Below are 56,139 nucleotides of genomic sequence, written 5' to 3'. Positions count from 1 at the left end.
AGGGAAACCTGCAGCTCGCCGTCGTGCTTGATGAATACGGCGGCACCGCCGGCATCGCCACGCTTGAAGACCTCGTGGAGGAAATCGTGGGCGAAGTCTCCGATGAGCATGACAAAGTGCGTCCGGGCCTGCTCCAGAGTGCCTCGGGGGACTGGTACTTCCCGGGCCTGCTGCGCCCGGATGAGGTGTCCGAACAGATTCCGGGACTCACCGTTCCGGACGAGGCCACCTATGAAACGGTGGGCGGCTACGTCATGAGCAGGCTGGGCCGCATAGCCGCCGTGGGCGACGTCGTGGAGACCGGCGGCGGGACCCTGACCGTCACGCGCATGGACGGCCGCCGGATCGACCGGATCTGCTTCCGCCACGTCGAACCCGGGCCGCCTGCGGATGCGGACGGCCGCAAGGCCAAGCACGAGGCAGGTGCTGCATGAGCGACTGGGCAGGAATCCTTTGGCTCGTACTGCTCCTGATCGGCAACGCGTTCTTCGTGGCCGCCGAGTTCGCGGTCATGTCTGCGCGGCGCAGCCAGATCGAACCGCTGGCGGAGGCCGGCTCCAAACGGGCACAGACCACGCTCCGCGCCATGGAGAGCGTCTCCCTCATGCTCGCGTGTGCGCAGCTGGGCATCACGGTCTGCTCGCTGCTGATCCTCCAGGTGGCAGAACCGGCCATCCACCACCTGCTGGCCGTCCCGCTGGGCGCCGTCGGGGTGCCCGGCGAGCTGGCCGACGTGGTGGCCTTCGTCATCGCCCTGCTCGCCGTGACGTTCCTGCACGTGACGTTCGGCGAAATGGTGCCCAAGAACATCTCGGTTTCGGTGGCCGACAAGGCGGCGCTGCTGCTGGCCCCGCCGCTGATGTTCATCGCCGGCCTGGTGAAGCCGGTCATCTGGACGCTGAACTGGTCCGCCAACCACATCCTGCGGCTCATGAAGATCGAGCCCAAGGACGAGGTCACCTCCTCCTTCACACTTGAAGAAGTCCAGTCGATCGTGCAGGAGTCCAGGCGGCATGGCTTGGTGGATGACGAATCCGGGCTGCTGAGCGGTGCGCTGGAGTTTTCGGAGCACACTGCGGCACACATCATGGTGCCGCTGGACAAGCTGGTGATGCTCAAATCGGCGTCCACGCCGGTGGGGCTGGAGAAGGCCGTGAGCCGTACCGGATTCTCCCGCTTCCCGATGCTGGACGACGACGGCGAGCTGGCCGGCTACATCCACGTCAAGGATGTGCTGTCCATCCCGGAGGAGGGGCGGAAGCACCGGATCGCCGAGGGCCGGATCCGTTCGCTGGCCAACCTGTCGCCGGACGACGAGATCGAGGATGCGATGGCCGTGATGCAGCGTACCGGCTCGCACCTGGCCCGTGTGGTGGGCCCGGGTGGCGCCACGCTGGGTGTGCTCTTCCTGGAAGACGTCATCGAACAGCTCGTGGGCGAGATCCGTGACGCCACCCAGGCCACCGGCATCCGGAGGCTGGGCGGCCAGGAGCGCGCACAGTAGTCCGGGCAGGGCGGCAGTGCCGCCCTGCCCGGACTACGGACCGCCGGCGAGGAATCCTAAATAGGAATCATTCACATTTGGCGCTACACTCGAAAACGCCAGCTATTGGGTTTGATTCTCATTTCGCCTGCTGGTTTTCACCAGCCTGTTGCTTTTCACTAGATCGAGGTTTTCGTGCGCACCACCGCCGCCCGCCTGTCCCTGGCCGCCTCTGCCGGCCTGGCCCTTCTGCTCACCGCCTGTGCGGCTCCTGCCGCTGTGCCGCCGTCGGGGTCTTCCGGTGCCATTGAGGTGGTCACCTCCACCAATGTGTACGGCGACATCGTGAAAGCCATCGGCGGCGAGAAGGTCAAGGTGACATCCATCATCACCAAGACCAGCCAGGACCCGCACTCCTACGAGGCCAATGCCCAGGACAAGCTCGCAGTGTCCAAAGCCAAGCTGGTAGTGGAAAACGGCGGCGGCTACGACGACTTCCTGCACAAGCTTGCCGACGACACGAACGTGGGCCATGACAACATGGTCAGCGCCGTGGAAGTGTCCGGACTTGCCCCGGAGGAAGACCCGGCCCACTCAAGCGAGTCTGCGGCTGCCGACGGGCACAGCCACGGCGACTTCAACGAGCACGTCTGGTACAGCCTGGCGTCCATGGGCAAGCTGGCGGACGCCTTGGCCGCGAAACTCAGTGCCCTGGACTCCGCTTCCGCGGGAACCTTTGCCGCCAACGCGGACACCTTCAAGGCTTCGCTGGCCGGACTGGAGGCAAAGCTGGGTGCGGTCAAGGCGGCCGGCACCGCCGTTCCGGTTGCCGTCACGGAGCCGGTCCCGGGATACCTGCTGGAAGCAGCCGGCCTGGAAAACAAGACCCCGGCCGCCTTCAGTGCTGCCATTGAGGAAGGCACGGACGTGCCGCCGGCTGTCCTGAAGGAGACCACCGAGCTGCTGCAGACCAAGGCCGTCCGCCTACTGGCCTACAACGCCCAGACAGAAGGCCCCCAGACCGAGGCCGTGAAGGACGCGGCCACCGCGGCGGGCATCCCGGTGGTTGACTTCACCGAAACCCTGCCCGAGGGCATGGACTACCTCCAGTGGATGGGCGCAAACGTCAAGAACCTCACCGAGGCCCTGGGCAAGTAGCTCCCGGGCAAGCAGGCCTTGCCAAGCAAACACCACAGACTGCTGCCGCCGTGGGCCCTGCAATCGTCCTAAGATGTTCAGGACGGCTGCGGGGCCCTGCGCACGCCACCAACAACTGCGTTCCTTCGGCAACGCGTGGATCGAGGACAATCTTTTGACACCGGTAGTGAGCCTCCGCGGGGCCGGCCTCCAATTCGGCAGGCGAGTCCTGTGGGACGGCCTCGACCTGGACATCAACCCGGGGGAGTTCTTCGCCGTGCTCGGACCGAACGGCAGCGGAAAGACGAGCTTCCTCAAGGTCCTGCTGGGACTCCAGGAACTGCACTCCGGCACCGTCTCGCTGGGCGGGCATCCGGTGGAACGCGGCAGCAAACGCATCGGGTACATTCCGCAGCAGAAATCCTTCGCCCCGGACACCCCGCTGCGGGCCCGGGACCTGGTGGGCCTGGGCATCGACGGCCACCGCTGGGGCATGCGCCTTGGCGCAGCCGGGGTCAACCGCCGCGTGGACGAACTGCTGGACCTCGTGGGCGCCTCCGACTATGCCAAGGTCCCGGTGGGCCTGCTGTCCGGCGGCGAGCAGCAGCGGCTCCGCGTGGCCCAGGCCCTGGCCACCGAACCCCAGGTGCTCCTTTGCGATGAACCGCTGCTGTCCCTGGACCTGCACCACCAGCAGGGCGTCAGCGCCCTGATCAACAGGCAGTGCCACGAACGGAACAGCGCCGTGGTGTTCGTGACCCACGAAATCAACCCCGTGATCGACTATGTGGACCGCGTTCTCTACCTGGCCGGCGGACGCTTCCGGGTGGGAACGCCCGAGGAAGTCATGACCACCGAGGTCCTTTCGGAGCTGTACAACAGTCACGTGGAGGTCATCCGCGCGAACGGCAGGATCGTTGTGGTCGGCCTCCCGGATGCCACTACCCACTTCCACGACGACGCCCACGCAACCGCCGGGGAGGATTTCTAAATGGATCTCGGCAGCATCCTGCAGACCATCTTCAACTTCGAGAACTACGGCGAACTGCTGGCCCTGGTTCAGAACTCCATCTGGGCGGGTGCTGTGCTGGGCCTGCTCGGCGGGCTGGTGGGCACGTTCGTGATGAAGCGGGACCTCGCCTTCGCCGTGCACGGCATCTCCGAGCTGTCCTTCGCCGGCGCCGCGTTCGCCCTGCTGATCGGCGCCGACATCATCTTCGGTTCGCTGGCCGGTTCCGTTGCGGCCGCGCTGCTGCTGGGCCTCATGGGGGTCCGGGCCCGGGACAAGAACTCCATCATCGGCGTCATCATGCCCTTCGGCCTCGGCCTGGGGATCCTCTTCCTGGCCCTGTATGAGGGCCGGGCAGCCAATAAGTTCGGCCTGCTGACGGGCCAGATCGTTTCCGTGGACACCGTGCAACTGCAGGCCCTCGCAGGCACCGCCGTGGTGGTCATGGCGGTGCTGGCCGCCATTTGGCGGCCGCTGAGCTTCGCCAGCGTCGATCCCGAAATGGCAGAGGCACGCGGCGTGCCGGTCCGCGGCCTGGCCATCGGCTTCATGGTGCTGCTGGGCGTGAGTGTGGCGCTCTCCATCCAGATCGTTGGCGCCCTGCTGGTGCTGGCCCTGCTCATCACCCCTGCGGCGGCAGCCCTCCGGGTGACCACCTCGCCACGGTTGGTGGTGTTGCTGAGCGTGGCCTTCGCCGTGACGGCCACGGTGGGCGGCATTCTGCTCGCCCTGGGCAGCCGGATCCCGATCAGCCCCTACGTGACCACGCTGTCATTCCTGATCTACGTGGCGTGCCGGGTCATCGGCAGTGTCCGCGCCAAGCGCGGGCTCACCGGCCGGGTGATGCGCGAAGCCGCGCCGGCCGCGGCATCCTAAAGCAGTCCGGCGGCCTTCTTGGCCGTGCACTCGGGGCACAGCCCGAAGATTTCCACGGTGTGGGCCACTTCGGTAAAGCCGTGCTCCGCGGCCGTGCGGGCCGCCCAGGTCTCGACGGCGGGGGCCTCCACTTCCACGGCTTTGCCGCAACTGCGGCACAACAGGTGGTGGTGGTGCCCGGTCACGGCGCAGCGGCGGTAAACAGCCTCGCCCTCGCCGTTGCGCAGGACATCGATGAGCCCGTCATCGGCGAGGGACTGCAGGATGCGGTAGGCAGTGGCCAGGGACACGGAGATCCCCTTGTTCTGCAGCAGGCGGTAGAGCTCCTGGGTGCTGACGAAGTCGTCCAGCTCGTCCAGGGCGGCGCTCACGGCCAGGCGCTGCTTGGTGACACGCTGCTCCTTGACGCCTGAGGCGGCTGGATTGGCGGCGGCGCTGGTGCCGTGCGGCATGGATGGACTCACTTCCCCGGGGATGCTGGCAAACCCCAATTTTACCAGCCGGCGCAGCGTGGACACTCCCCGGAGCGGACCATAGGCTTGCGGCATGAAGCTCACCAAGTTCACGCATGCCTGCGTCCGCTTCGAGAAGGACCGGCACGTGCTGGTCATTGATCCCGGGACGTTTTCGGAGACCGAGGAAGCCCTGGCAGGGGCGCAGGCCGTGCTGGTCACGCACCAGCACACGGACCACATTGATATCCCGGCCGTGGTCATGGCGCTTCGGAACAATCCCGAACTGCAGGTCCATGCCCCGGCCGTTGTTGCGGAAGAGCTGAAGGCCAAAACCGCCGACGACGGCGGGCGGATCCATGCGGTGGAGCCGGGCAGTGTCTTCGAGGCGGCCGGCTTTGCCATCCGCACCTTCGGCGGGCAGCACGCCTTGATCCATCCGCAGATCCCCGTGGTGGCCAACATCGGCTACCTCGTGGATGACAACGTCTTCCACCCCGGGGATTCCTTCGTGGTGCCGGACGGCGTCAGCGTTCAGACCCTGCTGGTCCCCATCCACGCGCCGTGGTCCAAGGTGGGCGAAGTGGTGGACTTCGTGGTCTCGGTCCGGGCGCCGAAGGCCTTCCCCGTCCACGACGGCCTGCTCAACGAGCTGGGCCGGGGCATCGTGGAGGGACACGTGACCCGGATCGGTGCCAAGTACGGGACGCAGTACGCCCGCCTCGGCACCCGGGAATCAGTCGAGCTCTGAGTCTCTCAGGCCAGACCGGCCGGCCAGACGCCGGTCTCGTGGAAGCGGGCCAGCATGGCCTCGTACGGCGCGGGATCGAGTCCCTTTTCCGCCAGCCAATCCGCGCTGCAGTAGCTTCCGGCGTAGCGGTCGCCGCTGTCGCACATGAGCGAAACGATGCTGCCGCGCTGGCCCTCGGCCACCATCTGCGCCACGAGCTGCCACACACCCCACAGATTGGTGCCCGTGGACGGCCCGGCATGCAGGCCGGCCAGCGCCTGCAGCTGGCGCATCGCCGCCACTGAGGCGGCATCCGGGACCTGGATCATGTGGTCGATCACGGCCGGGATGAAGCTGGGCTCCACGCGGGGCCTGCCGATGCCCTCGATCCGGGACGGCATTCCGGTGCTGTACTCGGCCAGTCCGTCGCGCCAGGCAGGGTAGAACGCCGAGTTTTCGGGGTCCACCACGGCGAGCCTGGTGCTGTGCCGGTTGTAGCGCAGGTACCGGCCGATCGTGGCGCTGGTGCCGCCCGTGCCCGCCCCCACCACGATCCAGCGGGGGACAGGGTGCTCCTCGAGGGCAAGCTGTTCAAAGATGGACTCGGCGATGTTGTTGTTGCCGCGCCAGTCCGTGGCCCGCTCCGCGTAGGTGAACTGGTCCATGTAATAGCCGCCGGAGGTGCGGGCGGTTTCCTCGGCCACGGCGTAGACCTCCGAGGCGTGGTCCACCAGCAGGCAGGCGCCGCCGAACTGCTCAATCAGGGCAATCTTTTCCGGACTGGTGGTCTTGGTCATGACCGCCACGAACGGCAGGCCGATCAGCCGCGCAAAATAGGCCTCCGAGACTGCCGTGCTGCCGCTCGAAGCCTCCACGATGGTGGTTCCCTCGGTGATCCAGCCGTTGACGAGCCCGTACAGGAACAGGGACCGTGCCAGGCGGTGCTTCAGGCTGCCCGAGCGGTGCGTGGACTCGTCCTTGAGGTACAGCTGCACGCCCCAGTGCTCGGGGAGCGGCACCGCGTAGAGGTGGGTGTCCGCAGAACGGTTGTTCTCGGCCTCGATCTTGCGGATGGCCTCGCTGGCCCAGGCCCGGTCCTGATTGCACGATTTACTCACGCCTCCAGCCTACCGGCGCCGCACTGGATGCCCGGATAGTCTGGAATCATGACCACCCTGATGCAAGTGAAGGAACTGCGCCGCCGGCAGGAGGCGGGCGCGCGCACCGTGGTGGTGGACGTCCGCTGGACCCTCGGCGATCCCCACGGCCATGCCCACTACCTCGAGGCCCACGTGTCCGGAGCCGTCTACGCCGATCTGCCCACCGAACTGGCGGACCACACAGTGCCCGGCCGTGGCCGCCATCCGCTGCCGCCGAAGCGGAAGTTCCAGGAATCCGCACGGCGCTGGGGCCTGAACGACGGCGACACCGTGGTGGCCTATGACAATTCGGGCAACATGGCCGCCGCCCGCCTGTGGTGGATGCTCCGCGATGCCGGCGTGGGGTCCGTTTACCTGCTCGACGGCGGCCTGGCCGCCTGGCGTGCGGCGGGTTACCCCGTGGAGGCAGGCGAGGTGGTTCCCGCCGTCGGGAGCATCACCCTCGGCGAGGGGCACATGCCGGTGATCAGCGAAGAGGAGACGGCCGTTTGGCCGCAGGACGGAATCCTGCTCGATGCCCGGGCCGGGGAACGGTACCGCGGTGAGATCGAGCCCGTCGACCCCCGCGCCGGGCACATCCCCGGTGCCGTGAGCGCCCCCACCACGGAGAACATCTCCGCCGACGGACGCTTCCTGGACCCCGAACAGCTGCGCCGGCGCTTTGCCGGGCTGGGCCTGGATCCGGGCGGCCAGGTGGCCGTCTACTGCGGCTCGGGCGTCACGGCTTCCCACGAGATCGCCGCACTCGAGATCGCCGGCTACCGGGCGGCGCTGCTCCCCGGCTCGTTCTCGCAGTGGTCCACCAATGCGGCCAATGCCGTGGATACAGGGGACCGGCCGTACGAGTCCGGCGACCCCACCGGCACGGACCGAACTGGCACTGCGGCGGCCCCCGGGAGTAGCGTCAGAGCATGACCCCCGGACGCCCCGTGCCCCCGCCTCTTGCCAAGCCGATCCCCATCCTGGACGGCCCCCAAGCGGGCGGCTCCCGCCTTGCCGCCGCGTACGGCGCCACCTCGGCTGACAGCGGCCTGCTGCCCCTGACCGTCGCACGTCGCGCCCCCAAGGAAGACGACGTCGAAATCGACATCGAGTTCTGCGGCCTCTGCCACTCGGACGTCCACACCATCCGCGGCGAATGGAGCCAGCCGGCGTACCCTCTGGTGCCGGGCCACGAAATCGTGGGCCGCGTCCGACGCGTCGGAGCGGCCGTGGACGACTTCGCTCCTGGCGACCGCGTGGGCGTCGGCTGCCTGGTGGACTCCTGCCGCGAATGCGACAGCTGCCTCGAAGGCCTGGAGCAATACTGCGAGCGCGGCAACACCGGAACGTACGGCTCCAGGGATGCCCGCAACGGTGACACCATCACCCAGGGCGGCTACTCGACGTCGGTGGTGGTGGACCGCCGCTATGTGCTGCGCATCCCGGACAGCCTGGACCCGGCTGCCGCGGCCCCGCTGCTCTGCGCCGGCATCACCACCTACTCGCCGCTGCGCTACTTCGATGTGGAGGACGGCGACTCCGTGGGCGTTGTGGGCCTCGGCGGCCTGGGCCACATGGCCGTCAAGATCGCCAAGGCCATGGGCGCCGAGGTCACGGTGTTCACCACGTCCGAAGCCAAGGCGGACGACGCCCGCGAACTCGGGGCAGACCGGGTGGTCCTGTCCAAGGATGCTGCGGCCATGGCAGCGGCCGACCGCAGCATCGACGTCATCATTGACACCGTGGCGGCTCCGCACGACCTCAACCCCTACTTCCGCACCCTTCGGCTGGACGGGGCCCTGTTCCAGCTGGGGCTGCCCTCGGAGGACATGCCCCCCGTGCGGCCCGGGACCCTGATCCGCCGGCGCCTCGCCTATGCAGGATCCCTGATCGGCGGCATCGAGGAAACCCAGGAGATGCTGGACTTCTGCGCCGAACACGGTGTGGCCAGCGACATTGAAATCGTCGGCGCGGAGCAGCTGAACGAAGCCTACGACCGCATGGTGGCAGGCGACGTGAAGTACCGCTTCGTGCTGGACACGGCAACCCTGCAGGAACCATCGGAAAAGGCGGATGCATGAGCACTCTGTTCACCAAGATCATCAACGGCGAGATCCCCGGACGCTTCGTGTGGAAGGACGACGACGTGGTCGCGTTCCTGACGATTTCCCCGATCACCCAGGGCCACACCCTGGTGGTGCCGCGCGAGGAAGTCGATTCCTGGACGGACGCCACGCCGGAGCTGCTGGGCAAGGTCATGGACGTCGCACAGAAGATCGGCCGCGTCCAGGAGTCCACCTTCGACGCCAAGCGCGTGGGCGTGCTCATGGAAGGCTTCGAGATCAACCACCTGCACGTCCACGTGTGGCCGGCCTATTCGATGGCCGACTTCGAGGTGCACAACGTTGACCACCATCCGGACCCCGCCATCATGGACGCGACGGCCATGAAGTTCCGGGCAGCGCTGCGCACCGCCGGGCACGAGGCCTTCGTCCCGGAAGACTGACGCCCAGTGGACTGACATCCGGAGGAATCATGGCAAGCCCCAAAGCCGGCCTGGATCTTGGCCGATCCGCCTATGAGGAACATCGCTGGGGTGACGCGTTCGAGCATCTCGTGACCGCCAACGCTGAAGGCGGGCTGCCCGCGGCCGACCTTGAGCGGCTGGCCACTGCAGCGATGTTGACGGGCCAGTCCACCTTCGGCATCGACACGCTCACCCGCTCCCATGAGGAGTTCCTCGTGATGGGGGACGCCGCCAGCGCGGCCAGGTGCGCCGGCTGGCTGGGGCTGTTCCTCATCAACCAAGGCGAGATGGCACGCAGCGCCGGCTGGCTGCTGCGTGCCCGCAGGCTCGTGGAGGAACTGGACGAGCCCGGCCCCGTGGAGGGGTTCCTGCTCATCCCGGACGCCCTGGGCAAACTGTACGGCGGTGACGTGGAAGGGGCGGCCGTCATCTTTGGACGGGCGTTCGATATCGGCACCAGGTTCCGGGACAAGGACCTGGTCTCCCTGGCGCAGCTGGGGCAAGGCCAGGCAAAGATCATGCTGGGCCAGACGGTGCAGGGGCTCGGGCTGCTCGACGAAGTGATGGTGGCAGTCACGGCCGGGGAACTCTCGCCGGTCCCTTCCGGAATCATCTACTGTGCCGTGATTGGCGCCTGCCACCTTGTCTTCGACGTGCACCGGGCCCTCGAATGGACCGCTGCGTTGGACCATTGGTGCGCCGGCCGCCCGGACATGGTCCTCTTCAGCGGCCAGTGCCAGTCGCACCGTGCCCAGCTTTACGTCCTTCATGGCCAGTGGCCGGATGCCCTGGCGGCCGCCGGCCTGGCGCTGGACCGTGCCGCACGCGGGGACCCCCAGTCGGTGTACGGAGGCTTCTACCAGCAGGGCGAGGTCCAGCGGCTTCGCGGCGAGCTGGATGCAGCCGAGACGTCCTACAGGGAGGCTGGCAATTCGGGGTACGAGCCGCAGCCCGGGCTGGCATTGATCCACCTGGCCCGCGGCGACAGCCTGCTAGCCCAGGGCCAGATCCGCAGGGCTGCCGCCACAACGGATCTGGCAAGCCGGCATCAGCTGCTGCCGGCGCTGGTGGACATCGAACTCGCGACGGGGGACATCGCTGCCGCACGCAGCGGAGCAGAGGAACTGAAGGCCCTGGCCGAGGCATTCCCCGTGCCGATGGTACAGGCACACGCCTGCCAGGCCGATGGCGCGGTGCTTCTCGAAGAGGGCGACCCAGCGGGCGCACTCAAGCCGTTGCGGCGCGCCTGGACAACGTGGCGCAGCCTCGATGTGCCCTTCGAAGCCGCACGCTGCCGGATCCTGGTGGGCCGGGCCTGCCGTTTGCTCGGCGACGAAGACTCGGCCCTGATGGATTTTGAGGCCGCACGCAGGGATCTTCTTGACCTCGGCGCGAAGCCGGCGGTCGCCGCCGTTGATTCCCTGCTGGGAGTGGTCAGCCCAGGGCCGGCGGGACCGCTGACCCGCCGCGAAGTCGAAGTCCTGCGGCTGGTGGCCGCAGGCAAGACGAACCGGGCGGTCGCCGTCGAACTCTATCTCAGCGAGAAGACCGTGGCCCGGCACCTGAGCAACATCTTCCTCAAGCTCGGCCTTTCCTCCCGGACCGCAGCCACCGCCTATGCGTACGACCACGGACTGGCCGGCTGAGCCGGGGGCTGCATCGGATGACCCATGCCGCGGCGACAAGATGCATGGTTCTGCCGATGCGGCGGCGCAGCGGGCGGACCTAATGTCGAAGCATGAACCTTCCCCTCCTTGCCGGCACAGTATCCACGGTGCTCTTCGCGGTGAGCATGCTGCCGATGCTGGTCAAGGCGGCGCGCACCAGGGACCTGGCGTCATACAGCCTGGGCAATCTGTTCATGAGCAATGTGGCCAACGTGATCCACTCCGTCTATGTGTTCAGTCTGCCCGTGGGCCCGATCTGGCTCCTGCATTCCTCGTACGTCGTCGCGTCCGCGCTGATGCTCGTGTGGTGCCTGCGCTATGGGACCCGGCCCGCCGGCAGCGCCACGCCTGATCCGGCGGATGGGGCAGATTCAACCATGGAACACAGCGTGAGCCAACAGGAGGCACTGCCATGAACAGCAACCGGGCCATGAACAGCAACCGGGAAAACGATTCCGGCGAGGTGCTGGACACGATCATTGTGGGCGGCGGACAGGCCGGACTTGCCCTGGGCTACTTCCTGGCCCGGCAGGGGCGTGATTTCGCCATTCTCGATGCACACCAGAGGGTGGGCGATGCGTGGCGGCAACGCTGGGATTCCCTCCGGCTGTTCACCCCGGCCAAGTACGACGGCCTCCCGGGCCTGCCGTTCCCGGGCGACAGGCTGTCCTTCCCCGCCAAGGACGAGGTGGCGGACTACCTCGAGGCGTACGCCGGCCGTTTCAACCTTCCCGTCCACCTGGGCGTCCGCGTGGACCACCTGTGGCAGGAGAACAGCCACTACGCGGTCACTGCAAACGGCAAGCGCTGGGAATCCGCCAACGTGGTGGTGGCGACGGGCGGCTGCCAGTCGCCGAAGATTCCGGACTTCGCCGAGCGGCTGGAACCCTCCATCGTCCAGCTGCATTCCAGCCGGTACCGTAACGCCGGGCAGCTTCAGCCGGGCCCCGTGCTGGTGGTGGGGGTGGGCAATTCCGGTGCGGAGATCGCCCTGGACGTGAGCCGGACCCACTCCACCGTGCTGGCCGGAACCCCCAGCGGGGAGCTCCCAGGCCGCCATGGACGGGCAGCGGCGCGGTTCGTCCTGCCGGTGGTGCGCTTCCTGGGGCTGCACGTCCTGACACTCAACACACCCATCGGCCGCAAGGCAGTACCGCAGTTCCTCGGGCACGGCACGCCGCTCATCCGGACCAAGGCCAAGGATCTTGCTGCTGCCGGCGTCGAATCCGTTCCCCGCGTGGCCGGGGTCCGCGACGGCAAGCCGCTGCTGGCGGACGGACACGTGGCTGATGTCGCCAATGTCATCTGGTGCACGGGCTTCGCGGATGACTTCGGATGGGTGGAGTCCCCGGTTTTTGACGACGCCGGCCGTCCACGGCAATACCGCGGGGTGGTGCCGCAGGCACCCGGGCTGTTCTTCCTGGGACAGGAGTTCCTGTTCGCGGCCGTCTCGGCCACATTGCCGGGCGTCGGCCGGGATGCGGCGTATCTGGCCGGACAGATCCCCCTCCAGTCCACCCGTCCCGTTGCACACCATCGGCAGGAAGCCTAGGGCCGTGGGTGCAAAGGAGCTGCTGGGCAATGTGCCACTGCCGCCGGGGCAGCTGGTGGGGCTCGGCGCTGATATTGTCCTCGGCCGCTTGAAGCCTGCCCGGCTGCCGGGTCCGCGGACAGTCCACCGCGCGGCCGGTAGCGGATTGCTGGTGGCCGGATGCGCGATCAACGCTTGGTCACTGCTGGAACGCCGCCGCCAATCGAGCGGAGCATTCGATCTCGAGCGGCCCCAGTCGCTGGTGGTGACCGGCCCCTACGCCAGCAGCCGCCATCCCATGTATGTGGGCTGGTGGCTCATCCATCTGGGGCTCGGTGTGCTGCAGGGCTCGGCCTGGGCCTTCGCCACCACGCCGGCGGCCGCCCTGGCCGAGCACCGCGGCGTGCTCGCGGAGGAACGGACGTTGGCGGAGTCCTTTGGGCACGCCTACGCCGCCTACGCGCAGCGGGTTCCCCGATACGTCCCGGGACGCCGCTGACGACGGGGCCTCAGGTTGCGGCCCTGGACGGGGCCCTGGCAGGCCTCAGGCCGGGGCGAGTGCCTGGTTCAGCACCGTGCGGATCCGCTTTTCCGAGACGGAATAGGCCGTGCCGAGCTCGACGGCGAACAGGCTCACCCGCAGTTCCTCGATCATCCAGCGCACACGGGTTAACTCGCCGACCGCACGGCGCCCGGGAAGAAGCGCCGCCACGGCGTTGTCGTAGTCGTCCTCCAGGCCCTGGACTGCGGCCATGTTCAGGCCGTCCCGCTGGACGTTGCCCGGCAGCTTCTCCAGGCGCTTCTCGACCGCCTGGAGATACCGCGGCAACTGGCTCAGCTGGGCGTAGCCCGTCCGTGCTACAAAACCGGGGAAGACCAGCTGCTCCAACTGGCTCTTCATGTCGTTCAGCGCGCTGATCAGCGGAAGGCTGGTGCTTGCCTTCAGCTGTTTTTCGATCCGCCGGGCGCTCGCAAGGATGCGCTCGACCACGGCCGTCACCGTGAACACGGTGTCGATGAGTTCTGCCCGGACTACCTCGTAGAGGGCATCGAAGGCAGTACTGTCCCACGGCAGTTCGGCCGGCGTGAGCTTGTCCACGGCGGCCAGGGCGCAGTCGGCAATCAGCGCGCTCACCGAACCGTGGGGGTTCTGGCTGAAGGTCAGCTTCTCGGTGTTGCTCAGGTGCTCCAGGACGTAGCGGTCCGGGGAGGGGATCCGCAAGGCGAGGAGCCGGATGACGCCGCCGCGCATCGCGGCCTCCTGCTCGGCGCGCGTCTGGAAGACCTGCAGGGCCACGGAGTTGCCCTCGTCCACGATGGCCGGGAAGCCCGTCACGGCATGGCCCTTGACCGTGCGGCTGACCTGGCGCTCCACCGGCCCGAAGTTCCATTCGGTGATGCCGGTGCGCTCGGCGAATCCGCCGGAAGCGGCTGCGGTGGCCCCGTTCGGGGACCCTGCGCCCGGGGCGGACGCGGGCGTGCCGGTTCCTTTGGGCCCCTTGGTGCGGGCCGTCGTGGCGGGTGTCGCCCCCAGCGATTCGGCGATGGCCCGGCGCGTGGCCGGTGCCAGCCGCTCCTGTAGGGCCGCGAGGTCCTTGCCCTCGTCCAGGACCTTGCCGCGGCTGTCCACCACCCTGAAGCTGACGCGCAGGTGCTGAGGCACGGCGTCCCAGTTCCAGGACCCCGGGGGGATGATGTGGCCCCGGAGCCTGCGCAGCACGAGTTCGAGGGAGGCCTCAAGGTTGTCCTCGGCGGGATCGAAGCCTGCCTCCAGCGCCGCGGTCGCCTGGCGGGCGACGTCGGGTGCGGGAACGAAGTTCTTCCGGATCTGCTTGGGCAGGGACTTGATCAGCGCTGTCACGAGCTCCACGCGCTGGCCGGGAATCTGCCAGCGGAACGCGGCGTCGTCGAGCTGGTTCAGGAACAGCACGGGCACCTCTGCGGTGACGCCGTCCGAGGGGTTCGGGGGAGATCCGGGAGCCACGGGGTGGAACTCGTAGCTGAGCGGCAGTTCGAAGCCCTTGTGCAGCCACGTCTTGGGGTACGCGGAATCGTCCAGGGATTCGGCGTCCTCGCTGATCAGCAGCGACTGGTCGAAGTCCAGGAGCGTGGGCTCGGCCTGCCGTGCTTCCTTCCACCACCTGTCGAAGTGCCGTTCGGACACCACGTCCTTGCCGACGCGGGCATCGTAGAACTCGAACAGTGTTTCGTCGTCCACCAGGATGTCGCGGCGGCGCATGCGGGTTTCGAGTTCCTCGATCTCGTGGAGCAGTGCCCGGTTGCGGTGGAAGAACTTGTGGTGCGTCTTCCAGTCGCCCTCCACGAGGGCATGCCGGATGAACAGCTCGCGGGAGAGTTCGGGGTCCACCCGGCTGTAGTTGACCCGGCGGCTGGGGATGATAGGCACGCCGTAGAGCATGACCTTCTCATGTGCCATGACCGCGCCCATCCGGGTGGACCAGTGCGGCTCGCTGTAGGAGCGCTTCACGAGGTCCGGCGCAACCTGCTCGGCCCACAGCGGATCGAACTTGGCGGCCACGCGGGCCCAGAGCCGGCTGGTTTCCACGAGCTCGGCCGCCATGACGAAGGCCGGCGACTTCTTGAACAGTGCCGAACCGGGGAAGATTGCGAAGCGGCTGCCCCGGGCGCCGGCGTATTCGCGCTTGCGTTCATCCAGCAGGCCGATGTGGCTCAGGAGGCCCGAGAGCAGGCTCATGTGGATGCCCTCGTAGTTGCCCACGGGATCGGCCTCGCGCTTGTTGTCGATGGTAATGCCCAGCGGCTTGGCGAGCTGGCGCAGCTGCTGGAACAGATCCTGCCATTCGCGCACGCGCAGGTAGTTGATGAATTCGTTCCGGCACAGCCGGCGGAACTGCGTGGAGGACAGCTCGCGCTGCTGTTCCTGGATGTAGTTCCACAGATTGAGGAAGCCGGTGAAGTCGGAATGCTCGTCGCGGAACCGTGCGTGCTTCTCGGCGGCCAGCTGCTGCTTGTCCGTGGGACGCTCGCGGGGGTCCTGGATGGTCAGGGCCGCGGCCAGGATCATGACGTCCTTGACGCAGCCGCGCTTTCCGGCCTCCACGATCATGCGGCCCAGCCGCGGGTCCACCGGGAGCTGGGCAAGCTTCTGCCCGACGGCGGTCAGCCCGCCGCGGGCGGGCTGACCGCTGCCGGGCTGACCGCCGCCGGACTGACCGCCGCCGGACTCGTCGCCGGCCCTGGCCGGAGCCAGGGCGCCGAGTTCGCGCAGGAGGGTGACGCCGTCGTTGATGGCGCGGGAGTCCGGCGGCTCCACGAACGGGAAGTTTTCGATGTCCTTGGGGCCCCGTGCCACACCCATGGCGGTCATCTGCAGGATGACGGCGGCCAGGTTGGTGCGCAGGATTTCAGGATCGGTGAACTGCGGCCGGGACTCGAAGTCCTCCTCGGAGTAGAGGCGGATCGCGATGCCCTCGGAGACGCGGCCGCAGCGGCCGGATCGCTGGCTGGCCGAGGCCTGGGAGACGCGTTCAATCGGCAGCCGCTGCACCTTGGTGCGGTGCGAATAGCGCGAGATGCGGGCGGTGCCGGTGTCGATGACGTACTTGATGCCCGGGACCGTCAAGGACGTTTCGGCCACGTTGGTGGCCAGGATGATCCGCCGCTTGCCGCCGGGGTTGAAGACGCGGTGCTGTTCCTGGAGGCTCAGCCGGGCAAACAGGGGGAGCACCTCGGTGCCGGCGAGCCGGCGGTTGGCCTGGATGCGGCCATTGAGCGCCTCGGCGGCGTCCCGGATCTCACGCTCGCCGGAGAAGAACACCAGGATGTCGCCCGGGGCTTCCTTCGCGAGTTCGTCGACCGCGTCGCACACGGCATCGAGGGGATCGCGGTCCTCCTCGAGTTCGTCGTCGGAGGAGTCCTCCTCAGCACCGCCGGCCGGCTGGGACAGCGGGCGGTAGCGGATCTCCACGGGGTAGGTGCGGCCGGAGACCTCGATGATCGGCGCGGGGGATTCCTCGCTGCCGAAGTGTTTGGCGAAGCGCTCGGGGTCGATCGTGGCCGAGGTGATGATGACCTTCAGATCGGGACGCTGGGGCAGGATGCGCTTGAGGTAGCCCAGGATGAAGTCGATGTTGAGGCTGCGCTCGTGGGCCTCGTCGATGATGATGGCGTTGTATTTGCGCAGCAGTTTGTCGCGCTGGATTTCCGCCAGCAGGATGCCGTCCGTCATGAGCTTGATCTTGGTGGCCGCGCTGACTTCGCCGGTGAAGCGCACCTGGAAGCCCACCTCCTGCCCGATCTCGACATCCAGCTCGGAGGCGATGCGTTCGGCCACCGTCCGCGCGGCAAGCCGGCGCGGCTGGGTGTGGCCGATCAGGCCCTTCTCGCCCAGGCCGAGTTCGAGGCACATCTTGGGGATCTGGGTGGTTTTGCCGGAACCGGTCTCGCCCGCGATGATAGTCACTTGGTTGGCGGCGATGGCCGCCATCAGGTCCTCGCGGCGCTCGGAAACGGGCAGCTCTGCGGGGTAGGAAATATGAAGTGTCATGGCTGCAGCCAGTCTACTGTGGCCGCGAGGGACTGGCTTCTCCTGCCAGCGGGCTGCGGTCCGCTGCCTGATTTTCCGCCATCGGGCTTTGGGCTGCCCGGTTCAGCCGCGAGGCCAGCGTCCGGGCGTAGTCCTTGAATTCCTCCGGGGCGAGGATCTCGAAGTCCATGTCCAGCGCAGCCAGGTGGGCCGCGGGCGCGGCCAGGCTGTCCCAGCCGGCGCGCAGGATGGTGGCGCTGCCGCCGTCGTCGCTCAGGGCGGCAAGCTGCGGACCGACGACGGCGGCCACCTCCGCGATGGGCGCATGCAGGCGGACAACCACGTCGAAACGGTACGGCGAGCGGGTGATGGAGCGCTGGACGTATTCGGCCAGGTCCTTGTCAGGGAGCGGCCTGGGCACGTATTTCCTGCGCTCCGACGGCAGGGAGACGATGCGGTCGGCACGGAAGGTCCGCCAGTCTTCCCGGTCCACGTCCCAGGCCACGAGGTACCAGCGCCGGCCGGTATCCACGAGCCGGTAGGGTTCCACCAGCCGGCGGCCGGACCCGCCGTCGGACTTCACGTAGTCGAAACTGAGCTGCCGTTTGTCCGCGATGGCGGCCGAGACCACCGTGAGCTGCTGAGGATCGACTGCTGCCGCGTTGCTGGGCAGGGTGATGACCGCGGCCTTGAGCATCGCAAACCGGGGCCGCAGGCGTGCGGGGAGGACCTGCTCCAGTTTGGCCAGGGCTCGCACCGAGGCTTCGCCGATGCCGGCCACGGGGCCCGCTGCAACGGAGTTGAGGCCCAGGGCAACGGCCAGGGCCTCGTTGTCATCGAGCAGAAGCGGTGGCAGCTGTGCCCCGGCGCCAAGCTGGTAGCCGCCGGCGATACCGGGGGACGCGTGGATGGGATAGCCGAGATGGCGCAATTTGTCGATGTCCCGGCGGACGGTCCGCTCGGTGACGTCCAGCCGCTCCGCCAGTGCCGGGCCGGTCCATTCGCGCCTGAGCTGGAGGAGCGACAGGAGCTGGAGGAGCCTGGCGGAGGTCTGGATCATGGCTTGAATCTAAACCATGACGAGGACGATAAGTGTCCGCAATGCTGCCGGACGGGGACGGTACTCCTGGGCCGGAGGCGCCCGGATCAGTAGATCCGGGGGCTCCAGTAGGCGGTGCTGGGAGCGTCCAGGGTGCTCCAGGGGTGCTCGGACGTGACCGGCGGGGTGTGGCCGCGGCCATCCCGGAGCAAGGCCGAGACCGTGGCGGCGATGATGGTGACCAGGACGATGAACACTACGATTCCGAAGATTTCCATGGCTCAATCCTCGTCCCGGCGCTCTCCAAGAAACAGTGGCAGAAACGACCCATTTAGACAATTTTCTGCCACACTGGAGATATGTTGAAAACAGTGGCGGTGATCGTTGTCCCCAACTTCTCGATCTTCGAATTCGGGACGGCATATGAGGTTTTCGGAATCGACCGCTCGGAGCGCGGCAGCAGCGTTCCGGCGTTCGATTTCCGTGTCTGCGCACCGGAACCGGGGGACATCCGGATGAAATCCGGCCTCTCGATGCACGTGAATCTCGGGCTTGAGGCGGCGGCAGACGCGGACCTGGTCATCATGACCCCGTACGGGCGCGACGAGGAGGTCCCCGAATCCGTGATGGACACGCTCCGGGCCGCCCATGCCCGCGGCGCCTGGGTCATGTCCATCTGCTCCGGCGCATATGCTCTGGCACGCGCCGGGCTGCTGGACGGGCGGCGCTGCACCACCCACTGGCACTACTCCCAGGACCTTGCCAGCCGCTATCCGGCGGTCAAGGTGGATGAAAATGTCCTCTATGTCCAGGACGGGACCATCATCACCAGTGCCGGAACCGCCGCCGGGATCGACGCAAGCCTGCACCTGGTGCGGGTTGAGCTCGGCGCGAATGTCGCTGCCGCGATCGCCCGGGACATGGTGGTCCCGCCACACCGGGACGGCGGCCAGGCCCAGTTCATCGACCGGCCCATGCCGCGCTGTGGTTCGGCCCCGATGGAGGAACTGCTGCGCTGGATGGTGGAAAACCTGGATCAGGACCACAGTGTCAATGAACTCGCGGCGCGGCTCCACATGTCCGCCCGCACCTTTGCCCGCCGGTTCCGGGCGGAGACCGGGGCCACGCCGGCGGCCTGGCTCAACTCCCAACGGGTACTCCGGGCGCAGGAACTGCTGGAAACCACGGAACTGAACATTGACGAGGTGGCGCGGGAAGCGGGGTTCGGCCACTCGGTGCTGCTGCGCCATCACTTCACCAAGGTCCTGGACACAAGCCCACAGTCCTACCGCAGGGCCTTCCGGGGCCAGCTGGCCGAGGCGTTCTAGCGGCGCAGCGACTCCTGGCCCTCGGTCTTCGCGTTCTCCACGAGGACCTGCCAGGGTCCCGTGACTGCCTTTTCGGGCAGCGTCGCGCGCCGCTGCCCGGCCCGGATGGCGTACATGAACCGGTCGGGTTCGTTGGTGGCCGCCCGGGCATCGGCATTGTCCCAGGGGCACGCGTCCACGATCGGCATCCACCGGCGTTTGTCGTCGGTAGTGACGGCCTCGACCGTCCAGATCCGTGTGAGGGCGGCAATCCCGCCGCTGCGTCTGACCGTGATCTTCATGGTGACGGCTTCCGTGATGCGCTGTTCCTGCTGCTAGAGCTTTACCTTCACAGTCTCCCACGCCTTCAGGACGGCGTCATGCTCTGCGGAACCGTCCCCGAAAAGCTCCTTGGCAGAGCTTGCCGTCGCCTTCGCGAAGCGGCCGAAGGTGCACGTGGCCGGCAGGGAGCCGCCCGTGAGGGTCCCGTACCAGATCTGCCCCGGCGCCTCCCAGGCGTTGCCGCCAAGGGCGGAAGCCACCAGATGGAAGGCGCGGTTGGGGATGCCGGAGTTGATGTGCACGCCCCCGTTGTCGGCGCTGGTCCGGACGTAGCCGTCCATGGAATCCGGCTGCGGATCCTTGCCCAGGACGTCGTCGTCATACGCCGTGCCCGGCGCCTTCAGCGACCGCAGGGCGGCCCCCTGGACCTGCTCGGTGAACAGGCCTTCGCCGATGAGCCAGCTTGCCTGCTCCACGGACTCCTGCTTGAGGAACTGCTCCACGAGCACCCCGAAGACATCGGACATGGACTCGTTCAGCGCGCCGGCCTGGTTGCGGTAGACAAGGCCAGCCGTGTACTGGGTGACACCGTGGGCGAGCTCGTGGCCGATCACGCTCAAGGACTTGGTGAACCGCTGGAAGATCTGGCCGTCTCCGTCGCCGAAAACCATCTGCTTGCCGTCCCAGAAGGCATTGTCGTAGAGCTTGCCGAAATGCACGGTCGCGTCCAGGGGAAGCCCGGCGCCGTCGATCGAATTCCGCCCGAAGACCTCGGCATACAGCCGGTGCGTGCTCCCCAGGCCCTCGTAGGCCTCGTCCGCGCCCACATCGCCGGTGGCTGCCTCGCCTTCCTTGCGGACGAGCTTCCCCGGCAGGCTCTCGGCCATGCCGGCGTCGTAGATGGTCCGTTTGGGCGGCCCGGGCTTGGCCTGCCGGATGCCGGGCGGAGTGGCCGGCGCGGGAAGGGCGCGTGCGGCCTGCAGGCTCCTGATATGAAGCAGGGATTCCTTGGCCGCGCGGGCAACCGCCCGGAGTCGCGGTTCATCCTGGGCTGCGAGCTTCCGCAGCATGTAAGGCGGGACGATGGAACAGATCACGGCAAACCCCTTCGTAGCTCCTGGCCGCTGTCCAGGGACAGCTGCGCCGCAGGGGTGGAGACAACCCCTGCGCCGCCAAGTACAGCCAGCTTAAGAGCGGGGTCCGACATTCGGGCGGGCCGGCCCCGGCATGTCCGGAAGCGGCGCAAGTGATAGCGGACCGCCGGGTCAACAAAAAACACCCCGCCAGCTGTGCTGGCGGGGTGTTGCTTGTGCCCTCGATAGGATTCGAACCTACGGCCTTCTGCTCCGGAGGCAGACGCTCTATCCCCTGAGCTACGAGGGCATCCGGGGATCCCTCCGTTGCCGGTGGGACGTCCTAGAGCTTAGCAGCCACGGGCCGCAATGAAAAACCGCGTCAGTACCCGGCAAAAGAGTCGACCCGGACCCTGCGGGCGCCCGCGCCCCGGGCGGCTGCCCGCAGCGAATCAACGCTGGCCGGAGACCCGGAAACGTACACGTCCCGCGTGGAAATATCCGGAACCAGCCGCTTCAGGGAGCCGGCGTCGATGCGTTCCTTGCCGGCGTCGTGCATGAACGCCGGGGGAGTGGAACCGTCCGACAGCCGTGCGATCACGCGGGCGCCCGAGGCCTCCAGCTCCTCGAGTCCGGCAAGCTCGGCCCGGCTCGGGGCGAGGTAGAGCAGCACCGTGTCCCTGGTGCGGCCGGCCCCGGCGGCAAGCTGGGACAGGAACGGCGTGATCCCGATGCCGGCCGCGATCAGCAGTACCGGCCTGCCGGCGTCGCGGGGCAACAGGAAGTCCCCGCCCACCGCGGTGCCGCGGACAACGTCGCCGGGCTGCAGCGCAAGCAGGACCTTCTTGGCCGTGGATACGGGTTCCGCGGTACCGACGCCGAAAGTCAGTTCCGGTGAATCCGGCGCGCTCGTGATGCTGAAGACCCGGCGCCGGCCGCGCCCGTCCGAGCCCCCATGCGGCAGGTTCAGTTCCATGAACTGGCCCGGCGCGAAGCGCACCGGGCGCTTGGGTTCGAAGCGGAACTCGGTGTTCCCCGGACTCAGGGCCCGGGTGCCCCTGAAGGCCAGCAGCACCCCGCCGCGCTGGCCGAGCAGGAAGGCGATTGCGTTTCCCGCAAGCAGCGCCAGTTCCGGCGAATTGGCCACGAACCCCAGGTTGTAGGGCACCGCGAAAACAACACCGACGACGGCGGCCAGCGCCAGCTGCTGCCAGCGGCGCGGCGGCAGGGTGAGCGGCTCGGAGAGCATGAAGCCGACGAAGAACAGCAGCGGCCTCTGCGCGAGCGGCTGCCACAATGACTCGGCGAACGTCGAGCCGTGGTTCAGCAGCTCGACGCAGACGATGCTGGTCGCCACCACCATGAAGACCGAGGCCATGAGCAGTTTCCGGGTGCGGTACAGGACCAGAAGGACGCCCGGGACCACCGCCCACAGCATGGCCGGGGTCGCGGCCCACCAGGTGGCGATGTTCAGGCCGGTCAGCCCGGTGATGAAGGCGCCGCAGGCCGCCGGGTTGAAGATGTGCCGTTCGCGGAAGGCCAAGGCGTATTTGGAGACGGTGGCCAGGACGCAGGCAAGGGCAACGCCGGCCATGTCGAGGGCCGCGAAGCTCGGCCAGAAGAGGAAGTAGAGCAGCAGGCCGGTGATCAGGGAGGACTCGGAGTGCGGCTTGACCCGGAAGAGCGGTGCCAGCAGCCGGTTGGACCCGTACGTCAGGCCCAGGCACAGGCCCAGGTGGACCAGCATCTGCGGCAGGCCGAAGGTCAGCCAGCCCAGCACGTTGAGCACCAGGCTGAAGACCATCAGTACTGCAAGGACCCAGAGGATCAGGCGGTACATCGTGAAGCGGCCCAGCCAGGTGTCCACACGCGATTTCAAGGCGTTCATGAGAACAGTGTCCCTTCAAAGGCGGAGGAAATCCGTGCACCGCCGTCGGAAAATACGGCGAGCCAGGAAAAACTGAACTCGCGCTCCAGTGCGGAGGCCTCCACCATGAAGAGGGCGGTGGCCAGGGCATCGGCCTCGAGGGCTGTGGCTGCCATGGTCCAGGTGGCCACGACCGTCTGGATGGGCCGGCCCGTGGTCCCGTCGAGGACATGGTGCAGCCCGTCCCCCCAGGCCCGCCGGTTGGCGGCGGAGGCGCACAGGGCGGCGTTGTCCAGGAGCACGGTGCCGATCGCCTCGGTGGGGTCATAGGGGTGTTCCAGGGCCACCGTCACGGGCCGCGATCCCGAATGCAGCATGTCGCCGCTGCCGTCCACCAGGAAGTCATCCAGCCCGGCGGCGCGGAGGACCCCGGCCAGCAGGTCCACCAACTGTCCCTTGCCGGCCGCACCGATGTCCAGGACAAGCGGCGCGGAAGCCGTGAGGGTGGGGCCGTCCCATTCCAGGACGTCTTCCCAGCGCGGAGGTGCGGCCGGGTCCCCCTGCGGCTGCAGGGCGTAGTCCGGGCCGTAGCCAAGGCGCTCCAGGCTGCTGCCGATCAGCGGGGTCATGGCACCGCCGCTGAGCCGGTACAGGGTGGCGAACACCGAGTGGAGTGCTGCGGCGTGCTCCGGCAGGCGGATGCTGCCGGGCTCCCGGCCCAGTGCGGCCACGATCGAATCGTTCCGGAACCGGGAATACGTCCGGTCGTATTCCTCCACGGTGTCCAACACTCGGCGCCGGATCTCCGGACCCAGCGGGTCCGGCGTCGAGATTTCCCAGCGGGTCCCGATCCCTTCGAAACGGAAAGCGCTCCAGCCCGGGTGCGGCATCGGCCCTACTTGGCTTGGGACTTGATCTGTTCCACGGCCTGCTTGAAGCCGCCGCTGGTCAGCGAGGAGCCAGCCACCTTGGAAACGTTCAGATCATCGAGCTTCTTGCCCACGATCTGTGCCGCAATGCCGTCCTTGAACTCGGTCTGGAACTTCCTGGTGTTCGGGTTGGACGGGTGGACGGTGATGTTCACGGCGGACACCGTGCCGCCGGAGAGTGTGAGCTCCACGCCCACGGTTTCCTGCCCGTTCGGCGAGGTGTACGTGCCATCGGCGCTGTAGCTGCCGTCCTTGTAGCCGGCCGCAGTGGCCGCAGTGGAGGACCCGGTGGAAGTTGCGGTGGAAGAAGCTGTTGAGCTGGCCTGGCCGGTGGCCGCCGGCGCGGGAGTGGACTGCGCCGATGGCGCGCAGCCGGCTACGGTGCCTACCAGGGACAGGCCTGCGATACCGGCGTAGATGCTCTTGCGAAGTGGCGTAGTCATGGTTCTGCTCGTTTCAGCTGGACAAGATGGGTTTGGGATGGCCGTCATCAGGCCACTCCTATGTGTTCATAACGTCCTAATCAGCGTACTGGTTCACTCTGTGCGTTGATGGGCGCTTTCCTGTGCGTTGCCTGTGCGTGGGCGGGGAGCCGGCCGTGCGTGTCACGGAAGCAAGGATTCCGCGGCTTTTGCAGGCCCCCGGTAGGCTAGATGCGTGACTCCCGAAGAACTCTCTGCTGCCATATCCGCTTGCCTCAAGGACGCCGTCGCCGCGGGCGAAATCGCCCTGACGGAATCTGCTGTACCCGATGAGGTGCGAGTGGAGCGACCGAAGAACCGGGACCACGGCGACTGGGCCACCAACATCGCCCTGCAGCTGGCCAAGCCGGCCGGCACCAACCCGCGCGAATTCGCCAACATCCTCAGCACCCGGCTCAAGTCGATCTCCGGCGTGACCGGCGTGGACATCGCCGGCCCCGGCTTCCTCAACATCACGGTGGACGCCGCCACCGCCGGTGCGCTGGCGAAGGCCATCGTGGAAGCCGGCCCCGCCTACGGCACCAACACAGCGCTCGCAGGCCACGTCATCAACATGGAGTTCGTCTCGGCCAACCCCACGGGACCGCTGCACATCGGCCACACCCGCTGGGCTGCCCTGGGCGACGCGATTGCCCGCGTGCTGCGCGCCTCCGGTGCCGACGTCACGGCCGAGTACTACATCAACGACGCCGGCTCGCAGATGAATGTCTTCGCCAACTCGGTGCTCTCCCGCCTCCACGGCCGCGGCGTCCCCGAGGGCGGCTACCCGGGCCAGTACATCGTGGAACTCGGCGACGAGGTCCTCAAGGCCCACCCGGGCATCCGCGAACTCACTGACGAGGCCGCCCTGCCCGTGATCCGGGCCGCCGCCTACGAGGCCCAGATGGCCGACATCCAGGACACCCTGGCCGATTTCGGCGTGGCGTTCGACGTCTACTTCTCCGAAAAGGAACTGCACGACGCCGGTGCGATCGAATCCGCCGTGGCGCGCCTTCGCGAGCAGGGCCACGTGTTCGACGACGGCGGTGCCGTCTGGCTGCGCACCACGGACTTCGGCGACGACAAAGACCGCGTCATGATCCGCGCCAACGGCGAACCCACGTACTTCGCCGCCGACGCCGCCTACTACCTGTCCAAGAAGGACCGCGGCTTCATCGAGAAGATCTACCTCCTCGGCGCCGACCACCATGGCTACATCAACCGCCTCAAGGCCATTGCCGCCTGCGCGGGTGATGACCCCGAGGCCAACATCGAAGTCCTCATCGGCCAGCTCGTCTCCGTCAACGGGGCCAAGCTGTCCAAGCGTGCCGGCAACATCATCGAGCTCAAGGACCTCATCTCCTGGCTCGGCAAGGACGCAGTCCGCTACTCGCTGGCCCGCTTCCCTGCCGACTCCCCGCTGACGCTGGACCCCGAGCTGCTGAAGAAGAACAGCAACGAGAACCCGGTGTTCTACGTCCAGTACGCCCACGCGCGCTCCCGCGGCACCGCCCGCAACGCGGCCGAGGCCGGCGTCGAGCGCTCCGTCAACGGCCAGGATGCCTTCGACGCCTCCCTGCTGGACCACGCCACGGAAAACGAACTGCTGTCCTACCTGGGCAGCTACCCGTCGATCGTGGCCAAGGCCGCCGAGCTGCGCGAGCCGCACCGTGTGGCCCGCCACCTTGAGGTCATCGCCGGGGCCTACCACCGCTGGTACGACGCCTGCCGCGTCTCGCCGCAGGGTGAAGAGCCTGTCCAGGACGTCAACCGCACGCGTCTCTGGCTCAATGACGCCACCAGCCAGGTGCTGGCCAACGGACTCGGACTGCTGGGCGTTTCCGCGCCGGAACGGATGTAAGGACCATGACTGCACACGCCGCTGCCTCCCCGCTGGCCCCCGAATGGCTCGCGGTGCCCGCGGACCTGAATGCGCTTCACGCCCCGATGTGGGCCGGGGATGTCCGGAAGAACGACGCCGGCGAGCTCGCCATTGACGGGGTTGCCGTCAGCGAGCTCAAGGCACAGTTCGGCACCCCGCTCTTCGTGATGAGCGAATCGGACTTCCGTGCCCGTGCCCGTGCGTTCAAGGACGCCTTCGATGCCGCCTTCGCCGACATCTGCGGGGGAGTGGACGTCTACTACGCGGGCAAGTCCTTCCTGTGCACCGCGGTGGCCAGCTGGGTGGCCGAGGAAGGCCTCCGGCTGGACACCTGCTCCGGCGGCGAGCTCGCAGTCGCGGCCCGCGCCGGCATCAAGGGTGAAAACCTGGGCCTGCACGGCAACAACAAGTCCGACGCCGAGATCAACCGGGCCCTGGACATGAAGCTTGGGCGGATCGTGGTGGACAGCCTCGACGAGCTGGAGCGGGTCGCCAAGATCGCCTCGGACCGCGGTGAAACCGCCAAGGTCATGCTGCGACTGACCCCGGGCGTCCACGCCCACACGCACGAGTTCATCGCCACGGCCCACGAGGACCAGAAGTTCGGCCTCTCCATGGCCGGGGACTCCACCGAGGAAGCGGGCCTCTCCGCGGCCGAGGAGGCCGTGGCCGCGGCCACGTCGTACCCCGGCGTGGAGCTGCTGGGCCTGCACTGCCACATCGGTTCCCAGATCTTCGAGGCGGACGGTTTCGCCCTGGCGGCCGAAAAGCTCCTGACGTTCCATGCCGCGATGCAGTCCAAGTACTCCATCGCCATGCCCGAGCTGGACCTGGGCGGCGGCTACGGCATCGCGTACACCCCGGTGGACACCCCGCGCCCCGCAGCCGAAATCGCGCAGGCGATGGCCGCCGTCGTGCGTTCCACGTGTGCCGGGCTGGGCATCGTGTCTCCGCGCATCTCGATCGAACCCGGCCGGGCCATTGTGGGCAGTTCAACGTTCACCCTGTACGAGGTCGGCACGCTGAAAACCGTGCGCGTGGACGCGCCCGCCGAGCTTGAAGGACAGGAAGACGTTACGTTTCCGCGTCGTTATGTGTCGGTGGACGGCGGCATGAGCGACAACGCCCGCCCGGTGCTCTATGACGCGGATTATTCGGCAATTCTGGCCTCCAGGGAGTCCGCGGCGGCCCCGCAGCTGTCCCGAGTAGTGGGCAAACATTGCGAGAGCGGCGACATAGTTGTTAGAGATGTATATCTGCCCGAGGACGTGGCAGCCGGTGATTTGCTCGCAGTACCGGGTACCGGCGCCTACTGCTGGGCCCTCTCAAGCAACTACAACTATCTGGCCCGGCCCGGCGTTGTCGCTGTGCGCGACGGATCTGCCCGGCTGATCGTCCGCGGGGAAACCGAAGAAGATCTTTTGAACCGCGACATGGGAGTCTGAATGACTGAAGTGCGAACCCTGAAGGTGGCCCTGCTGGGCTGTGGCAACGTGGGGGCCCAGGTCGCTCGGATTCTCATTGATGACGCCGACGCCCTCGCCGCCCGCAGCGGCGCGCGCCTGGAACTCGCCGGCATCGCCGTGCGCAACATTGATTCCCCGCGCGACGTCGAACTGCCGCGTGAGCTGTTCACCACCGACGCCGATACCCTGGTCAAGGACGCGGACCTGGTCATCGAGCTCATGGGCGGCATCGAGCCGGCCCGTTCGCTGATCCTGACCGCCATCCAGAACGGCGCCTGCGTTGTCACCGGCAACAAGGCACTGCTTGCCCAGGACGGCCCCACCCTTTACGAAGAGGCCGACAAGGCGGGCGTGCAGCTCTCCTACGAGGCCGCCGTTGCCGGCGCCATCCCCATCCTGCGCCCCATCCGCGACAGCCTCTCCGGCGACCGCATCACCCGGGTGCTGGGCATCGTGAACGGCACCACCAACTTCATCCTGGACCAGATGGACAGCACCGGCGCCCAGTTTGCCGACGCCCTGGCCGAAGCCCAGCGCCTCGGCTACGCGGAAGCGGACCCCACCGCCGACGTCGAAGGCCACGACGCCGCAGCCAAGGCCGCCATCCTGGCCTCGCTGTCCTTCCACACCCGCTTCTCGCTGGACGACGTCTACTGCGAGGGCATCGCCAAGGTCAGCGCCGCCGACATCGCCTCCGCCAAGGAAGCCGGCTTTGTCATCAAGCTGCTCGCCATCGCGGAAAAGATCGTGGACGCCGACGGCGGAGAGGGCATTTCCGTGCGCGTCCACCCGACACTCCTGCCGCGCGAACACCCGCTGGCAGCCGTGCGCGGCGCGTTCAACGCCGTCTTCATCGAGGCCGAAAACGCAGGCGAACTGATGTTCTACGGCCAGGGTGCCGGCGGAACCCCGACGGCATCGGCCGTGCTTGGCGACCTCGTTTCCGCGGCCCGCCGCCTGGTCCTGGGCGGCCCCGGCCGCACGGAGACCACCACCGGCCACGTGCCGGCACTGCCGATCGATGCCTCGAACACGAGCTACTACATCGGCCTCGATGTTGCCGACCAGGCCGGTGTGCTGGCGCGCATCGCCCACCTCTTTGCGGAGAACGGCGTCTCCATCGAAATCATGCGGCAGACCATCCACCGGGATGCCGCCTCCAACGTCGAGTCTGCGGAACTGAAGATCGTCACGCACCGTGCATCCGAAGCCGCACTCGCAGCAACCGTCGAGGCCGTCAAGGGCCTGGACGTCATCAATTCTGTGACATCCGTACTGCGGGTAGAAGGGGTCTAAGTGGCTCACCAATGGCGCGGAGTAATCCGCGAATACGCTGATCGTTTGCCTGTTACGGAAGCCACGAAGGTCATCACCCTCGGCGAGGGCGGCACTCCCCTCGTGCATGCCCGGAAGCTCTCCGAGCTGACCGGTTCCACGGTCTACCTCAAGGTCGAAGGCATGAACCCCACGGGCTCCTTCAAGGACCGCGGCATGACCATGGCCATGACCGCCGCTGTGGAAGCCGGCGCCAAAGCAGTGGTGTGCGCCTCCACCGGCAACACCTCCGCCTCCGCCGCCGCCTACGCCACGGCTGCCGGCCTCAAATGCGCCGTGCTGGTCCCGGAAGGCAAGATCTCCATGGGCAAGCTGAGCCAGGCGATCGCCCACGGCGCCACGCTGCTGCAGGTTGACGGCAACTTCGACAACTGCCTGGACATCGCCCGCAAGCTCGGCGAGTCCTACCCCGTGTTCCTGGTGAACTCGGTCAACCCGGCCCGTATCCAGGGCCAGAAGACCGGCGCTTTCGAGATCGTGGACTCCCTGGGCGACGCCCCGGACATCCACGTGCTCCCGGTCGGCAACGCGGGCAACATCAGCGCGTACTGGAAGGGCTACAAGGAATACTCCGCGCCCTTCGAATCCGCAACGGCCGGCACGCTGCCCGCGGTCTCCACCAAGACCCCCATCATGTGGGGCTTCCAGGCCGCCGGTGCGGCACCCTTCGTGGCGGGCCACCCCATCACGGAACCGGACACCATCGCCACGGCCATCCGGATCGGCAACCCGGCCTCCTGGGACACCGCCATCGCAGCACGCGATGAATCCGGTGGACTCATCGAAGCAGTGACGGACGAGGAAATCCTCGACGCCCACCGCTGGCTGTCCGCCAAGGAAGGCGTCTTCGTCGAGCCCGGCTCCGCCGCCGGCGTCGCGGGCCTCATCAAGAAGCACGCCGCAGGCGAGGTTCCCTCCGGCAAGACGATCGTCATCACCGTGACCGGCCACGGCCTGAAGGACCCGCAGTGGGCCCTCCGCACCCAGGACGGCAGCGATGTGCAGCCGGTCAAGGTGCCGAACGACGTCGTCACCGTGGCCGCGGAACTGGGACTGGAAGAAAACTAAGAGTGGAAACAACGCAGCCCACCGCGACTGATCGTGAACTTGTCGCGGCAGGCCAGCGGCTCACCGTCAGGGTCCCTGGTACAAGCGCCAACCTGGGCCCCGGCTATGACAGCCTGGGCCTGGCCCTGTCGATCTACGACACCCTGACGGTGGAAACGCTCAGCACCGGAGAGCTCGAATTCGAGCTCTCCGGTGAGGGCGCCGACACCCTTCCCCGCGACGGCAGCCACCTGGTGGTCCGTGCCATTGAGCTGGCGCTCGAGCGCCTCGGTTTCCGGCACAACGGCCTGAAGATCATCGCGGACAACGTCAACCCGCACGGGCGTGGCCTGGGCTCCTCGGCGTCTGCCGTTGTTGCCGCCGTGACCGCCGCGAACGCCCTGGTGCCCGCGGAATCCCGGCAGGACCGTGACTGGATCCTGCAGCTGACCAGCGAAATGGAAGGCCACCCGGACAACGTCGCTCCCGCGATCTTCGGCGGACTGGCGCTGTCATGGCAGGACAGCGAGCAGTACAGCAGCACGCGTGCCGATGTGGCGGCGTCGGTCATTCCAGTCGTCGCCGTACCCGACTACGAACTGTCCACTGAAACCGCGCGGGGCCTGCTGCCGGCGTCCGTGGGCCACCACGCGGCCGCCATGAACTCCGGGCGGGCCGCCCTGCTGATCCACGCGCTGACCACGCAGCCGGAATACCTGCTGCCGGGCACGGAGGACTACCTGCACCAGAGCTACCGTGCAGCGGCCATGCGTCCCAGCGCCGAGCTGATCGCAGCCCTGCGCGCGGCCGGCCACGCGGCCGTCGTCTCCGGCGCCGGCCCCACGGTCATGGTCCTTGCTAACGGCGAGGCCGAGGCCGCACGGGTCACCGCACTGATCGAAGCTTTCACCACAGAAAACACCCCCGGTGTTGGCTGGCGTGTGATGACGCTGGCAGTGGACGTTGAAGGTGCTACAGTGGAACTGCACCGGCGGTAAAGCCGCGGGCAGTTCCCAGCACCGGATTCCGGCTTGATTGCCGTACCTGTGATTAACTGCGCCGAAGTCTGGCGGTGCCGTCTCCTTCCGGCCTGTTTCAGGTGCCGCAGATCAATCTCTGTTCCCTGAACCGTCAGCCGGCTGTCCGGTGAGACCGGAGCCAGTGAAGACGCATCTTTATCCGGCCCTGCTGGCCGAAATCCATCCGGCAAGGCCGAAAATCCCGGTTGCAGATCTGAACTGCAGCCCAGAACAAATCATCGCGTCCAGCTCTTGCTCTGGACGCCGTCGAGGGGGAAGGATCCTTCGTGACAGAAACCACTGAGCTGTCTTCAGCTGTGGACACAACAACTTCTGCTGCCGAGTCGTCAACGGCTGCACCCACCAAGAGCAGCGGCCTTGCCGGCCTTAAGCTTGCACAGCTGCAGGCTCTTGCCAGCCAGCTGGGTATTTCGGGTGGGTCCCGCATGCGAAAGGGTGATCTGGTCACAGCCATTTCCGCCCACCGTGCCGGTTCGACTACCGCCAAGGCTCCGGCCAGGGCAACCGCCAGCAAGGCTCCGGCCGCTGCCGTTGCCGCGGAGACTGCCCCTGCCGCCGCAGCCGTCGAGGCTCCGGCGCAGGAAGGCACCCGTGGCCGCGGCCGCGGACGCAGCCGCCGCGCCACCAGCGACGGCGTCGTGGCCGCTCCTGCAGCCGAAGTTGTCGAAGCAGCTCCGGCAGCTGCCGCCGCCATCGAGGCCCCTGCCGCTGAAGCCGGCGAGGCAGCCGGCGAACGCCGCCAGCCCCGCACCCGCAACCGCCGCCGCGGCGAAGCCGCTGCAGCACCCGCAGAGGCCGGCGAAGGCCAGCCCGCTGAGCAGCGCGAACAGCGTGCGGAGCAGCAGCCCCGTGAGCAGCGCACGGAACAGCGCGAACAGCGTGCGGAGCAGCAGCCTCGTGAGCAGCGCACGGAACAGCGTGAGCAGCGTGCGGAGCAGCAGCCTCGTGAGCAGCGCACGGAACAGCGCGAGCAGGCTGCCGATGCCAACGAGCGCCGTGACACCACGCGCACACGCCGCAACCGCCGCGACCGCAATGACCAGCAGGACAACCGCCGCGGCCCGCAGGACAACCGCGACGGCAACACCCGCAGCGACCGCTTCCGCGACCGCAACGAGCGCCGCCGCGGCCGCGCCCAGGGTCCCGACGTCGACGACGTCGAGGTCACCGAGGACGACGTCCTGCTGCCCGTTGCCGGCATCCTGGACGTGCTGGAGAACTACGCGTTCATCCGCACCTCCGGCTACCTGCCCGGTGCAAACGACGTCTACGTGTCCCTCGCCCAGGTCAAGAAGTACAACCTGCGCAAGGGCGACGCCGTCGTCGGTGCAATCCGCGCCCCGCGTGAAGGCGAAGACCGCAGCCAGCAGTCCGCCCGCCAGAAGTTCAACGCACTCGTCCGCGTCACCTCGGTCAACGGCAAGACGCAGGAAGAGCTGAAGGACCGCGTCGAGTTCGCCAAGCTGGTTCCGCTGTACCCGTCCGAGCGCCTGCGCCTGGAGACGGACCCGAAGAAGATCGGCCCCCGTGTCATCGACCTCGTTGCCCCGATCGGCAAGGGCCAGCGTGGCCTGATCGTCTCCCCGCCCAAGGCCGGCAAGACGCTCATCCTGCAGTCCATCGCGAACGCGATCACCACCAACAACCCTGAGGTCCACCTTATGATGGTGCTGGTCGACGAACGTCCCGAAGAAGTCACGGACATGCAGCGCACCGTCAAGGGCGAGGTCATTGCCTCCACCTTCGACCGTCCCGCAGACGACCACACCACCGTGGCCGAGCTCTCCATCGAACGCGCCAAGCGCCTCGTGGAAATGGGCATGGACGTGGTGGTCCTCCTGGACTCCATGACCCGCCTGGGCCGTGCCTACAACCTGGCAGCACCGGCCTCCGGCCGCATCCTGTCCGGTGGTGTCGATTCCGCCGCGCTGTACCCGCCGAAGCGCTTCTTCGGTGCGGCCCGCAACATCGAAAACGGTGGCTCGCTCACCATCCTGGCAACCGCCCTCGTGGAGACCGGTTCCAAGATGGACGAGGTCATCTTCGAAGAGTTCAAGGGCACCGGCAACATGGAGCTCCGCCTGTCCCGCCAATTGGCGGACAAGCGCATCTTCCCGGCAGTGGACGTCAACGCGTCCGGCACCCGCCGCGAGGAAAACCTGCTTTCTCCCGAGGAAGTCAAGATCATGTGGAAGCTGCGCCGCGTCCTTTCCGGCCTGGAGCAGCAGCAGAGCCTTGAGCTGCTGACCAACAAGATCCGGGAGACCCAGAGCAACGTCGAGTTCCTCATGCAGGTTCAGAAGACGACGCTCGGAGCGAAGTCGGACCTCGACAAGTAGCTGTCCTTACCGCTCAAAGCATGCCGGCCCCCGCGGCATGCTTTGAGCGGTTTGTCGTTAACTCCCAATCGTTGTAACTAGACTTGATGGCAAGTCGAAAGAGGTTTGAAAATGTTTGAGTCCGTACAGGGATTGCTGGATGAGCACGCGGCCCTCCAGGCGCAGCTGAGTGATCCCGCTGTTTATGCCGACCAGTCGCTGGCCCGCAAGCTGGGGCGCCGTTCTGCCCAGCTGCAGGGCATCGTGGAGGCGTACAACCGCTGGCACGGGCTCACCGAAGACCTGGAGGCAGCCAAGGAAATGGCCGCCGAGGACCCGGACTTTGGCGCTGAAGTGGCCGAGATCGAGGAGAAGCTCCCCGCCGCACAGGAAAAGCTGCGCCGCCTCCTGATCCCGCGCGACCCGGACGACGCCCGCAACGTCATCCTGGAAGTCAAGGGCGGCGAAGGCGGCGACGAAGCTGCGCTGTTCGCCGGCGACCTGCTGCGCATGTACACGCGCTACGCCGAATCCCGCGGCTGGAAGACCGAACTCATTTCCGCCACGGAATCCGACCTGGGCGGCTACAAGGACGTCCAGATGGCCGTCAAGGGCAGCTCGAACGATCCCGCCGAGGGCGTTTACGCGCGGCTCAAGTTCGAAGGCGGCGTGCACCGCGTGCAGCGCGTCCCCGTCACCGAATCCCAGGGCCGCATCCACACTTCCGCCGCCGGCGTGCTGGTGCTCCCCGAGGTTGACGAGCCCGAAGAGCTCGAGATCAACCAGAACGACCTCAAGATCGACGTCTACCGCTCCTCGGGACCCGGTGGCCAGTCCGTCAACACCACCGACTCCGCCGTCCGCATCACCCACCTGCCCACGGGCATCGTGGTGGCCATGCAGAACGAGAAGTCCCAGCTGCAGAACCGTGAAGCAGGCATGCGCGTGCTCCGTGCCCGCATCCTGGCGCACCAGCAGGAGCAGATCGACGCCGAGAACTCGGCCCAGCGCAAGTCGCAGATCCGCACGATGGATCGTTCGGAGCGCATCCGCACATACAACTTCCCGGAAAACCGCATCGCCGACCACCGCACCGGCTACAAGGCCTACAACCTTGACGCCGTCATGAACGGCGACCTCGAACCGGTGATCCAGTCGGCCATTGAGATGGACGAGCAGTCCCGCCTGGACGCCCTCGGCGAGTAACGGCCGGCGGACTCCTTCATGACGTTTTACCCAGGGCAGAGCCTTGCGGACGCGGTCCGCGAGGCTACTGCCGTTTTGTCCGACGCCGGCGTCCCCACCCCGCGCGTGGACGCCGAACTGCTCGCCGAGCACCTGCTGGGATGCGGCCTGGGACGGCTCCGGGTCATGCTGCTGGGCGATTCCGCGGCCCCGGAAGGCTATGGCGACCTCGTTGCCGAACGCGCCGGCAGGATTCCCCTGCAGCACATCACCGGAGTGGCCTACTTCAGGTACCTTGAGCTGCGCGTCGGCCCAGGCGTGTTCATTCCCCGGCCGGAAACCGAATCCGTGGTCCAGCTGGTCATCGACCACCTCGCAGGCATGCCGCATCCCAAAGTGGTGGACCTGGGCACCGGCTCGGGCGCCATCGCGGGCTCCCTCGCCCACGAGATCCCCGGGGCCGAGGTCCACGCAGTGGAGTACAGTGCTTTTGCGCACGCCTGGGCCGCGAAGAACCTGGAACCGCTGGGCGTCAAGCTCATCCAGGGCGATCTCCGCGACGCCCTGCCCGAGCACAACGGAACCTTCGACGCCGTCGTCTCCAATCCGCCCTACATCCCGGCGGAAGCCATCCCGAACGAACCCGAGGTGGCCTTGCATGATCCGCCGGAAGCCTTGTACGGCGGGGGAGCGGACGGCATGGAACTCCCGACGGCGGCAGCGGCCTCCGCTGCCCGCCTGCTGAAGCCCGGCGGCTACTTTGTCATGGAGCACGCTGAGGTCCAGGCGGCCTGGATTGCCGGAATGATGGAGCGGACCGGACTGTGGACCGGAATCACGACGCATTTCGACCTGAACGGCAAGGAACGCGCCACCAGCGCCACACTGGCACGGTCCGGTCCCGGGGAATGAAAGAATAACGCTGTGACCACTACCTACAACTGCACTTCCGAGGATCTCCGCGCCCAAGGGCTGGAGCACGCCCAGCGCGCCATCAGCGAGAAGAAGTGCATCGTCATGCCCACGGACACGGTGTACGGCATTGCCGCCGACGCCTTCTCGCCGCTTGCCGTCACCCTGCTGCTGGCTTCCAAAGGCCGCAGCCGCCAGATGCCGCCGCCGGTGCTGATTCCCAGGATCAATGCCCTTGACGGCCTGGCCACGGATGTCCCCGTCGGCGCACGGGCACTGGCCGAGGCCTTCTGGCCGGGCGGCCTCACCTTGATCCTGCACGCCCAGCCGTCCTTGGACTGGGACCTTGGTGAAACAAAAGGCACCGTCGCCCTGCGCATGCCCGATGACGACGTGGCCCTTGAACTGCTGGCCCTGACCGGCCCGCTGGCCGTTTCCTCGGCCAACCGGACGGGCCAGCCTGCCGCGCAGACCGCCTCGGAAGCCCGGGTCCAGCTCGCCGAGTCCGTGGAGGTCTATCTTGAAGGCGGCTTCCGCCCCCTGGAAGGGACCGAATCCGTGGCCTCCACCATCGTGGACGCCACCTCCGAACCCTTCCGCGTGGTGCGCGAGGGTGCCGTTTCCCTGGAACGCCTGCGCGGAGTGGTGCCCGGCATCCTCGGACTCGGCGAGCTTGCCCCGGAACCGGAGCCTGCGCCCGTCGACGAGGCCGCAAGCGAGCCCGAAACCGTGGCTGAAACTGCTCCCGAAGTTGAGGCCGCCGAGGCTGATGCCGTCGCAGCAGGAGACGCCGGAACGGCCGAAGCACCCGCCACCAAGGCCTCCGGCACCACCGAGGCCGCTTCCGCATGATCCCCGTCCGCCAGCGCGTCCCTGTCCTCGACGTCGACGCGACTCCGCTGCGCGTGGATGAGCTGATCGCCGTCCTCGAGGGCTTCGTTGCCGAGGGCCGCACCAGGACCGTGCTGGGCCACAACCTGCACAGCGTCACGCTTTTCCATTCCAGCGCCGGGTTCCGTGCCCTGTACGAGGGAAGCGATGTAGTGCTGCTGGACGGCGCCCCCGTGGCGATGCTCTGGGGCCGGGTCCATAAACGTGGTCCGCAGGCGCTGGGCGATGGCCCCATGGAGTACCGGCTTGGCTCCACCGACTGGGTTCCGGCCCTCGGCGGTGTCCAAGGCCTGGAGCGGATTGCCGTCATCGGTGCCGGGGCGGATGCGAACGCCAAGGCCGTTGAGCGGCTCCGCGGCATCGTGCCGGGCGCCGAGGTGGTGGGCATGCCGGGCGAAGGCTGGGACGGCGGCGTGGAAGACCGCGCCGTGGCGTGGCTGCAGGGCTTCCGGCCGCAGCTGGTGCTCCTGGGCCTGGGAATGCCCCTGCAGGAATCGGTGCTCAGCCGACGGCTGGACACCCTCCCCCCTGCCGTCTACTGCGCCGTGGGCGGAGCCATTGAACAGATCGCCGGCATCCAGAAACTCGCGCCCCGCTGGCTGGGCCGCCTGGGGCTGGAATGGGCCTGGCGCCTGGTCCTGCACCCGGGCCGGGTTGCCTACCGGGTTTTCATTGAGCCGTGGAAACTTGCGGGCCTCCTGCTTCGCCGCAGGATCGTCCGCCGCCGCTAGGACGTCTGCTCGGCGCCTGGCTTCTGCCCGGCCGCTAGAACTTCTGGTCCTTGAGCGGACCGAATCCCTTGCCGCGGAGGCCGGCGGAAAAGGCACCGAACCATTCTGCCAGGCCCTTGAAGTCGCCGCGCGGCAGGAAGTAGCCCAGGTAGCCGCCCACGTCCGCCACCAGCGACTTCCCGCGGCGGTACCGGCGGATCAGGTAGCCGCGGTTGCGGTAGTAGAAGTGGCGCTTGAAGGCGTTGCCCGGAACGATGACGTGCCAGCGCGCACCGAAGACGTGCTTGGTCTCGTCGAAGGCATGGGGGTGCGTGATCGCGGCCGTGGTCACCGTACCGAAGCGGATTCCGGCCTTGCGCAGGCGGATGGTGAAGTCCACCTCGTCACCGCGGATGAACAGGCGCATGTCAGGGACGCCCACCTTGAAGAAGACGTCCGAACGGATCAGGGCGCCATTGAAGAAGTGGCCGTTATTCTCGAGGAATCCGGCCTTTTCGACCTCGGCGCGCTCATGGCTTACCTTGCCGTCGATCCGGAAAAAGAAGGAAAGCTTGTCCGGTTCGCCGGGAGCAAGGACCAGCGGCAGGACGGCTTCAAGGCCGCGCGCCTCGGCCTCGCGGAGCAGCGTGGCAAGGCACTCCGGATCGGTGGGCTCGGCGTCGTCGTCCATGATCCAGATCCATTCGGCGCCACTGGCGACGGCCTTGAGGATGGCCAGGGCAAAGCCTCCGGCGCCGCCCAGATTGGCCTCTGAGCGGACGTAGTCCACATTCGCGTGTGCCGTGGCGACGTCCTTGGCAGGCGTGGTGCCGCTGTCCACCAGGCAGATCGTGTCCACCGCCGCAGTCTGGGCGTTCACCTTCTCCAGGAGGACGGCCAGCTCGTGCGGACGGTCGAAGGTCACGGCAGCAAGAGCGACCGACATTGCCATGTGGGGGTTCCTTCCGGGAGGGCGGGGAGAGGACTTCCGGCTCGCCCTGGCGCGCGTGGCACGGAGCAGGGCTGCCGTTGGCGCTAGTATTTTGACTGAGTCCAACTGTAGTACAGCAATATTCGGCGGTGCGCAGCGGCTGTTGCCCAGTGCAGGCAGCCATCCATCCATCGGAAGTCAGATTCACAAGAAATTGAGTTCAGTAAATCTGCATGGTCGAGCCATGACGCAGCCGCACGTCCGTACGTTGCCACCCCGGGAACGCAGCACCGATACCGTTTTCCGAGGAGGCGCCCAATGATCATGTACTCGCTCATGATGCTCACGGCCGCCGTGGTGTCCTATGCCGCAACGTGGGGAGCGCGCGCGCTGGGGAACAGTCTTCGCCTGTACCGTCCCATCCGCAGCCGGGACATGCACTCGGAGCTGATTTCCAAGCTGGGCGGGCTGGGCATCTTTTCCGGCTTCCTGGTTGCGCTTGTCCTCTCGAGCAACTCGTTCTTCGTAAAGGACATCTTCGCCCACAACGATGCCCCGTGGGGGATCCTGGCCGGTGCCGTGGTGATCGTCGCTGTGGGTGTCGCGGATGACATCCTGGACATCCGCTGGTGGATCAAGCTGCTCGGTCAAAGCGCAGCGGCCCTGATCGTGGCCGTGTGGGGCGTGCGGATGGCGGTCATCCCGTTCATCCCGGAGCCCATCGTCATCGAGTCGGAAATCGTCCGGATCGTGCTGACGGCCGGCCTGATCGTCACCACCATGAACGCCGTCAACTTCATCGACGGACTGGACGGCCTGGCGGCGGGTGTGGCGGCGATCGGCGGCGTGGCCTTCTTCCTGACCGCCTACTGGGTCCACCGGAACAACCCGCAGACCGATAACTCCGACCTCGCCACCCTGCTGATGGCGATCCTGGTGGGCAGCTGCATCGGCTTCCTGCCGCACAACTGGTTCCCGGCGAAGATCTTCATGGGGGATTCGGGTGCCATGCTCATTGGCCTCCTCATGGCCTCCGCTGGCATCGTGGCCACCGGCCAGATCAGCTCGGGCCTTTATGACCGGGCCAACGGTATCCCCACCATCATCCCGATCCTGCTCCCGTTCGCGGTGCTGTCCATGCCCCTGCTGGACTTCGGCCTGGCGGTGATCCGCAGGACAGCCCGTGGGCAGTCGCCATGGTCCGCGGACAGGGGCCACCTGCACCACAAGCTGGTGGACCTGGGGCATTCGCACCGCGCCTCCGTGGTGATGCTCTACGTCTGGACGTGCATCCTGGCCTTCGGCGGCGTGGCCTTCGCCGTCTACCCGTGGCAGCTGGTGCTCACCGTGGACCTGGCTGCGGCCTTCGTCATGGCCGTCGTGACCGCCTGGCCGTATTTCACGAAGAAATCCTCGGGTCCGCCAACCGAGGCATGACGTCCGCGGTTATGGTCACAGTTCTATCTCATGTAGAATTCAAGGCGCGGACAGTCACTCGCCCGTGCACCCACTCTTGAGAACATGGCACTCGTGCCACGACGATTGGTTCCCCCATGTCATCCAACGCCGGCCCCGGACGCTTGTCCGGCAAACGCACTGTTGGAGTCGGCGGATCCATCTCGTCGCTGTGGCTCCGGCTGCTGTTCCTGAGCTCGACGGCGGCCGTGCTGGCACTTGCTGCCACCACCGTAGTCGCGGCGTTCATGAACGGCGGGCAGGGAGCACTCTCCGCCGCCTTCGGCGGCGGACTGGTCATGGTTTTCTTCGCCATCAGTCTTCTTATCGGCCACTTCGTGGGGCGGAACAATCCCTCGGGTGCCGTCGGCCTTTTCGTCGCCACCTATTTCGTCAAGGTGATCGGCTTCGCCGTGGTCCTCTTCCTGATCGGCGCCCCAGCCTGGCTGCACGGCCGCTGGTTCCTGATCGGCGCCGTCGTCGCTGTCGTTTTCTGGCAGGCGGCCGAAATCTACGGCTTCAGCAAGGCCCGCCTGCAGATCTACCACGACCCAGCGGACAGCAAGGGCGGCGATGATGTTCAGGCGTAAGCGCAGCAGCAAAGCCACCCTCACCGCAGGCTCCAAGGCAGCCGGAACCGCCGATGCGGCCGGGGACGGAAATGACGGCGGATACAACGCCGGCATCGCCGTCTTCAGCTACATCATTGGCGGGATCATTGTCTGGAGTTTGATAGGCTGGGGTCTGGATAATCTGTGGGGAACCCGCTGGATTGTGCTCCTTGGCGCTCTGCTGGGAGCCGCGGGAGGGTTCTATCTTTCACATATGCATGGCCTCACCAGTCAACGGTCTTCTTCTGGCGAGAGCAACGCAGACAGCGGTCCGTCCAAGGACGGGGACAGTAATGCCAAATAATTTCACATGGGAGAAGGCTGCTTTGTGTGCCGCCGGATCCCCACCAACGCCCAATGATGGACACTGCAGAGAGGAAACGCGTTGATCGCGCTTGCGCTCCCGGCCCAGGATTCAGGGACCTTCACTCCTCCCGGAATCGACGAAATGCACCTGCCGGCTATCCTGCCGTGGGGTGCGCACGACGGATTCTCCAAGCAGATGCTGCTGGTTATCCTGTCGGTCGTCATTATCGCTACATTCTTCATCCTCGCAGCACGCAAGCAGCAGCTGGTTCCCGGCAAACTGCAGTTCGCAGGCGAGATGGCCTACGGCTTCGTCCGCAACAGCATCGCCAAGGACATCATCGGCGGCAAGGACTTCATGAAGTACGTCCCGCTGCTGTTCAGCCTGTTCTTCTTCATCTTGGTGAACAACATCTACGGGGCCATTCCCGTGATCCAGCTCCCGAGCTTCTCGCACGTCGGCGGCGCCTACGTACTGGCCGGCATCGTGTATGTCACCTGGATCGCCATCGGCATCAAGAAGAACGGCCTCAAGTACTTCAAGCTCGCAACGGTTCCGTCCGGCGTGCCGTGGTACATCCTGCCGATCGTTGTGCCGATCGAAATCATCTCGAACTTCCTGGTTCGTCCTGTCACGCACAGCCTCCGTCTGTTCGCCACCATGCTGGCAGGACACCTGATCGTGATGCTCGCAGGCTCCGGTATCGAATTCCTCGTCATGCAGGAAAACGTCCTGCTGAAGGGCGCTTCGGTCCTGGTGCTGGTCGGTGCCATCGCCATGTACATGCTCGAGGCCCTGATCATGGCCTTGCAGGCGTATGTCTTTACGCTGCTGACCGCGATCTACATTGAAGGCGCACTCCACGCCGACAGCCACTAGGCTCACCCAAAGCTTCCCCTCAGGGGGATGAAGCAACCCAAACAACCTGCCGCACGGGCGGCATCTTGAAAGGAAGAAAAATGGAAGGCACCATCAACGGCTCCCTCAACCTCATCGGCTATGGCCTGTCGGCTATCGGCGGTGGTATCGGTGTGGGTCTCGTGTTCGCCGCTTACATCAACGGTGTTGCACGTCAGCCGGAAGCCCAGCGTGTGCTCCAGCCGATCGCGTTCCTTGGTCTGGCACTGACCGAAGCACTCGCCATCCTCGGCCTGGTCTTCGCTTTCGTTCTTTCCTAATCCTTAAGAACCAAGCGAAAATCCACACACGAGTAGATAGGACGGGTGAACCATGAATCAGCTGATCATCTCAGCCGCCACTGAAGGCGCCGCGTCGCCCAGCCCGCTCATGCCCAATGTTTGGGAAATGGGCGTCGTCCTGGCCGGCTTTGCAGTCCTCATGTTCATCGTGGTCAAGTTTGTTGTCCCGATGTTCGAGAAGACGTTTGCAGAGCGCGCCGAGGCGATTGAAGGCGGCATTGCCAAGGCTGAAAAGGCCCAGGCCGAAGCTTCTGCTGCGCTCGAAGAGTACAGGCAGCAGCTCGCCGAAGGCCGGGCTGAAGCCAACAAGATCCGCGAAGAAGCCCGCGCCGAAGGCGCCCAGATCCTTGCGGACCTGAAGGCCAAGGCTGCTGTCGAGTCTGCACGCATCACCGAGCAGGCACACGCCCAGATCGAGTCCGAGCGCCAGGCAGCTGTCGTTTCGCTCCGTGCTGAGGTAGGAACCCTGGCCACCACGCTGGCTGGCCGCATCGTTGGGGAGGCGCTCAGCGATGACGAGCGTTCCGCACGCGTTGTGGACCGCTTCCTGGCGGATCTGGAGACCCAGAGCGCAGGTGCAGCTAAGTAATGGCAGGTATATCGAGCGAATCGCTGACCACGGCGCTGGCGCACTTGGAAGCCAAGCTTCCCACCGCCTCGCTGCAGTTGGCTAAGGACCTCTTCGGAATCCTGGGAACGGTGGACAGCTCGGCTGGCTTGCGCCGCGCCCTGACTGACCCGTCCCGCAGCGGAGACGAGAAGTCGGCGCTGGTCAAGCAGCTGGTTGGCGGAAAAGTCTCCGCTGATGCTGCTGAAATTGCAGGCGGATTGGCCAGCTCGCGCTGGGCATCGGCACGCGATATCGGCGATGCACTCGAGACTCTTGCCGCCACGGTGGTCATTGCCGTAGCTGAAAACAAGTCGGCCGTTTCTGCCTCCGGTATTACGGGGCTGGAAGAGCTGGAAAACGATCTGTTTGCATTCAACCAGACCGTCGCTTCCAGCCACGAAGTACAACGTGCTCTGTCTGAGCCGCAGGCATCCGCCTCGGCCAAGGTTGCACTGGCCGAGAAGCTTGTTCCTGGCATCAGCGAGGAAGCAAAGGTTCTCATCGGCCAGGCAGTAACACAGCCGCGCGGTGTCAAGCCGAGCAAGCTCGTCGATTCTTTCGCCAAGCTTGCAGCCAAGCGTCAGCAGCGCTGGATCGCAACTGTCAGCGTTACCCGTCCGTTGACGGAAACGCAGGCCAGTCGTCTGCAGGCCGGGCTGGATGCCCTGTACGGCCGCGAATTGAAGGTCAACGTCAATGTTGATCCTGCGCTGATTGGTGGAATCCGGGTCCAGGTAGGCGACGAAGTGCTTGACGCTTCGCTTGTTGCCCGCTTGTCCGAACTTCGCCGCCAGCTCGCTGGCTAGCCAGACAAAGCACAACTTAACTGATATAAAACCCGGTCATCGTGAGCAACGATGATCACGAAAACAGGAGAGCAGGGACTGCAGATGGCCGAATTGACCATCAACGCCGACGACGTCCGTAATGCGTTGAACGAGTTCGCGGCGTCCTACGAACCCGGAAACGCAGAGCGCGTAGAGGTTGGTCGTGTGACCGCCGCAAGTGACGGCATCGCCCGTGTTGAGGGCCTTCCCTCGGTCATGGCGAACGAGCTGCTTCGCTTCGAAGATGGCACCCTGGGCCTGGCCCAGAACCTTGACGTCCGCGAAATCGGCGTCATCATCCTCGGCGACTTCACGGGCATCGAAGAAGGCCAGGAAGTACACCGCACCGGTGAGATCCTGTCCGTTCCGGTTGGCGACGCCTTCCTGGGTCGCGTTGTTGACCCGCTGGGCCAGCCGATCGATGACCTCGGTGAGATCAAGGCTGAGACCACCCGCGCACTGGAACTCCAGGCCCCGGGCGTCACCGAGCGTAAGTCGGTTCACGAACCGATGCAGACCGGCCTCAAGGCCATCGACGCCATGATCCCGATCGGCCGTGGCCAGCGTCAGCTGATCATCGGTGACCGACAGACCGGCAAGACCGCAATCGCGGTGGACACCATCATCAACCAGAAGGCCAACTGGGCTTCGGGCGATGTCACCAAGCAGGTCCGCTGCGTCTACGTCGGTGTTGGCCAGAAGGCTTCCACCATCGCCGCTGTCCGCCAGACCCTGGAAGACCACGGCGCGCTGGAGTACACCACCATCGTGGCGTCCCCGGCATCCGACCCCGCCGGCTTCAAGTACCTTGCACCGTATGCAGGCTCGGCCATCGGCCAGCACTGGATGTACGGCGGCAAGCACGTTCTGGTCATCTTCGACGACCTGTCCAAGCAGGCCGAAGCCTACCGTGCAGTTTCCCTGCTGCTCCGCCGTCCGCCGGGACGCGAAGCCTACCCGGGCGACGTCTTCTACTTGCACTCCCGCCTGCTGGAGCGTTGTGCCAAGCTCTCTGACGAGCTCGGTGCGGGTTCGATGACCGGTCTTCCGATCGTCGAAACCAAGGCAAACGACGTCTCCGCGTACATCCCGACCAACGTGATCTCCATCACCGACGGTCAGATCTTCCTGCAGTCGGACCTCTTCAACGCCAACCAGCGCCCCGCTGTTGACGTCGGTGTGTCCGTGTCCCGCGTGGGTGGTGCTGCACAGGTCAAGTCCATGAAGAAGGTCTCCGGTACCTTGAAGCTGGACCTGGCCCAGTACCGCGACATGCAGGCATTCGCGATGTTTGCGTCGGACCTCGACGCCGCATCCCGCCAGCAGCTCACCCGTGGTGCCCGCCTGATGGAACTGCTCAAGCAGGGCCAGTACTCGCCGTTCCCGGTCGAGGACCAGGTTGTGTCCATCTGGGCCGGTACCAAGGGTTACCTGGATGACGTTCCGGTTGAGGACATCAGCCGCTTCGAGTCCGAGTTCCTGGAGCACCTCAAGCACAAGTCCTCCATCCTGACCACGCTGGCACAGACCAACGTCCTGGATGACGACACCGCCGAGGCCCTGAAGTCCTCGATCATCGCCTTCAAGAAGGGCTTCTTCGGAGAGGGCGACAACCAGCTGGTTGGCGCAGGCCACGAGGAGCACGAAGCGATCTCGGGCGGCGACGTCGACCAGGAAAAGATCGTCAAGCAGAAGCGCTAGTTTCGTTGCTCTGGCCTGCCGGGGTCCGCAAGGGCCCCGGCAGGCCAGCACATCGAGAACTTAGGAAAGGATAAGTATGGGAGCCCAGATTCGGGTCTACCGTCAGAAGATCAGCTCGACGACGTCGATGCGCAAGATCTTCAAGGCGATGGAACTGATCGCTACCTCGCGCATCGGTAAGGCCCGCGCCCGCGTAGCAGCTTCACTGCCTTACGCGAACGCGATTACCCGTGCCGTTTCTGCTGTCGCGACTCAGAGCGAAATCGACCACCCGCTTGTCACCGAGCCGGAGCAGATCCGCCGCGCCGCCGTCCTGGTAATCACCTCGGACCGTGGCCTTGCAGGTTCCTACTCCGCAAGTGTGCTCAAGCAGGCCGAAGGCCTCACCGAGCTTCTTCACGCAGAAGGCAAGGAAGTCAAGGCGTACCTTGTCGGCCGCAAGGCACAGGCGTACTTCGATTTCCGCAACCGTCCCTACGCCCGCGTTTGGACCGGCGGCACGGATGCACCGGAGTTCGAAACCGCGCAGGAAGTCGGAGCCGCGCTCCTCGAAGACTTCGCCACGAGCTTCGAAGAGGGTGGCGTGGACGAGATCCACGTTGTCTACACCCGCTTCAAGTCCATGGTGACGCAGGAGCCGACGGTTATCCGCCTGCTGCCGCTTGAGGTCGTTGAAGAGGAAGCAGCCTCGGAGTCCGAGTTGCTGCCGCTGTACGAATTTGAGCCGGAAACCGAGCAGGTCCTTGACGCCCTGCTGCCGCGCTACATCGAGTCCCGCATCTTCGCAGCCATGCTGCAGGCAGCAGCTTCCGAGCTCGCAGCCCGCCAGCGTGCCATGAAGTCGGCCGGTGACAACGCTACGGACCTGATCAAGAAGTACACGCGTCTGCGCAACACGGCCCGTCAGGCCGAGATTACGCAGGAGCTTTCCGAAATCGTGGCCGGCGCCGACGCCCTCGCGTCCTAGCCGGTACAGGATTCGGCTCGAAGCCGCACCTGCACCAAACAGATAAACTTAACCCCACGCCATCTACTGAGTGAAGTGAGAGAGATGACTGCCACAGCTACCGAACACGTAGCCGCAACGGCCGGTGCCACCGGCCGCATTGCCCGTGTTATTGGCCCGGTTGTCGACGTCGAATTCCCGGCTGACGCAATCCCCTCGATTTACAACGCACTGACCACTGAGATCACCCTCAACGGCCAGACGAAGACCATCACGTTCGAGACCTCCCAGCACCTGGGTGACAACCTCGTCCGCGCCATCGCCCTGCAGGCAACCGACGGCCTCGTCCGCGGCACCGTCGTGCAGGACACCGGTGCCCCGATCTCCGTGCCTGTCGGCGACGGCGTCAAGGGCCACATCTTCAACGTTCTCGGCAAGCCGCTGGACGTCGACGAGTCCGAGATCAAGGCTGACGCCTACTGGCCGATCCACCGCAAGGCCCCGGCCTTCGCGTCCCTCGAGGGCTCCACGGAGATGCTCGAGACCGGTATCAAGGTCATCGACCTTCTCACCCCGTACATCAAGGGTGGAAAGATCGGTCTGTTCGGTGGTGCCGGTGTCGGCAAGACCGTTCTGATCCAGGAAATGATCACCCGTGTTGCCCGCAACTTCGGTGGTACTTCCGTGTTCGCCGGTGTGGGCGAGCGTACCCGTGAAGGCAACGACCTCTGGGTTGAAATGGAAGAGGCAGGCGTCCTCAAGGACACCGCCCTTGTGTTCGGCCAGATGGATGAGCCGCCGGGAACGCGTCTGCGCGTGGCACTGTCCGCCCTGACCATGGCGGAGTACTTCCGCGATGTGCAGAACCAGGACGTGCTGCTCTTCATCGACAACATCTTCCGCTTCACCCAGGCAGGTTCCGAGGTTTCCACGCTGCTCGGCCGCATGCCGTCCGCCGTGGGTTACCAGCCGAACCTTGCTGACGAGATGGGTCTGCTCCAGGAGCGCATCACCTCCACCAAGGGCCACTCCATCACCTCGATGCAGGCCATCTACGTTCCCGCAGATGACTACACCGACCCGGCTCCGGCAACGACCTTCGCACACCTCGACGCGACCACGGAACTTTCCCGTGAAATCGCCTCCCGTGGTCTGTACCCGGCCGTTGACCCGCTGACGTCGACCTCCCGTATTCTGGACCCCCAGTACATCGGCAAGGATCACTACAACACGGCTGTCCGTGTCAAGCAGATCCTGCAGAAGAACAAGGAACTCCAGGACATCATCGCCATCCTTGGTGTCGACGAACTGTCCGAAGAAGACAAGATCGTCGTGTCGCGTGCACGCCGCATCCAGCAGTTCCTGTCCCAGAACACCTACACCGCCAAGCAGTTCACCGGCGTCGAAGGCTCCACCGTGTCCATCAAGGACACCGTGGAAGGCTTCACCGCCATCTGCGACGGCGAGCTGGACCACATTGCAGAGCAGGCGTTCTTCAACGTCGGTGGCCTGGATGACGTCGAGCGCCAGTGGGCCAAGATCCAGGAACAGACCAAGTAGCATGGCCGAGCTTGAGGTTGAGATTGTCGCGGCGGACCACTTCGTGTGGTCCGGTGCGGCCAAGATGGTCAAGGCCCGCACCAGCGATGGTGAAATCGGAATCCTGCCGGGCCACTCGCCCCTCTTGGCCATCATGGCCGAGGGCGAACTGGCAATCCAGCCGGTTTCCGGTGACCGTATCTCGGTAGCAGTCGACGGCGGATTCTTCTCCGTCGACAACAACCGCGTGGTCATTGTTGCTGACAACGCCCAGCTGGGCGAAGCGGCTACAGCGGGGATCCGATAGCACGACCTTGATGGACGACTCTCTTATTCCGTTCATCGCACTGGCAACAGCGCTTGCTTTGCTGATTTTCACACTGTGCCTGTTCGGGGTGCGCCGCTTCAATCTGCGGCGCGCCCTGGGCACGGTCGACGCCTCCATTTGCACGGCTGGAAACAGCTGGCAGATGGGGGTTTGTCGTTATCAGGACAATGAACTCGAGTGGTTCCGGCTGTTGTCATTGAGCGTGATCCCCAAGCACAGATTCCGCCGCAGTTCCCTCGAGCTGCTTGGCCGCCGCAAACCCACAGAGGAAGAGCTGGTCAAGATCCAGCCCGGAGTGGTTGTGGTGGAACTCCAGTATGAAGGCGAGAAGTTCATGCTCGCCATGAACTTCGATGCCTACGCCGGGCTGTCGTCCTGGCTCGAGGCGGGTCCGGTCATCGGCGTCGGCACCTGGCGCTAGCCGTTATGGACACGTTTTTCGACCTCAGCCTGGTGGACGGCCCGCTGCTGTGGTTCAGCCTGGCAGCCGGCGTCATTGGCGCGGTCCATTTGCTGTGGAGGCGGAAGCTTTCCTGGGCCCTGTTTGTTGCCGGAGCCTTGCTGGCCGCCGTGGCAATCGTCGCATTGGTCCACTGGCTCCTGATCTACGTCTTCTCGGCCTTCCCGGAGCATCTGCCGATCGAGATCCTTGCCTGGTCCGTGCCGGCCGTCGCTGCGGTGCTGCTGTTCGCCCTGCGCCTGCGGCGGAACACCTGGCCTGGCCGGGCCGCCAGCGCCTTGGCAATGCTGGGCGTGGTGCTTTTGAGCGCCGTCCAGATCAACATCTACTTCGGCCTCAACAACACTGTGGCAGACCTTGCGGGCACGGCCGTTGCCCGCATTCAGCCCCTTGAGGACAGCCTCAAGAAGCAGCCCGGAAGCCCTGTCCGCCCCGCTCCGGCAGCATGGACTGCCCCCGATTCCATGCCGTCCGGCGGGATCCTCCGGCGGGCGGAAATCCCCGGAACGATCTCCGGGTTCACCTCCCGGGAGGCCTTCGTCTACCTCCCTCCGGCCTACCAGACTGCTGCACGCCCCGCGTTGCCCGTCCTGGTGCTCTTCTCCGGGCAGCCCGGCGGTCCATCGGACTGGCTCAGCGGCGGCCGCCTGCGCGCCGTCCTGGACAAGTTCGCTGCCAACCACGGGGGATTGGCCCCGGTCACCGTGGTGGTGGATCCCAACGGCAGCGGCAGTGCCAACACCATGTGCATGGACAGCCGGATCGCGCAGGCCGACACCTACCTGTCGCAGGATGTCCCCGCCTGGATCCGGGCGACCCTCGACACCAACCCCGACTCCTCGCAGTGGGGCGTGGGAGGCTTCTCCTTCGGCGCCACCTGCGCCGTCCAGATGGGCACCCGCCACCCCGCAACGTATCCTTCCGTGCTCGCCTTCTCGGCCGAGCAGGAACCTGCCCTGGCCAAGGACCGGAGCAAGACCATCGCCGAATCCTTTGGCGGCGATGTTGCGGCCTTCGAGTCGCTGACGCCCCTGGCGGTGATGGGGCAGCGCCAGTACCCCGGCAGTGCCGTGTACTTCGCGGCCGGGGCCACGGACCATGAATTCATCGGCTACATGGAAGTCCTCGCGAAGGCGGCCCGTTCTGCCGGCTTCACCGTGGAGGAACACAGCATCGCCCGGGCCGGGCACTCCTGGGACACCGTGGTGAAGGGCATGCCGGAGGCCCTGGACTTCCTGGGCGGGCGTTGGGGCATCCCCAAATGACTGAACGTCCCAACGCCGGCGGCCCCGGCGCCGGTCCTAGCGCCGGGCCGAGCTCCGGCGGCCCCGGCCGCGGTGGTGCCGGTGCCCGCAGCCTGTGGTTCAACGGAGTGTTCCGCCCCGCGGCACGGCAGGCGCTCGGCCATCTGCGGGCCATTCCCTTCACCCTGACGGTGATCGCGGTGATGGTGGCGGTGGCTGCGTTCAGCGGGAGCTTCCTGGGCGGCCCGCCGGAGTCCTGGTTTTCCGTTGCCGGAGTGACGGCCAGCGGGCTGAAGTCCGGGCAGTGGTGGACCATCTGGACGTCGATCTTCTTCGCGACGAACCCCCTCGCCCACGTGACCGCAGGCTTGATGATCTTCCTGCTGCTGGGCCTTGCAGAGCGCCAGCTCGGCTTGTGGCGGACAGTTGTGGCTTTCCTCGGCGGCCAGTTCGCGAGCGTGTCGGCCTTCCTGCTGCTCACCCAGCTCGCCCGCTACGCCGGCGACGACTGGCTGGGCGGCATGGTGGAGACCAGGCTGATCGGACCCTATGCCGCGGTGCTGGCGGCAACCCTGACCGCGAGCGGGCTCTTGCCCACGCTGTGGCAGCGGCGCCTCAGGGCAACGGCGCTGTCCCTCGCATCCCTCCTGCTCCTGTATGTCGGCCATCCGGAAACGGTGGTGGGCTTCCTCGGTGCGCTGCTGGGGCTTGCGGGCGGCTGGTGGATCCAGAGCGACCACGGCAAGCTGCACCTGCACCGCTCCACGGGCCGCGAAGTCCGGAACCTGCTGGCCCTGACCATGGCCATCTTCGCAGTGGGGCCCATTCTGACCGCGGCGGCGAAGAGCCCGTCCGGTCCGCTCGCGCTGCTGCGGGACGTGGTCCTCAACCCGTTGCCCACGCTCTCGCAACTCGAAAGCAACTGTGGCGGCACCGTGGATGCCGCGTGCCTGGAGCTTGGACGCCAAGGCTACACGGGGCCCTTCGGCCTGGCCCTGGCCGTGGTCCCCGTGGCCCTCCTTCTGATCTGCGCCGACGGCATGCGCCGGGGGCGGCGCCTGGCGCTGGGACTTGCCATTGGCGTCCAGCTCATGGTGGTGGCGCTCTCAACCGTCTACCTCACACTGTTCGCCAGCATCCCGCACCACCCGGGACGCCCGAAGGGCATGCTGAGTTCCGGCGTCGTGCACATCCTGCCCCTGGTCCTGGTGCCGCTGGCCCTCGCAGTGCTGCTTTTGGCCTACCACGGCCACTTCCGGGTCCAGTCGGCGGTGGCCCTCCGACGCCGGGTGTTCTGGCTGGTGGGCCTTGCGTGGCTCGTCCTCGCCGGCGGCTATGCCGCGGCGTGGACCGCGGCGGGCGGCATGACGCGCGACGGCGGTCTGCTGGGACTGGTGGCCGAACTCGCCAGGCAGTACTTGCCGGCGCCCATTCCCAACGGCTACCGGAAGGTTTTCGCGGACCGCAACGCACTGGAGGGGATCCTGTTCGCCTCCTCCGGTACGGTCTTCTGGCTGCTCGCGCTGGCCGCTGTCTGGGTGCTGCTCCTTCGGCGCCACCATATTGGCGGCCTGGACCGGGAGGACCGGAACGAGGCCAGGGATCTGGTGAAGACCGGCGGGGATTCCTTGTCCTGGATGGCCCTCTGGGAACCGAACAAATACTGGTTCAGCACGGACCGCTCAGCAGGCGTCGCGTACCAACAGCACGGCAATGTTGCCCTGACGCTGGCCGGGCCGTTCGGACGCCGGGATGCTCACGAAGCGGCCGCCTTGGAATTCCTGGAGTTCTGTTCCCAGCACGCCTTGGTTCCGTGCCTGTACTCGTGCACGGATGAGCTCTGGCCGCTGCTGGAGCAGCGGGGCTTCCGCCGGGTCGCCGTGGCGCAGGAAACCCGGCTCAGCATCCGCGGGCTGGCGTTCAAAGGCAAGGACTGGCAGAACGTCAGGACGTCCCTCAACCGCGCGGAAAAGATGGGGATCACCGCCGTCTGGGGGAGGTACTCGGCCCTCCCTCACCATCTGCGCACCCAGCTGGGCGAGGTTTCGGAGGAATGGGCTGCCCAGAAGCGGGTCCCCGAGATGGGCTTTACGCTGGGCGGCCTGGACGAACTCATGGACGACGACGTGCTGTGCTGTGTAGCAGCGGACCAGGACGGGCATGTGTACGGCGTGACCTCCTGGCTGCCTGTCTTTAGAGACGGTGCCGTGGTCAGCTGGACGCTGGACTTCATGCGGCGGCGCGGGGACGGCTTCCCGGGCGTGATGGAATTCCTGATCGCCTCGGCCATCCTGGAACTGCGGTCCTCCGTGGAAACCATCTCGCTGTCCGGTTCGCCGCTGGCCCGCGAGAAGGGCGAGATTGAGCAGCGGGCCGAGGGCCTGGCCGGCATCCTGGAGCTTGTGGGCCGGGCCCTGGAACCCGTCTACGGCTTCCGCTCGCTGGCCACGTTCAAGTCGCGATTCCAGCCCGAGTACCGGACCCTGTATCTGTACTACCAGGATCCTCTGCAGCTGCCGGCAATAGGCCGGGCCCTCAGCCAGGCGTACCTGCCGGGATTGTCCGTCCGGCATTCCGCCAGGCTATTGCGGAGCCTGGTCGGCTGAATTCCGGGCCGCCAGCGGCACACCGTATTTCAGCTGGGGTAAATATGTATTACTTAATTGCTGCGCAATCAGACATGTTTGTCGTAAGCGGCCTTAAACAGAGCCGCCCCGGCACAAAGGCCGGGGCAACCCCATTGCTGAACGTGCCTGCGGCAGAATTCAGCGGCTCAGACTAGACGACGGTAACGCCGGTTGCCTGCGGGCCCTTGGCGCCCTGGCCGATCTCGAACTGAACGCGCTGGTTCTCATCAAGGGTCTTGAAGCCACCGGTCTGGATCTCGGAGTAGTGGACAAAGACATCGCCATCCGCGTCGTCCGGGGTGATGAAGCCGAAGCCCTTTTCAGCGTTGAACCACTTCACGGTTCCCAGTGCCATTTTTTCTCCTCATTGTGGAACGTAGGCCGATACACCGCGCACCGGCCCTGGTTACTTCGCGAGAAGACCTGGTTTTCCGCCCAGGCTTGGCCTGTTTGGTTCTGCAGGAGCTTCACGCTCGCAACGCGTCTTGCGAGCATGAATAACACCTACACAAAGACTGCTACAACACTTTCATGGGGCGTGCTGGAGGTCAACGGTCTGCCCGGGAATTCCGGAAAATTTTAGGTAAAAAGAAGGTAACGGCGGAATGGGCGGCCGTGCAGTCGGGAAAGATGCCATTTGACGTCAAAGAAGGCAAGGGAAAGCAACAATGTGAATGCCGCAGGAGGCAGCAGGAAGACTGCGTCAGGCGAGCCAGCTGCCGTTGCGCATAACGGCAGTCAGGCCCAGCTCCTTGTCCGCCACGACAATATCAGCGCGCAGTCCGCGGCGGAGCCCGCCCACCTCATCGGCCAGTCCCAGCACTCCTGCCGGGACCGCCGTTGCCGACAGCACGGCGTCGCTGATGTCCACGCCCGCGGCGACGGTTCGGCGCACTACCTCCAGCATGGTGGCCGTGCCTCCGGCGATGGAACCGGTGGCATCGAGCGTGGCCACGCCGTCGGTGACCGTCACGGGTGAGGGGCCCAGCATGTAGTTGCCGTCCGAGAGGCCGGCGGCAGCCATCGAATCGGTGACCAGGAGGATGTTGGCCGCCCCCACCAGCTGGAAGACGGTGGCAACGGTGGCGGGGTCCAGGTGGGTATCGTCGGCGATGAGCTCCACGATCGCCTTGCCCTGCTGTGCGGTACGCAGGCAGGCCGCCACCGGGCCGGGGGAGCGGTGGTGCATGGGCGGCATGCCGTTGAAGAGGTGGGTGACCGTGGGCAGCGAGCTGACGCCGTCGAACCCTGCGGACTCAAGGCCTTCGCGGGCCGCCGCAAGGGACGCTGCGGCCGTGGCGTCGTCGCAGTCCGTGTGCCCCAGCGACGGCGTGACTCCGTGGGAGGTCATGAGGTCCACGAGCGCCGCGGCGCCGGGCAGCTCCGGGGCATAGGTCATGGTTGCCAGCTTGCCCGCGGCAGCCTCGACCAGTTCGTTCATGAAATCGAGGTCCGGTTCCAGCAGGAAGGCCGGGTTCTGCGCACCGCAGCGGGCGTGGGACAGGAACGGGCCCTCGAGGTGGATACCGGCGACCAGTCCCTCGTTGGCCAGCTTCACATAGAGTTCGATGCCACGCAGCAGATCCTCGCGCGGGGCCGTGACCATGCTGGCCAGGAACGTGGTGGTGCCGGAGCGGTGCAGAAAATCGACGGCCGTGCGGGCGGAGGATTCCTCGCCGCCGGGGAAGTCACCGCCGTTGCCGCCGTGGCAGTGCACATCCACCAGGCCCGGCAGAATGAACCGGTCCTGGGGAAGATCCAGCCAGGTCTCTTCCGGGAGATCGCTGAAACCCTCGAAATCGGCGGGGTCAAAATCCGCGGCGGGCCCGGCGAAGGCGATCCGGTCGCCGTCGACCGCCACCAGACCGTCCTCGACGATCACGCCGTCGCTGACTAGTGTCCCCGTCACCAGATGGCGGCTGGGCGCAGGGACAGATTCAGGCTGGTCAAGGACAGTCATGGCACTAATTCTAGTGTCCCGGAGCACACAGCCTACTAGTGTCCCGGAGCACACAGCCTAGAAGAGCCGCGACTCGCTGTCATCCACGCCGCGCATGGCGTCATAGTCCAGCGTCACGCAGTCGATGCCGCGGTCGTTGGCCAGGACCTTGGCCTGCGGCTTGATCTGCTGGGCGGCGAAGATGCCGCGCACCGGCGCCAGCAGGGGATCGCGGTTCAGGAGCTCGAGGTAGCGGGTGAGCTGCTCGACGCCGTCGATGTCGCCGCGGCGCTTGAGCTCGACCGCCACGGTGGCCCCGGCGGCGTCACGGGCCAGGATATCCACCGGACCGATCGCGGTGAAGTATTCACGGCGGATCAGGGAGTAGCCGGTGCCAAGGGTTTCGATCTGCTCGGCCAGGAGGCGCTGCAGATCGGCTTCCACGCCGTCCTTGATGAGGCCGGGATCGGTGCCAAGATCATGGGAGGTATCGTGCAGCTGCTCATAGATGTTGATGATCAGCCGGTCGTCGGTCTTGGCCGACTGCACGGTCCACTGCTCCACCACGCCTTCCTCCACCTCGGTCTCCTCGGGCGTGGTCACGCGCAGGGAAGCCGGCGGGCTCATCCAGTTCAGCGGCTTGTAGGAGCCGCCGTCGGAGTGCACCAGGACGGAACCATCGGCTTTGACCAGCAGGAGCCGGGTAGCGAGGGGGAGGTGGGCCTTGAGCCGGCCAACATAATCAACAGAACAACGGGCTATGACGAGTCGCACCAGCCCAACTTTACCGTCTGGCAGTCCCGGGCTTTGGCAGAATGGAGGCATGCCCCGTTCCAACCGCCCCCGCCGCCCCCTGTCAGCCACCCGGACGTCAAAGGGCGGCAGCAAGCACACCGGGGACGTTCCGGAGCTGGACCTTGAGCGCGCCCGGTCCGGGATCGCCCGCCGGGAGAGCGCCCCCGACGGAGACTGGATGGTGCGCAGCATCACCGCCAGGAACGCGGAGAAACAGTACATCTGCCCGGGCTGCTCGACGCCGATCCTCCCCGGGATCGCGCATCTGGTGGTCTGGTCGGACAGCCATTTGTTCGGCGAGGCCGCCGGGCTGGCCGAACGGCGCCACTGGCACACCAACTGCTGGACGGGACGCACATACCGCTACCGCTGAGCACTTAAGCTTGGAAGCATGACTTTCGATCCCGCCACCTTCGTTTTCAGCCCGCAGGATGCCGCCTCGGCGATCCGGGCCGCCACGGTCCTTCCGGCGCGCCGGGAAAACGTCGAGTTCACCACCGAGGACGGCAAGGTTCTCCTGGGTGAGCTTGCCCTGCCGGAATCGGGGGAGATCACCGCCACGCTCATCACCCTCCACCCGCTGCCCACGCACGGCGGCTTCATGGATTCGCACGTCTACCGCAAGGCCTCCTACCGGCTGCCCGCACTCGCCGGCGTCGCCGTCCTGCGCTTCAATACGCGGGGCACGCACTCGCCGCGCGGCACCAGCCAAGGCCAGTTCGAGGAAGGCATCGGCGAGCGCTACGACGTCGAGGCCGCCGTCCGCTTCGCTGTCGAACGCGGACTGCCCAACCGCTGGCTTGTGGGCTGGTCCTTCGGCACTGAACTGGCCCTGATGTATGGCGCCGTGGAGCCCGTGGCCTCGCAGATCGAGGGGGCGGTCCTGCTCTCCCCGCCGCTGCACCGCGCCACGGACGTGCACCTCAAGGAATGGGGCGCCTCGGGCAAGCCGCTCACGGTCCTCGTGCCGGAGCACGACGACTACCTCCAGCCCGTGGAAGCCGAGGAACGCTTCAGTCTGGTGCCACAGGCCAGGATCCTGGGCGTGGACGGGGCCAAGCACCTCTGGGTGGGCGAGAAGTACGCTGCCCGGGTGCTGGATGAGATCGTCGACGACGTCACTGCTGCGGGTGCCGGTCCGGAGGGTCTTCCCCGGGAATGGGCCGGAGCGGTGGCCACGGCGCACTGAAGCTCTAGTGCCGGTCCTGGCGGGCGATGAACACCTCTTTGATCAGCAGCATGATGGCGGCCGCCGTCGGGATCGCGATCAGGGCACCCAGCACCCCCAGGAGGCTGCCGCCGGCAATGACCGAGATCACGGCAACGGCGCCCGGAACGGCAACGGCGCGCTGCATGATGCGCGGGGAGATGAAGTAGGCCTCGAACTGCAGGTAGGCGAAGTAGCAGATCGCGTAGATGACGGCCGTCTGCCAGCCCACCGTCAGCGCCACCAGGATCACGACGATCGCGGCGATCATCCCGCCCACCAAGGGGATGAACGCCAGCAGGGCCACCACGAAGGCGAGCAGGACGCTGAACGGGATGCCCAGGATGCTCATGACAATGAAGGCGAAGAGCGCGTTGAGCAGAGCGACGCAGGCCTGGCCAATGACGTAGTTGCCCACTGAGCGCGTGATCGCCTCGGACAGGGCCTCGACGCGCGGGCGGCGCGACCTCGGGGCCAGGCGGTAGGCCCACTTTTTCATGGACGGCAGGGCGGCCAGGAAGTAGAGGCTCAGCACCAGGACGATGAGGGTGCCGAAGATTCCGTTGGCCACCGTTGAGCCGAAGCCCACCACGCCGCCGAAAATGCCG

At 66.4% G+C, this 56,139-nt stretch carries 55 protein-coding genes and 1 tRNA gene (2 of these 56 running past the window's edge); 40 read left to right on the top strand and 16 right to left on the bottom strand.

All coding sequences use genetic code 11. The features are described 5' to 3' along the window. From NVV90_RS13560 to NVV90_RS13540, 5 genes are all read left to right on the top strand, one after another. A protein-coding gene (locus NVV90_RS13560) for a hemolysin family protein (protein ID WP_258437798.1) crosses the window boundary here: on the top strand, window positions 1-434 show its 3' end. Its footprint begins 919 nt before the window's first position; only the last 434 of its 1,353 coding nucleotides appear in the window; the start codon falls outside the window, past its left edge; its stop codon occupies window positions 432-434. Next, complete coding sequence (locus NVV90_RS13555) at window positions 431-1,504, top strand: hemolysin family protein (RefSeq protein WP_258437796.1); 1,074 nt, start codon at window positions 431-433, stop codon at window positions 1,502-1,504. The genes NVV90_RS13560 and NVV90_RS13555 overlap by 4 nt, the downstream gene beginning before the upstream one ends. Window positions 1,505-1,678: 174 nt before the next feature. After that, a complete protein-coding gene (locus NVV90_RS13550; protein ID WP_258437795.1) occupies window positions 1,679-2,641 on the top strand; it encodes a metal ABC transporter solute-binding protein, Zn/Mn family in 963 nt (320 codons plus the stop codon). A gap of 154 nt (window positions 2,642-2,795) precedes the next feature. After that, complete coding sequence (locus tag NVV90_RS13545; protein WP_258437794.1) at window positions 2,796-3,611, top strand: metal ABC transporter ATP-binding protein; 816 nt, start codon at window positions 2,796-2,798, stop codon at window positions 3,609-3,611. Further along, window positions 3,612-4,505, top strand: a complete 894-nt coding sequence (locus tag NVV90_RS13540) for a metal ABC transporter permease (protein WP_258437793.1) — start codon at window positions 3,612-3,614, stop codon at window positions 4,503-4,505. On the opposite strand, the gene NVV90_RS13535 is transcribed toward NVV90_RS13540, so the two are convergent. Next, window positions 4,502-4,957, bottom strand: a complete 456-nt coding sequence (locus NVV90_RS13535) for a Fur family transcriptional regulator (protein ID WP_258441175.1) — start codon at window positions 4,955-4,957, stop codon at window positions 4,502-4,504. The genes NVV90_RS13540 and NVV90_RS13535 overlap by 4 nt on opposite strands. 94 nt (window positions 4,958-5,051) lie before the next feature. Here NVV90_RS13535 and NVV90_RS13530 point away from each other — a divergent pair, with 94 nt between their 5' ends. Beyond that, a complete protein-coding gene (locus NVV90_RS13530; protein WP_258437792.1) occupies window positions 5,052-5,708 on the top strand; it encodes an MBL fold metallo-hydrolase in 657 nt (218 codons plus the stop codon). Window positions 5,709-5,713: 5 nt separating this feature from the next. On the opposite strand, the gene NVV90_RS13525 is transcribed toward NVV90_RS13530, so the two are convergent. Then, window positions 5,714-6,805, bottom strand: a complete 1,092-nt coding sequence (locus NVV90_RS13525; protein WP_258437791.1) for a PLP-dependent cysteine synthase family protein — start codon at window positions 6,803-6,805, stop codon at window positions 5,714-5,716. Window positions 6,806-6,853: 48 nt separating this feature from the next. On the opposite strand from NVV90_RS13525, the gene NVV90_RS13520 reads away from it, so the two are divergent. The 7 genes from NVV90_RS13520 (at window position 6,854) to NVV90_RS13490 (ending at window position 13,053) form a co-directional block, all read left to right on the top strand. Continuing rightward, complete coding sequence (locus tag NVV90_RS13520) at window positions 6,854-7,762, top strand: sulfurtransferase (protein WP_258437790.1); 909 nt, start codon at window positions 6,854-6,856, stop codon at window positions 7,760-7,762. Further along, window positions 7,759-8,910, top strand: a complete 1,152-nt coding sequence (locus tag NVV90_RS13515) for an NAD(P)-dependent alcohol dehydrogenase (RefSeq protein WP_258437789.1) — start codon at window positions 7,759-7,761, stop codon at window positions 8,908-8,910. The genes NVV90_RS13520 and NVV90_RS13515 overlap by 4 nt, the downstream gene beginning before the upstream one ends. Beyond that, window positions 8,907-9,335, top strand: coding sequence for an HIT family protein (locus NVV90_RS13510; protein ID WP_258437788.1), 429 nt, complete (start codon window positions 8,907-8,909; stop codon window positions 9,333-9,335). The genes NVV90_RS13515 and NVV90_RS13510 overlap by 4 nt, the downstream gene beginning before the upstream one ends. 29 nt (window positions 9,336-9,364) lie before the next feature. Continuing rightward, window positions 9,365-11,002, top strand: coding sequence for a LuxR family transcriptional regulator (locus NVV90_RS13505; RefSeq protein ID WP_258437787.1), 1,638 nt, complete (start codon window positions 9,365-9,367; stop codon window positions 11,000-11,002). Window positions 11,003-11,094: 92 nt separating this feature from the next. Further along, window positions 11,095-11,439, top strand: a complete 345-nt coding sequence (locus NVV90_RS13500; protein WP_258437786.1) for a hypothetical protein — start codon at window positions 11,095-11,097, stop codon at window positions 11,437-11,439. Continuing rightward, the gene (locus tag NVV90_RS13495; protein ID WP_396125306.1) at window positions 11,436-12,575 is read left to right on the top strand and encodes a flavin-containing monooxygenase; all 1,140 of its coding nucleotides are present in this window, start codon (window positions 11,436-11,438) and stop codon (window positions 12,573-12,575) included. Before NVV90_RS13500 ends, NVV90_RS13495 begins: the two co-directional genes overlap by 4 nt. A 4-nt stretch (window positions 12,576-12,579) precedes the next feature. Then, window positions 12,580-13,053, top strand: coding sequence for an isoprenylcysteine carboxylmethyltransferase family protein (locus NVV90_RS13490; protein ID WP_258437785.1), 474 nt, complete (start codon window positions 12,580-12,582; stop codon window positions 13,051-13,053). A gap of 45 nt (window positions 13,054-13,098) precedes the next feature. Here NVV90_RS13490 and hrpA read toward each other — a convergent pair whose 3' ends face one another. The 3 genes from hrpA to NVV90_RS13475 all read right to left on the bottom strand — a co-directional run bounded on the left by hrpA (window position 13,099) and on the right by NVV90_RS13475 (window position 18,378). Continuing rightward, on the bottom strand, window positions 13,099-17,082 hold the full coding sequence (hrpA, locus tag NVV90_RS13485; protein ID WP_258437784.1) for an ATP-dependent RNA helicase HrpA: 3,984 nt from the start codon (window positions 17,080-17,082) through the stop codon (window positions 13,099-13,101). 13 nt (window positions 17,083-17,095) lie between these two features. Then, window positions 17,096-18,121, bottom strand: a complete 1,026-nt coding sequence (locus tag NVV90_RS13480) for a YafY family protein (RefSeq protein WP_258437783.1) — start codon at window positions 18,119-18,121, stop codon at window positions 17,096-17,098. Between the two features lie 86 nt (window positions 18,122-18,207). Further along, entirely contained in the window at window positions 18,208-18,378 is a 171-nt protein-coding gene (locus NVV90_RS13475; protein ID WP_258437781.1) for a hypothetical protein, read from the bottom strand. A gap of 81 nt (window positions 18,379-18,459) precedes the next feature. On the opposite strand from NVV90_RS13475, the gene NVV90_RS13470 reads away from it, so the two are divergent. Beyond that, entirely contained in the window at window positions 18,460-19,428 is a 969-nt protein-coding gene (locus NVV90_RS13470; protein WP_258437780.1) for a GlxA family transcriptional regulator, read from the top strand. Here the strand turns inward: NVV90_RS13470 and NVV90_RS13465 are convergent. The 6 genes from NVV90_RS13465 to NVV90_RS13440 form a co-directional block, all read right to left on the bottom strand. Then, complete coding sequence (locus NVV90_RS13465) at window positions 19,425-19,709, bottom strand: protealysin inhibitor emfourin (protein ID WP_258437779.1); 285 nt, start codon at window positions 19,707-19,709, stop codon at window positions 19,425-19,427. The two genes, NVV90_RS13470 and NVV90_RS13465, sit on opposite strands and share 4 nt — an antisense overlap. Window positions 19,710-19,742: 33 nt before the next feature. After that, on the bottom strand, window positions 19,743-20,759 hold the full coding sequence (locus NVV90_RS13460; protein WP_258441173.1) for a M4 family metallopeptidase: 1,017 nt from the start codon (window positions 20,757-20,759) through the stop codon (window positions 19,743-19,745). A gap of 240 nt (window positions 20,760-20,999) precedes the next feature. After that, window positions 21,000-21,072 (bottom strand) — tRNA-Arg (locus NVV90_RS13455). 72 nt (window positions 21,073-21,144) lie between these two features. Then, entirely contained in the window at window positions 21,145-22,650 is a 1,506-nt protein-coding gene (locus tag NVV90_RS13450; RefSeq protein WP_258437778.1) for an FAD-dependent oxidoreductase, read from the bottom strand. Further along, entirely contained in the window at window positions 22,647-23,519 is an 873-nt protein-coding gene (locus tag NVV90_RS13445; protein ID WP_258437777.1) for an FAD:protein FMN transferase, read from the bottom strand. The genes NVV90_RS13450 and NVV90_RS13445 overlap by 4 nt, the downstream gene beginning before the upstream one ends. Window positions 23,520-23,524: 5 nt before the next feature. Next, window positions 23,525-24,001 carry a hypothetical protein gene (locus tag NVV90_RS13440; protein WP_258437776.1) on the bottom strand — a complete coding sequence of 159 codons (477 nt, stop codon included), beginning with the start codon at window positions 23,999-24,001 and terminating at the stop codon, window positions 23,525-23,527. 214 nt (window positions 24,002-24,215) lie between these two features. On the opposite strand from NVV90_RS13440, the gene argS reads away from it, so the two are divergent. The 10 genes from argS (at window position 24,216) to NVV90_RS13390 (ending at window position 36,826) form a co-directional block, all read left to right on the top strand. Beyond that, complete coding sequence (argS, locus tag NVV90_RS13435) at window positions 24,216-25,880, top strand: arginine--tRNA ligase (RefSeq protein WP_258437775.1); 1,665 nt, start codon at window positions 24,216-24,218, stop codon at window positions 25,878-25,880. A gap of 5 nt (window positions 25,881-25,885) precedes the next feature. Next, on the top strand, window positions 25,886-27,346 hold the full coding sequence (lysA, locus tag NVV90_RS13430; RefSeq protein WP_258437774.1) for a diaminopimelate decarboxylase: 1,461 nt from the start codon (window positions 25,886-25,888) through the stop codon (window positions 27,344-27,346). Next, on the top strand, window positions 27,347-28,663 hold the full coding sequence (locus NVV90_RS13425) for a homoserine dehydrogenase (RefSeq protein WP_258437773.1): 1,317 nt from the start codon (window positions 27,347-27,349) through the stop codon (window positions 28,661-28,663). Continuing rightward, window positions 28,664-29,770, top strand: coding sequence for a threonine synthase (gene thrC, locus NVV90_RS13420; protein WP_207614730.1), 1,107 nt, complete (start codon window positions 28,664-28,666; stop codon window positions 29,768-29,770). Window positions 29,771-29,772: 2 nt separating this feature from the next. After that, window positions 29,773-30,747 carry a homoserine kinase gene (gene thrB, locus NVV90_RS13415; RefSeq protein ID WP_258437771.1) on the top strand — a complete coding sequence of 325 codons (975 nt, stop codon included), beginning with the start codon at window positions 29,773-29,775 and terminating at the stop codon, window positions 30,745-30,747. A gap of 308 nt (window positions 30,748-31,055) precedes the next feature. After that, entirely contained in the window at window positions 31,056-33,128 is a 2,073-nt protein-coding gene (gene rho / locus NVV90_RS13410; protein ID WP_258437770.1) for a transcription termination factor Rho, read from the top strand. Between the two features lie 111 nt (window positions 33,129-33,239). Beyond that, window positions 33,240-34,313 (top strand): peptide chain release factor 1, encoded by a 1,074-nt coding sequence (gene prfA, locus NVV90_RS13405; RefSeq protein WP_258437769.1) that lies wholly within the window; start codon window positions 33,240-33,242, stop codon window positions 34,311-34,313. An 18-nt stretch (window positions 34,314-34,331) separates the two neighbouring features. Next, complete coding sequence (prmC, locus tag NVV90_RS13400; protein WP_258437767.1) at window positions 34,332-35,204, top strand: peptide chain release factor N(5)-glutamine methyltransferase; 873 nt, start codon at window positions 34,332-34,334, stop codon at window positions 35,202-35,204. Between the two features lie 12 nt (window positions 35,205-35,216). Next, a complete protein-coding gene (locus NVV90_RS13395; protein WP_258437766.1) occupies window positions 35,217-36,056 on the top strand; it encodes an L-threonylcarbamoyladenylate synthase in 840 nt (279 codons plus the stop codon). Beyond that, the gene (locus NVV90_RS13390) at window positions 36,053-36,826 is read left to right on the top strand and encodes a WecB/TagA/CpsF family glycosyltransferase (protein WP_258437765.1); all 774 of its coding nucleotides are present in this window, start codon (window positions 36,053-36,055) and stop codon (window positions 36,824-36,826) included. The genes NVV90_RS13395 and NVV90_RS13390 overlap by 4 nt, the downstream gene beginning before the upstream one ends. Window positions 36,827-36,860: 34 nt before the next feature. Here the strand turns inward: NVV90_RS13390 and NVV90_RS13385 are convergent, their stop codons facing one another. Next, on the bottom strand, window positions 36,861-37,757 hold the full coding sequence (locus tag NVV90_RS13385; protein WP_258437764.1) for a glycosyltransferase: 897 nt from the start codon (window positions 37,755-37,757) through the stop codon (window positions 36,861-36,863). Between the two features lie 297 nt (window positions 37,758-38,054). Between NVV90_RS13385 and NVV90_RS13380 the strand changes: the two genes are divergently transcribed. From NVV90_RS13380 to NVV90_RS13315, 14 genes are all read left to right on the top strand, one after another. After that, window positions 38,055-39,173, top strand: coding sequence for an MraY family glycosyltransferase (locus NVV90_RS13380; RefSeq protein ID WP_258437763.1), 1,119 nt, complete (start codon window positions 38,055-38,057; stop codon window positions 39,171-39,173). Window positions 39,174-39,289: 116 nt separating this feature from the next. Continuing rightward, complete coding sequence (locus tag NVV90_RS13375) at window positions 39,290-39,781, top strand: hypothetical protein (RefSeq protein WP_258437762.1); 492 nt, start codon at window positions 39,290-39,292, stop codon at window positions 39,779-39,781. Then, window positions 39,768-40,106, top strand: coding sequence for a hypothetical protein (locus NVV90_RS13370; protein WP_258441172.1), 339 nt, complete (start codon window positions 39,768-39,770; stop codon window positions 40,104-40,106). The genes NVV90_RS13375 and NVV90_RS13370 overlap by 14 nt, the downstream gene beginning before the upstream one ends. Before the next feature lie 81 nt (window positions 40,107-40,187). Next, entirely contained in the window at window positions 40,188-40,988 is an 801-nt protein-coding gene (gene atpB / locus NVV90_RS13365; protein ID WP_258437761.1) for a F0F1 ATP synthase subunit A, read from the top strand. 80 nt (window positions 40,989-41,068) lie between these two features. After that, window positions 41,069-41,287 (top strand): ATP synthase F0 subunit C, encoded by a 219-nt coding sequence (atpE, locus tag NVV90_RS13360; protein WP_011775261.1) that lies wholly within the window; start codon window positions 41,069-41,071, stop codon window positions 41,285-41,287. 52 nt (window positions 41,288-41,339) lie between these two features. Continuing rightward, complete coding sequence (locus NVV90_RS13355; protein WP_258437760.1) at window positions 41,340-41,897, top strand: F0F1 ATP synthase subunit B; 558 nt, start codon at window positions 41,340-41,342, stop codon at window positions 41,895-41,897. Then, on the top strand, window positions 41,897-42,724 hold the full coding sequence (locus NVV90_RS13350; protein WP_258437759.1) for a F0F1 ATP synthase subunit delta: 828 nt from the start codon (window positions 41,897-41,899) through the stop codon (window positions 42,722-42,724). Before NVV90_RS13355 ends, NVV90_RS13350 begins: the two co-directional genes overlap by 1 nt. 84 nt (window positions 42,725-42,808) lie before the next feature. Next, a complete protein-coding gene (atpA, locus tag NVV90_RS13345) occupies window positions 42,809-44,446 on the top strand; it encodes a F0F1 ATP synthase subunit alpha (RefSeq protein ID WP_258441171.1) in 1,638 nt (545 codons plus the stop codon). A 76-nt stretch (window positions 44,447-44,522) separates the two neighbouring features. Next, window positions 44,523-45,413, top strand: coding sequence for a F0F1 ATP synthase subunit gamma (locus NVV90_RS13340; protein ID WP_258437758.1), 891 nt, complete (start codon window positions 44,523-44,525; stop codon window positions 45,411-45,413). 84 nt (window positions 45,414-45,497) lie between these two features. Beyond that, the gene (gene atpD / locus NVV90_RS13335) at window positions 45,498-46,952 is read left to right on the top strand and encodes a F0F1 ATP synthase subunit beta (protein ID WP_258437757.1); all 1,455 of its coding nucleotides are present in this window, start codon (window positions 45,498-45,500) and stop codon (window positions 46,950-46,952) included. 1 nt (window position 46,953) lies between these two features. Continuing rightward, a complete protein-coding gene (locus NVV90_RS13330; RefSeq protein WP_207614746.1) occupies window positions 46,954-47,238 on the top strand; it encodes a F0F1 ATP synthase subunit epsilon in 285 nt (94 codons plus the stop codon). Between the two features lie 10 nt (window positions 47,239-47,248). Beyond that, window positions 47,249-47,680 (top strand): DUF2550 domain-containing protein, encoded by a 432-nt coding sequence (locus NVV90_RS13325; RefSeq protein WP_258441170.1) that lies wholly within the window; start codon window positions 47,249-47,251, stop codon window positions 47,678-47,680. A gap of 5 nt (window positions 47,681-47,685) precedes the next feature. Continuing rightward, window positions 47,686-48,984, top strand: coding sequence for an esterase family protein (locus NVV90_RS13320; protein WP_258437756.1), 1,299 nt, complete (start codon window positions 47,686-47,688; stop codon window positions 48,982-48,984). After that, window positions 48,981-51,569 carry a bifunctional lysylphosphatidylglycerol flippase/synthetase MprF gene (locus tag NVV90_RS13315; RefSeq protein WP_258437755.1) on the top strand — a complete coding sequence of 863 codons (2,589 nt, stop codon included), beginning with the start codon at window positions 48,981-48,983 and terminating at the stop codon, window positions 51,567-51,569. The genes NVV90_RS13320 and NVV90_RS13315 overlap by 4 nt, the downstream gene beginning before the upstream one ends. Window positions 51,570-51,741: 172 nt before the next feature. Here the strand turns inward: NVV90_RS13315 and NVV90_RS13310 are convergent, their stop codons facing one another. The 3 genes from NVV90_RS13310 to nucS all read right to left on the bottom strand — a co-directional run bounded on the left by NVV90_RS13310 (window position 51,742) and on the right by nucS (window position 54,303). Beyond that, complete coding sequence (locus tag NVV90_RS13310) at window positions 51,742-51,945, bottom strand: cold-shock protein (RefSeq protein ID WP_017199737.1); 204 nt, start codon at window positions 51,943-51,945, stop codon at window positions 51,742-51,744. A gap of 348 nt (window positions 51,946-52,293) precedes the next feature. After that, the gene (locus NVV90_RS13305; RefSeq protein ID WP_258437754.1) at window positions 52,294-53,550 is read right to left on the bottom strand and encodes an N-acetylglucosamine-6-phosphate deacetylase; all 1,257 of its coding nucleotides are present in this window, start codon (window positions 53,548-53,550) and stop codon (window positions 52,294-52,296) included. Window positions 53,551-53,607: 57 nt separating this feature from the next. After that, on the bottom strand, window positions 53,608-54,303 hold the full coding sequence (gene nucS, locus NVV90_RS13300; RefSeq protein WP_258437753.1) for an endonuclease NucS: 696 nt from the start codon (window positions 54,301-54,303) through the stop codon (window positions 53,608-53,610). Window positions 54,304-54,352: 49 nt separating this feature from the next. Between nucS and NVV90_RS13295 the strand changes: the two genes are divergently transcribed. Continuing rightward, window positions 54,353-54,697 carry an ATP/GTP-binding protein gene (locus NVV90_RS13295; RefSeq protein WP_258437752.1) on the top strand — a complete coding sequence of 115 codons (345 nt, stop codon included), beginning with the start codon at window positions 54,353-54,355 and terminating at the stop codon, window positions 54,695-54,697. A gap of 18 nt (window positions 54,698-54,715) precedes the next feature. Further along, a complete protein-coding gene (locus NVV90_RS13290; RefSeq protein ID WP_258437751.1) occupies window positions 54,716-55,513 on the top strand; it encodes an alpha/beta hydrolase in 798 nt (265 codons plus the stop codon). Window positions 55,514-55,517: 4 nt separating this feature from the next. Here the strand turns inward: NVV90_RS13290 and NVV90_RS13285 are convergent, their stop codons facing one another. Further along, a protein-coding gene (locus tag NVV90_RS13285) for an AI-2E family transporter (RefSeq protein ID WP_396125402.1) crosses the window boundary here: on the bottom strand, window positions 55,518-56,139 show its 3' portion. Its footprint extends 563 nt past the window's final position; 622 of the gene's 1,185 nt are visible here — the last part of the coding sequence; its start codon lies off the right edge, out of view; it ends in the stop codon at window positions 55,518-55,520.

It is taken from the genome of Arthrobacter sp. CJ23 (assembly GCF_024741795.1).
In the GTDB taxonomy this organism is placed as follows: domain Bacteria; phylum Actinomycetota; class Actinomycetes; order Actinomycetales; family Micrococcaceae; genus Arthrobacter.
Note: the sequence above shows the minus strand (reverse complement) of the source record. Positions and strands in the feature narration are given on the sequence as shown.

What these genes read in the sequence shown, in the direction of transcription:
- NVV90_RS13380 (WP_258437763.1), top strand. Translation starts at nt 38,055, where the DNA reads ATGATCATGTACTCGCTCATGATGCTCACGGCCGCCGTGGTGTCCTAT.
- NVV90_RS13540 (WP_258437793.1), top strand. Translation starts at nt 3,612, where the DNA reads ATGGATCTCGGCAGCATCCTGCAGACCATCTTCAACTTCGAGAACTAC.
- NVV90_RS13465 (WP_258437779.1), bottom strand. Translation starts at nt 19,709, where the DNA reads ATGAAGATCACGGTCAGACGCAGCGGCGGGATTGCCGCCCTCACACGG.
- NVV90_RS13470 (WP_258437780.1), top strand. Translation starts at nt 18,460, where the DNA reads ATGTTGAAAACAGTGGCGGTGATCGTTGTCCCCAACTTCTCGATCTTC.
- prfA (WP_258437769.1), top strand. Translation starts at nt 33,240, where the DNA reads ATGTTTGAGTCCGTACAGGGATTGCTGGATGAGCACGCGGCCCTCCAG.
- NVV90_RS13480 (WP_258437783.1), bottom strand. Translation starts at nt 18,121, where the DNA reads ATGATCCAGACCTCCGCCAGGCTCCTCCAGCTCCTGTCGCTCCTCCAG.
- NVV90_RS13385 (WP_258437764.1), bottom strand. Translation starts at nt 37,757, where the DNA reads ATGGCAATGTCGGTCGCTCTTGCTGCCGTGACCTTCGACCGTCCGCAC.
- NVV90_RS13305 (WP_258437754.1), bottom strand. Translation starts at nt 53,550, where the DNA reads ATGACTGTCCTTGACCAGCCTGAATCTGTCCCTGCGCCCAGCCGCCAT.
- NVV90_RS13535 (WP_258441175.1), bottom strand. Translation starts at nt 4,957, where the DNA reads ATGCCGCACGGCACCAGCGCCGCCGCCAATCCAGCCGCCTCAGGCGTC.
- NVV90_RS13295 (WP_258437752.1), top strand. Translation starts at nt 54,353, where the DNA reads ATGCCCCGTTCCAACCGCCCCCGCCGCCCCCTGTCAGCCACCCGGACG.
- NVV90_RS13475 (WP_258437781.1), bottom strand. Translation starts at nt 18,378, where the DNA reads ATGGAAATCTTCGGAATCGTAGTGTTCATCGTCCTGGTCACCATCATC.
- NVV90_RS13425 (WP_258437773.1), top strand. Translation starts at nt 27,347, where the DNA reads ATGACTGAAGTGCGAACCCTGAAGGTGGCCCTGCTGGGCTGTGGCAAC.
- hrpA (WP_258437784.1), bottom strand. Translation starts at nt 17,082, where the DNA reads ATGACACTTCATATTTCCTACCCCGCAGAGCTGCCCGTTTCCGAGCGC.
- NVV90_RS13450 (WP_258437778.1), bottom strand. Translation starts at nt 22,650, where the DNA reads ATGAACGCCTTGAAATCGCGTGTGGACACCTGGCTGGGCCGCTTCACG.
- NVV90_RS13530 (WP_258437792.1), top strand. Translation starts at nt 5,052, where the DNA reads ATGAAGCTCACCAAGTTCACGCATGCCTGCGTCCGCTTCGAGAAGGAC.
- NVV90_RS13520 (WP_258437790.1), top strand. Translation starts at nt 6,854, where the DNA reads ATGACCACCCTGATGCAAGTGAAGGAACTGCGCCGCCGGCAGGAGGCG.
- NVV90_RS13315 (WP_258437755.1), top strand. Translation starts at nt 48,981, where the DNA reads ATGACTGAACGTCCCAACGCCGGCGGCCCCGGCGCCGGTCCTAGCGCC.
- NVV90_RS13340 (WP_258437758.1), top strand. Translation starts at nt 44,523, where the DNA reads ATGGGAGCCCAGATTCGGGTCTACCGTCAGAAGATCAGCTCGACGACG.
- prmC (WP_258437767.1), top strand. Translation starts at nt 34,332, where the DNA reads ATGACGTTTTACCCAGGGCAGAGCCTTGCGGACGCGGTCCGCGAGGCT.
- NVV90_RS13495 (WP_396125306.1), top strand. Translation starts at nt 11,436, where the DNA reads ATGAACAGCAACCGGGCCATGAACAGCAACCGGGAAAACGATTCCGGC.
- atpD (WP_258437757.1), top strand. Translation starts at nt 45,498, where the DNA reads ATGACTGCCACAGCTACCGAACACGTAGCCGCAACGGCCGGTGCCACC.
- NVV90_RS13325 (WP_258441170.1), top strand. Translation starts at nt 47,249, where the DNA reads ATGGACGACTCTCTTATTCCGTTCATCGCACTGGCAACAGCGCTTGCT.
- NVV90_RS13460 (WP_258441173.1), bottom strand. Translation starts at nt 20,759, where the DNA reads ATGCTGCGGAAGCTCGCAGCCCAGGATGAACCGCGACTCCGGGCGGTT.
- atpA (WP_258441171.1), top strand. Translation starts at nt 42,809, where the DNA reads ATGGCCGAATTGACCATCAACGCCGACGACGTCCGTAATGCGTTGAAC.
- NVV90_RS13350 (WP_258437759.1), top strand. Translation starts at nt 41,897, where the DNA reads ATGGCAGGTATATCGAGCGAATCGCTGACCACGGCGCTGGCGCACTTG.
- lysA (WP_258437774.1), top strand. Translation starts at nt 25,886, where the DNA reads ATGACTGCACACGCCGCTGCCTCCCCGCTGGCCCCCGAATGGCTCGCG.
- NVV90_RS13500 (WP_258437786.1), top strand. Translation starts at nt 11,095, where the DNA reads ATGAACCTTCCCCTCCTTGCCGGCACAGTATCCACGGTGCTCTTCGCG.
- NVV90_RS13290 (WP_258437751.1), top strand. Translation starts at nt 54,716, where the DNA reads ATGACTTTCGATCCCGCCACCTTCGTTTTCAGCCCGCAGGATGCCGCC.
- NVV90_RS13440 (WP_258437776.1), bottom strand. Translation starts at nt 24,001, where the DNA reads ATGACTACGCCACTTCGCAAGAGCATCTACGCCGGTATCGCAGGCCTG.
- NVV90_RS13310 (WP_017199737.1), bottom strand. Translation starts at nt 51,945, where the DNA reads ATGGCACTGGGAACCGTGAAGTGGTTCAACGCTGAAAAGGGCTTCGGC.
- NVV90_RS13320 (WP_258437756.1), top strand. Translation starts at nt 47,686, where the DNA reads ATGGACACGTTTTTCGACCTCAGCCTGGTGGACGGCCCGCTGCTGTGG.
- NVV90_RS13515 (WP_258437789.1), top strand. Translation starts at nt 7,759, where the DNA reads ATGACCCCCGGACGCCCCGTGCCCCCGCCTCTTGCCAAGCCGATCCCC.
- NVV90_RS13390 (WP_258437765.1), top strand. Translation starts at nt 36,053, where the DNA reads ATGATCCCCGTCCGCCAGCGCGTCCCTGTCCTCGACGTCGACGCGACT.
- NVV90_RS13375 (WP_258437762.1), top strand. Translation starts at nt 39,290, where the DNA reads ATGTCATCCAACGCCGGCCCCGGACGCTTGTCCGGCAAACGCACTGTT.
- NVV90_RS13370 (WP_258441172.1), top strand. Translation starts at nt 39,768, where the DNA reads ATGTTCAGGCGTAAGCGCAGCAGCAAAGCCACCCTCACCGCAGGCTCC.
- NVV90_RS13330 (WP_207614746.1), top strand. Translation starts at nt 46,954, where the DNA reads ATGGCCGAGCTTGAGGTTGAGATTGTCGCGGCGGACCACTTCGTGTGG.
- NVV90_RS13510 (WP_258437788.1), top strand. Translation starts at nt 8,907, where the DNA reads ATGAGCACTCTGTTCACCAAGATCATCAACGGCGAGATCCCCGGACGC.
- NVV90_RS13505 (WP_258437787.1), top strand. Translation starts at nt 9,365, where the DNA reads ATGGCAAGCCCCAAAGCCGGCCTGGATCTTGGCCGATCCGCCTATGAG.
- NVV90_RS13445 (WP_258437777.1), bottom strand. Translation starts at nt 23,519, where the DNA reads ATGCCGCACCCGGGCTGGAGCGCTTTCCGTTTCGAAGGGATCGGGACC.
- NVV90_RS13355 (WP_258437760.1), top strand. Translation starts at nt 41,340, where the DNA reads ATGAATCAGCTGATCATCTCAGCCGCCACTGAAGGCGCCGCGTCGCCC.
- atpE (WP_011775261.1), top strand. Translation starts at nt 41,069, where the DNA reads ATGGAAGGCACCATCAACGGCTCCCTCAACCTCATCGGCTATGGCCTG.
- NVV90_RS13555 (WP_258437796.1), top strand. Translation starts at nt 431, where the DNA reads ATGAGCGACTGGGCAGGAATCCTTTGGCTCGTACTGCTCCTGATCGGC.